Genomic DNA, 57,671 nt, shown 5'->3' on the forward strand with positions numbered 1-57,671 from the left:
GAAAGCCTTGATGCCTGGGCAGTCCACGGCATGGGCGGCCTCTGGGGCGCACTCGCAACCGGCATCTTCGCGGCAGCAGCGGTCAATGGAGCTTCGGGGCTTCTGGAAGGAAATGTCCACCAGTTTGTAGCAGATGTTGCGGGTGCTTTCGCTGCCCTTATCTATGCGTTTGTTATAACATACATACTTGCAATCATTATCGACAAGACTATCGGCATGCGGGTAACCGAAAAGAAGGGATGTGTCGGTCTCGACATCTCCCAGCATGGAGAGCGGTGCTGATTTTGAGGGATTAACATGAAAATGGTAAAAGCAGTCATTAAACCTGAACGATTTGAGTTTGTAAAAAAAGCCCTTGAAGACAAAGGATTCAACGGGATGACTATTACTGAGGTCAAAGGCAGGGGCGAACAGAAGGGTATCGCTCTTGAATATCGCGGCGGTCTCATGATCGTTGATCTTCTTCCCAAAATCGCTCTTGAGATCGTTGTTAGTGACAAGGATCTCGATACCCTGATCGAAACGATTACCGAATCAGCGAGGACCGGAAAGATCGGTGACGGCAAGATCTTTATTATTCCCGTCGAGAAAGCCATCAGAATCAGGACCGGGGAGATCGAATCGTAAAGTTTGTTTCATTCACTTGAAACTCCCAGAATCACTCAGGACCAGACCCTTTTTACGAAAATACGAATTAAAATTATCTTTGTAATAGTATAATAATCCGGGAAAGAATTGTTACAATCCCAGGAAAGCGTGTAATTTCATCTCGATATGAGATGAAACCGGATGATGACCTGGCAACGTGAAGGTATTCTGGTCTTCATAAATTGCCTTCTCGATATCCTCATCGGAAATTCCGTATTTCTGATGATCCACGATCTCATGGAAGAACACTTTCCCGGCACCGGGTATTATCCGGCACAGGGACACATATCCATCACTTGTCCGGATATAAAAATAGGAATTTCCTATCTGGGAGCTCGGGCATTCCTGAACCTGGTTGAGGATCTTCAGGTAGTCCGATTCTGATGCATCCGGCATGAAATACCGGGGCAATGATACTGAGCCACTCACTTTTTTTACAGTAACCATCAAGAATCCCCTCGCCTTCCCTTTCCCTTCTTATGTCCTCTTGAATACAGAACTGAATGCAGTCCTGAGGTACGAAGGCAATATCTTGCATGTACATATATATTTTTCTATAAGTATCTAGATGCGGTGAAAATACGACTAATCGGCAGCAAAGCAGATTGTTATCTACTATTAGACCAGTAATTCTTTACTGTATCATGATACCGTGGCTGAGTTCCAATTTTAAAAATTTCAAACCCAATGCGGCAATTGCGCTCAACGCCACGAGACACATGAACAAGGTTGAACGCAGAAAATTGTTCTCTCCTGACATTGAACCGATGCGGACCGCCGAAGGACGCTGGTTTGAAGCAATCGTGTATGAGATGTTTCTTGAGATCTCCAAGAGATCAAACCGCATCAAATACCTTGCCATGAAAGGTGCCGATGCCCCGAGAAAGCGGGAAGAAGTAAGGCTTGGCCAGAACGGGCTTTTCTATTCAAAATACGGGGATATTACGGTGAGGGGCAATGGCCAGGACCTTGCGGAGTTTGATCTTCTTCTCGTAGATTCCGATAACCATGTGGCATTTGCCGAAGTCGTGACCTCTCCTTCAGACTTGAAAGAGTTCGAGCAGGAGATCGCATTCAAGAAAAAACTCCTTGGCTACCTCTACGCACAGAAGACGACACCTTTTCTGCTGGTCTCTTCGTTCGATTTATCGAATTATTCCGTTGTCAAACGGCTTGCAAAGGACAAGACCAATGCGATTATCCATACAAGCTCCTGCGAGCAGATCAAGTCGCTTGTCAAACATTACCGTCCTAGGATCCTCTACAATACTCCGGAGAACCACCCGAAGTTGATACGAGCAACCGAAATTCCTATCAAAAGACCCTTTGATTATAAACAATATCATGACGAAGTCCGAGACCGTATCTTCTCCGAGATCAGCAAATCCGGTGGAAGGATGCACCCGGAGATATCAGACCAGACGGGCCAGCTGGTAAAAAAAGTGCTCTACGGGGGGATATTTCCGCAATCGGTAAAATCCCTCTGTGATATTTACGGGTTGAGTGTGAAAGGAAGGAAGATCGAGTTTGCCGATTTTTCAAAATATTATACCAAAGCTATTATCGCCACCGATCTTCCCGGTTACGAGATTATCATCTACCTGCGTTCGCGGCAGAAAAAAGAGTATCATAAAATGATCCAGCATAAAGACGGCCATTTCAAGTTCGAGCGCCCGACCCCGTCCCGAGTGGGTTTCTTCCTCTGGCTGGAGTCGATCCAGCCGACACTTGGTACCCGTATCACACTCCGGCTTCTGGAAGCGTTCAGTATTGGGCCGAGAGTGAATAAATAATCGGTACATAAAATAGTGGTTCGCTAAAAAATTCAGAGCCAGATTTTCATCAGTCCAGCAGAATTTCAAGCGCCTCATCTTTATAAGCCTTCATTACGTAGGCGATACCGGAAATAGTTGCAGCCTCCTCGGTAAGCGCCATGACGTCCCGGCGCGAAACATACGGTATGGAGAAATTTCTGGTTCCTGCCATAATCTGCTGGAAACCGGTCCGGAACTTCTCGGCAAAGGTATACATGCCAAGTGCGCCGAATGGTATTTCTTTCATACGTTCTCCATATTTCTGCTTCAGGTCCTCATAACAGACAAATATTTCTTCTGCAGCCGTCCCGTATTTCGAGACGGTTTTCGGCAGTTCACCGGCATCAAGCCACTTGCCGATATTTTTTCCCACCATCGCGGGAATCATCAGGCCCCTCCCCATACAGACCGCCTTAACGTAAGGGCTTCCCATGGCCAGTGCCTTGAAGACGTTTGGCTCATCCGTGAACCCCCCGGCCATCGCGATATCCGGGACTTTCATACCCTTGCGGCTCAACCGCTCGCAGAATTCGTACATCAGTGACTGGAGGTAAAAAGTGGGGATCCCCCACTCATTCATCATCGGCCACGGACTCATACCCGTACCTCCCGAGGCCCCATCGATGGTGAGCAGGTCTATCTTTGCTTCTGCTCCATACCGGATGGCCATTGCAAGTTCCACCGCGGAATAGGCCCCGGTCTTCAGGGTGATCCGTTTGAAGCCGATATCCCGGAGACGGTCAACTTCTTCCAGAAATCCCTCCCGTGTCACAAACCCCAGTCTTGAGTGACGTTCGAACTCCCTTACGGCACCTGATTTAAAGGATATCTGATGTACTTTGACCGTCGGGTCCGGTAGTACGATATACCCTCTTTTTTTCAACTCGGCCGCGCGTTCCAGAGTCGGGACTTTGATCTCGCCTCCGATACTTTTTGCACCTTGGCCCCATTTGAGTTCGATCGTTTCCAAGTTATGCCTGCTCGCCACATATTCAGCAGCACCGATCCGTGTGTCCTCGACATTCATCTGGACCAGCATTTCACCGTATCCTTCAGAAAAACGGCGGTAAATTTCCACGCGCCTATCCATTTCCGGCGATTTTTTCACTTTTCCATTCATGTCCAGCTCAAGCTGGGGGTCAACACCGCAGACATTTTCACCGCAGACACAGGTTATTCCGGAAATCGCTGCTCCAATTGCAATCTGCTCCCAGTTCACCCGTGCGATCTCAGTCGAACCCAAAGCACCGGTAAAGATGGGGAGGCGCATCTTTACTTTGAGATTCCACCCGTACGATGTCTCAGTATTGACCGATGAGAAGACCGCGGTATCAGGACCTGCCTCTACACCTTCAGGCATACCTTTGGCACCGACGGCATACCCTTGGATGTTGAGGTGGGAATAGTCGACGGGATAATTCTTGTCAGCCCCCGCAGTGACTTCCCCGAACGGCCCGGGGTAGAGTACTTCCCTCCCCCGGAATGATGACAGCCATAACTCGCAGTTTCCCTTGCACCCGTCAATACACCGGGAACAGATCCCGGACATTGGGGAGACATTTCTCGAACGGTTTATGGTTCCTGTTGCCTCATTTGCATTGGGTTGTCGCAGATTCACGATTCACATCCTGAATCCAGGGCCGCATTTCGTTCGCAACAGAATGCCGGAGAAGCGAGGTGAGTGCGATCCTGTATAAAAAGGGGTTATGTCAGAAATAGTAATAATCTCTTGCATTCCCGTGAAAGGTAAAAAGGTCATAAAAACTTTTTTTTTAAAGAAATCCCGATAATTATTGCTTTAAAATGCCCGGAATTCGCGCTAATATATTCCACGGGAAACTGCTCACCAAACTGGCCGGTAAATTCTTTCTGGACAAAATCCTGGCCGCGTAATTCAAAAAAGACCGAAATCTGGGCAGGATAATCAGATATTTATATATAGAAGTTGATCTATATGAGATTTTAATGCTGAGGCACAACATGTCAACTACCAAAAAAATCCGTGAGACGTATAATGAGACCCAGCACAAGATCGTTTTGTATCTCGGCTCGGGGATAACCAAGGGAAAACACTATTTCAAGTCAAAATACATAGCAAAAGATCTCGGGCTATCGCCAAAAGAAGTGGGAACAAACATGGCCATCCTCGCTGAACATTGTAAGGAACTTGATATTATCAGGTGGAGCTATTCGAACAGCACGACATGGATGGTTACGCCTCGTGCAATCTGATACTACCATTATTGTCCCTTTTTATCATGGCAAAAGTTCTTGATTTCGAAGCTGAGATCGAATTTGTTGCGGATATCAACGACTACAAAGACTGCCTTATGTCCCAGGACCCGACACAGGAAAATCCCATTGCGCTCTGGTTCAATATTGATATCCCTAAAGGGCACATGCTGAAAGCGGGTGACCGTGTCAGGGTAATTGTCGAAAAAATATGATTAGTGCGCGGATTCATTTACGCGAGAGTTGATGGTAGAGAACCCTGTCTAGGCAGGTTTGTATGCATCATAATAGTTCCGCGCTGTTTCCAGAGTTATGCGGTAGCGATCGATATAGGCCGTCGAGATGATCATATACACATCCGTATTCGAAACCTGGATAATACGGTAGGATGACCCCCGGTTCAGGATCTCTTCACCGTTAATAATGGAACCATTGGATGCGTAACAGAGAACCATTCGGAAATCCCCGTATTGGGGGGTAAGATTTGCCGTCACCGTCGTATTGAGCACCCAGACCGGATAGGGGACCGAGAATATCTGGGTCAGACCACCACTACGGTTATACTCAATAAAAGCAAACGGTACCATATCCTGACGGTTTGCCAGAATGTCCGACGCCCCGAATATTACCATATTCTCCGGAAGCTTGAACCTCGGATACGTGAACGGCTTATTGGTGTAAAATATCTGGTAGAGTGCTGCACCGGTCGCTACGGCAGTTGGCGTTGTTATTGTTTGAGGGGTTACGAAACCACTTTGATTCGGATTCAACTCCGTGGAAAGAGTTCCCTGAGTGGTTGCGACGCCACTGGTATTCGGACCCAGCCCGTGAGGAATTATGGTCGTTGTCGGAACTGCCTGAACGGATGATCCCGTCAGGTGCTGGGGGTTTGCCACAAGAGCAATAACAAGGACGAGAACAAGTCCGCCCACAACTGTGAGGATATCACCGGATTCCACATATAGTACTTGGAGACGAGATAAAAAAACATGACGATTATCAACCAGGATTAAAGTGGGGTGGAAGAATTATTCTGGCTGGATCCGGGAATTATATACCTGCTGCCGATCTTTCTAGATATTATTTTTTATATGCCATATCCCAACCTGACATTTTTTTAATCGACACAGAAAGATCTGACAATTTTTTTTATTTCCTCATCCGAACCGTCCCCGACGAATTTGGATGAGGATACCCGGGGGTGTTCAAAAATTTTGAGAACAAAAACGTGCATCTCACACCAAAAGTATTGGTGATCCAACAATGTTCCGCTTCTCATTCATCTGATGAATCACTTCTTTCCGGATCCGATAATTCATGCATGAGGGTTAATGGATGCGGATAGGATCCATGGAGTATTGTTTTAAATAATTGCCTCGTATGCCCCAGCATACCGGATATCTTATTATGCGTTTGATGAGTAAGGATGTGTATGGAGTTGCCCGGGCTGCGGACATGGGTTGTCTTTTACCTGATCTCGTTTGTCGTCCTGCTATGGGCAGCGTTCCTGTCAGCCCAGGGCGTGATGGTCTGGGTCAGCCTGTTTCTGATCATCCTTATTATCGGAATCAACTTCGTCACCGTCTTGAACCAGATAAAAATGCACTCTGCCAGGAAAGAATTCCAGCATAACCTGACCAAAGGGTTCGACCGGGGTAAAGATAAAGAATGAGACTTCCGGGCGTCCACATCGTGGGCCCGGATCAGGACTTTTTGATAAAGATCTTCAGGGATGAATTGAAAGAAGTGAAGAGGTTCTCGACCTGCCGGCCCAGGTACTCGGTCTTACCCATGACATAAAATCCGTTGGTGACAAGTGCGCTATGGAACGTGCGTGCAAGGTCATCTTTCTGCTTCTCGTTAAAATAAATCGTGACGTTCCGACAGGTGATCAGATCGAGGAAACGAGAGGGCGGCACACCGCTCATCAGGTCATGCGGGCGGAACCGTATGAGGTCTTTGAGATGCTGTTTTGCCTCGTATGAGCCATTGGGCAGCTGGGTGAAATGCTTCTGGACAACCGAGATCGGGAGTTTTTTGATGAGCTTGTCTTCAAACACGCCGGCTTTTGCCTTCCCGAGTACCACTTGGTCGATATCAGTAGCGATGATATAACCGGATATATCTTGATGGGTGGCCATCAGCTCGTACAGGATTATGGCCAGCGAATATGGCTCTTCACCGGTCGAACTTCCGGCACACCAGATGGAAATCCGTTTCCGGTCCTTGATGATGGCGGGAAGAATTACCATCTTGATCGCATCGAAAACTTCCTTGTCACGGAAAAACTCCGTGACATTGATTGTGAGCGCTTTTCGCAGCAGCTCCATCTCCGGCGGGTTGGTTTTTACGTAATGCAGGTACTCTGCATAGGAATTAGTATTGGTGGATCGCATCCTGGAAAAAAACCGTCGCTTGATATAATCTTCCTTGTAATTGGAACAGAAGATCTTGAGGTTCTGTTCAACGAAATGCTTGAGCTGGAGAAATTCATTCTGGTTTTCAATCATATCCATAATCCTGATTATGTAGGCAACTACTTCTTTTCTATATCCTTAAATAATTTTAGAATATCCAGCCAGATAACAAGACCGCTTCCCTGCTTTGTCTCACCGGCGGAGAACATATTGATGATTCCCTTGACGTAATTGCCTTCTTTCTCCCCGCTCTCTTCTGATGCCTGCTTCACCTGCGACACGGGTACCACGACCACACTTGCAACCGAGTCTACAACAATCCCAACGTTGTTTCCCTTGATGGTATCTGCCGTGAAGACAATGATCTTCTGGCTTTTCGAGAGCTCTTTGGGCGGCAGGGCAAGGTGTTTGTTCAGATTTACGATGTTGGTGATCTCACCGCGGAGGTTAATGACACCCGTTATATAGGGGGGCGCCCGTGGTATGGGAGTTATCGGTACCATTTCCACAATTTCGCGGATAATGTTGATATCGATCGCATAACGTCCGTCCGCAAGGGCAAACTCAATTACTTCAATTGATGATTCCATGATTCGCCTCCAAGTCTCCGTCGGATTAACATCTGATCAACGTTGGTCTCCATTGTAAGTTTCCTAACTGCCTTTTCAGGGTGCACAAGTGTCATAATGTCCGGTACGCCCCCTCGGGAACAAGAATCTCGAACCGTGCCCCTGTACCCTCAGTGCCTGTCTCCTGGATTGTGAGTCCGGTGATGGCGAGCACTTCCTGTGAGAAAAAGAGCCCGTAACTGATCCTGCCGGAACGTGTGTGCTCGAATATGAGCTCTTTTTTCCCCTGAGGAATACCAACACCGTCATCCTCGCATACGATGACTAGGGCACGTTTCCGCTTCTCACCGGAAAACCGGATGGCGGAGACATGTCCCCCGTGTTCGATTGAGTTTGTGATAAGGTTTGAGAAAACTTTCTCGATCAGGTCATCAGCAAATATTTCTATATTGGAAATATCCGATTTCAGGGATATTTTTCCCAGATCTACCGAAGATGCAGCCGCCCGGATACTCTCCGCAACATTCGTCCAGCGTGGGGGCTGCAGCCCGATGTTCTGGTAATCGCGAGTGAAGCTGATCTGCTGCTGGATGGTCTTTATGACTTCCTGCTGGCGGTCAAAGATCTCGGTGATCTTCTTGTTCTTGGTCTGGGCCCTTGCCACACCGAGGTAACCGAGAAGTTTGGTGAGCCCGTTCAGGACATCGTGCCGAGTAATGCTATTTAAGAGAATGATCTGTTTTGCTGCGCGGCGCAGTGCATCCTCGGACCTCTTTCGTTCCTGGATATTCATGAGAATGCCATGATAACCGCTCATGACCTCATTCCGGTAAAGTGCCCTGCCGGATGTCTGAACCCAGCGAGGAGTACCATCCTTTCCTAGAATCCTGAACTCAAATGGTTCCGTTGTCCCTGACCTGCCATGTTCCATGCCTTTGATGAACGACATGATATCATCCTTAAAGATAAAGTCCTGCAGCTGGCGTCCGAGGAGTTCCATAGGTTCGTATGCGGTAACCTGACGGATAACCGGGCTTATGTAGGTGATCGTGCCGTGATCATTGAGCGTAAAGATCACATCCCGCATATTCTCTACGAGATTGCGATACTTTTCCTCAGATTCCTGGAGAGCTTTTTCGATCTTCTTGTGCTCCTGGAGTTTTTCTTCAAGTTCCTTGTTGGCAATGATAAGCTCTTCAGGTGGCTCCTTGATCCGCCCTTCAAGATCCTGCTGGTAGTCTTTCCATCGTGAGGTCTCTTCAAAGATGATACCGAGCCCTTTGTTGCCCTGGTCAAACACCAGTGGCAGGAGTTTCATGCGGAATGTACGTGGTTTGCCACCAATGTCGATATCCTCTTCCAGTTCCTTTTCCTCGCCTTCCATAGCCTCTGCGATGATCTCGAGGTGGTGGGAGGTCATGTGCTGCGCAAGCGGTGAATGGGTGATCTGCGTGCCAATGATCGCCTCACGTTCAAGCTTGAAGAAACGCAGAAGTGCGTCGTTCACCTGCTGGATGAAGAGGTCGTCATCGAGGATCATGATGAGATCTGAAGAGAAACTCAGCATCTGGGACAAGGGCACGCGGTGGGAAAGGCTGAACAATTTTGCCGGCCCAAGGCTGCGCATCTCGGCCTGCCCCGACACAACAAGAAGGTTGAGGTACTTGGCCGCGGTCCCCCTGTTAAGCCCGAGCTTCTGGGATACATCTTCAATAGTCAGCCCCTTTGGGTATTGTTCAAGAATCTCCCGGATGCGGACAACCTCACTCTCCTTTACCATGCTTCGAAACGCTCCTTATTGATATTCAACCTGCACTGGCGCTCCAGTGATTGGTAATAATAAACATATTCATTCAACTATTTTAACCATTGCATCTAACCGCCATAAGCCATAATATTTATATACTATTGTTTACCAACGATGTTGTTACCCACAGTTCGCCCGGAAGGCTAACATTTCCGGACCGTCGCGGTGCCCCGTGGCGGGCGCCGCATACCACGGTACCCTCGCGGGTTCACTGGAAAACAGCGCACAAAGAACCCACATGGGCAGGATTCATGGGAGACCACATGGGGTTACGATCTGAAAAAGGAGGAAAAAGGAGAACCATATGCAGTTCATTGATGACATGAAGATGGGAAAGAAGTTGATCGGGGCATTCCTGATCATCACGTTGATTGCCGTTGTTATCGCGGTTATTGGATATACCAATCTCGTAACAACGAGCAGTGCTACAACATCACTCTATGAAGATTCGGTAATACCAACCGGACAGATTGGTGTTGCGTCTGCTGATTTCCAGCAGCTGAGAGCCGAACTCTACCGGTACATTTTCGTACCGGATTCACGTTCTACGGAAGAACAGACTACTATTCCCCAACTCAAAGATGAGATAAAAGCTCAGATGGATGGCTACCGTGCAACATCCTTATCTGATGCTGATAAGACCAACCTGGCCAAGTTCGACAGTGCGTATGCGGATTTCCTGACGCAGTATGATCTGACCATCGCTGCGGCCAAGAAAAATGACATGACAACCGTGAATGCCCAGCTTGCAGCGGGTTCACCCCTTATCAACGCACGGACGGACACGGTCAATGCACTGAAAGCTGCTGTCGCTGCTAATCAGAAGGACGCAAAAGCCCTGGAAACTTCGTCAGCCCAGTCAGCTACAGGAGCCCAGATGACGATGATTGTTGCCACGATCATTGGCATTGTCATTGCAATTGCACTGGCACTCTACCTGTCCAAGAGCATTACCGAGCCATTAACCACGGTATCAACCAATCTCAAAAAGCTCAGCAAGGGAATTGTCAGCACGAGGCTGAACATTACACGGAAGGACGAGATCGGGGATATGGCACGAGTCATGGATTCCTATGCAAATGGTCTCCAGAAATTCGTCGTAGGAGGCATGAAGAAGATCGCTGAAGGGGATCTTACGGTTAATCTCAAGGTCCAGGATGAAAAAGATGAGATCTCTCCTTCACTGAATACCATCAATGCCACGCTTAAGGCACTGGTTGAAGAGGCCACCACGCTCTCAACCGCTGCAGTCCAGGGCCGTCTCGCGACCCGCGGCAACGCGGAAAAGTTCAAAGGAGGGTACCGGGAGATCGTCAAGGGCGTCAACAACACTCTCGATGCCTTTGTCGCTCCGGTGAACGAGGCCATGAAGGTGTCTAATGAATACGCGGCAGGCAACTTCACCGCACGAGTGGACAAAAACCTCAAGGTCCAGGGAGACTTCATCAAGTTCAAGGAATCCCTTGACAACATAGGCGAGCAGGTCTCAAAGGCGATGCGGGGCATCAACACGCAGGTGACCAACCTTGCATCGAGTGCCGAGGAAGCCAACGCAAGCGTCGAGGAAGTGGCTGCAGGAGCAGGACAGGTCGCAAAGAACGCAGCCGCGGTCAGCTCCAATGCTGACAAGACTACGCAGGGTATCGAGCAGGTCCAGAGAGCCATGGAGGATCTCTCGCGCACAATTCAGGAAGTGGCCAACAAAGCCGAGGTTGTCGCCAAGATCGTTGACGACACTACTACCTATAGCAAGGAAGGCATGGAACTTGCGCAGAAGACCGAGTCCGGTATGCAGGGCATCACCAAGTCCTCGAACGAAGTCAACCAGATCATCCTCGAGATCAAAGGGCAGATGGACAAGATCAGCGAGATCGTCAACCTGATCACGGACCTCGCCAACCAGACCAACCTCCTCGCCCTTAACGCGGCTATCGAGGCTGCGCGGGCAGGGGACGCAGGGCGCGGGTTTGCAGTCGTCGCAACGGAAGTCAAGTCCCTTGCTGTTGAATCACGGGCCTCTGCCGAGAAGATTGCCGAGATGATCGACAACCTCCAGAAGCAGACCAACCATGCAGTGGACGCAGTCGCCGCTGCAAACACCGGGGTCAAGGAGGGCAGTGAGGCACTGCACGATACCTTGTCAAGTTTCAACAAGATCGTCGGCACCATTGACCAGATCAGCAGGAATGTCGGCGAAGTGGCGGCAGCCTCCGAAGAGCAGGCCGCATCCGTTGAGGAAGTAACCGCAAGTATCAGCGAAGTCGGCAAACTGATGCAGGACACCGCGAAGGAGTCGACCGATGCCGCGGCTGCGAGCGAAGAGTCGTCTGCTGCCATCGACCAGATTACCAAAGTCGTCGGTAATGTCAACACCATCATCGATCAGGTGACAAAAGAGATCTCGCGGTTCAAGTGCTGACGGAGGTTATCATGGCAAAAACAACCAAGGAAAAAGAGACAGCCCAACCTTCCCACCCGGATCCTGAAACCACCGTACCCGACAGAGAAAGCCCGAAAAGCCGGCGGGAAAAGCGCCACGAGAAAGGGAGCCTCCAGGTCGTGGAGTTCCTGCTCGGCAGGGAGCGGTATGCAGTCGACCTGTTCGATGTCCGGGAAGTTGTTGAATATACAACCATCACCAAACTTCCCAATACTGCGACCTACATGAAGGGGATCATCGATCTCCGCGGCGAGATCACGACCATCGTGGATCTCAAGGAACGCCTGCATATCCCTGCAGGAAATGAGACGAACGAGGAGAACAGCCGGATCATTGTCCTGGACGAGAAGATCACCCGGGCCAAGACCGGCATCATGGTGGACGATGTCCTGTCGGTCTCCACCTTCGATACAAAGGACATCGATTCCACATCCGCAGCGGATATGGAAGATGATGGAGCGATCCTCGGAATCATCAAAAAGAAGGTAAAGGACAAGGATCACGAGAAGAACGACCTGATCATCTGGATTGACATCCGGCACCTGGTCAAAGACATCGGCGAGGTAGTACCTATCGCATGACTTTTTGTACATGCACCGGGGGACTGAAAATCCGGCAGCGCAAAAAGCACGAAAAAAATACAGAATCATTTACTGATTACGGCACACTACAGCAAAAATGGAGAGGAGAAAATGAAATTCATTGACGACATGAAACTCAGCAAAAAAATGATTGGCGGCTTTCTCGTCGTAACCGCCATTATGATTATTGTAGCGTTTGCGGGATACACCAGCATGGGTGCCATCAATGACCGGGACAAGGAGATGTATAACGGAGAACTTCTCCCGATCGATTACCTCAACAATGCAAATGCCGCTCTCCTGGGAGTGCAGGGTAATGTGTACAATTATATTCTGCTTCCGAATGAACGGGCTGCATCGTTAACAACGCTCAACGCGGATCTGGATACTGCCAAAAAGAATATGAATGCATACCGGGCACTTCCGCTCACCCAGGAGGAAAAGGACCAGCTGGCCCTCTATGATTCTGCATACGCAGAGTATACGTCCTCAGTGACCGAAGTGATCACGAACGTGGATTCCGGTAAAACAACTGTCGCACTATCTTCCGTCCAAAAAGATGGGAGGACTGCCAACGCGATGGAGCAGGTAAACCTGCCCCTCTCACAGCTGATGGATCTCAAGATCCATCAGGCAAGTGACCTCTCCGGTTCCAACCAGGGAGTGTATACCAATGCCAGCCTGCTGCTGTTCATTGCAACGGTGATTGGGCTCATAGTCTCAGTCCTGATCGCCCTTTTCCTGACGCGGAGCATTGCAGAACCGGTTGACAAAGTGAAAGAGAACATCAAGGAGATCCACCAGGGCCACCTCTCCAACAGGCTCAATCTCAACCGCAAGGACGAGATCGGCGAGATGGCGGATGCCCTCGACAAGTTTGCTGTGGAGTTCCAGAAATACATTCTCGGCACCATGGACATGGTTGCTGCCGGTGATCTCTCGCGGAACCTCAAGCCCCGGAATGACACGGACCAGATCGTCCCGCCCATCAAGAAGATGATCGAGACCCTCCGGGCAGTCATCGAGGAGTCCAACAAGATGTCCATCGCTGCCGTCGAGGGAAAACTCAATGTCCGCGGTGATGCCGACAAGTTTAAGGGCGGGTACTGGGAGATTGTTGCCGGCATCAACAAGACGTTTGACAGCGTGGTCACCCCCCTCAACGAAGGGATGCGCATATCCGAGGAATATGCCGCAGGCAACTTCATCGCCCGGTTTGACGAATCGGTCAAAATGCGGGGAGAATTCAAAAAATTCAAGACTTCGCTCAATGACATCGGCGAGCAAGTCTCAAAGGCGATGCGGGGCATCAGCACGCAGGTGACCGACCTCGCCGCTTCCGCCGAAGAGGCAAATGCCAGCGTCGAGGAGGTGGCGGCAGGAGCCGGGCAGGTTGCCAAGAACGCGGCAGCAGTCAGCGCCAATGCTGATAAGACCACGCAGGGCATTGAGCAGGTCCAGAAAGCCATGGAAGACCTCTCACGCACCATTCAGGAGGTCGCAAACAAAGCCGAAGCAGTGGCAAGGATCGTTGACGATACGACCACCTACAGTAAGGAAGGCATGGAGCTTGCCCAGAAGACCGACTCCGGCATGCAGGGCATCACCCGCTCGTCCAGTGATGTAAACCGGATCATCCTTGAGATCAAGGGACAGATGGACAAGATCAGCGAGATCGTCAACCTGATCACCGACCTTGCAAACCAGACCAACCTGCTTGCCCTCAATGCAGCCATTGAAGCAGCGCGGGCAGGAGACGCAGGCCGCGGGTTCGCGGTCGTCGCAACCGAGGTCAAATCACTCGCGGTCGAGTCACGGGCTTCTGCCGAGAAGATCGCCGAGATGATCGACAACCTCCAGAAGCAGACCAACCACGCGGTGGACGCGGTTTCGGCTGCAAACACCGGTGTCAGGGAAGGCAGTGCGGCACTGCATGACACTCTCGCAAGCTTCAACAAGATCGTCTCCTCCATCGACGCGATCAGTAGGAATGTTACCGAAGTTGCAGCTGCATCCGAAGAACAGGCTGCATCGGTGGAAGAAGTGACCGCAAGTGTCAGCGAAGTCGGCCTGCTGATGCAGAGCACGGCAAAGGAGTCGACCGATTCTGCAGCTGCGAGCGAGGAGTCGTCTGCTGCAATCGACCAGATCACCAAGGTCATAGGAAATGTCAACACCATCGTAGATCAGGTAACAAAGGAAATCTCCCGGTTCAAGTGCTGAATGGGCATGGAGCATCATGACAAAACCAGCAAGGGAAAGAAAAGATGACGCACCTGCGCAGCCAGACCCCCGGGCCGCACAACCGGAAGCAGTACCGACTCGGGCCCAACCGGAAAACAGGTACACAAAGGGCAGCCTCCAGGTCGTGGAATTCCTGCTCGGGGAGGAACGGTATGCCGTCGATCTCTACGATATACGGGAAGTGGTGGAATATACTACCATCACAAAACTTCCCAACACCCCTTCTTACATGAAAGGGATCATCGACCTCCGCGGTGAGATAACGACCATCGTCGATCTCAAAGATCGCCTGCATATCCATGGAGGAAGTGAGACAAATGAGGAGAACAGCCGTATCATTGTCCTGGACGAGAAGATCACCCGGGCCAAGACCGGCATCATGGTGGACGATGTCCTGTCGGTTTCCACCCTCGATACAAAGGACATCGATTCCACATCCGCAGCGGATGTGGAGGATGATGGAGCGATCCTCGGGATCATCAAAAAGAAGGTAAAGGACAAGGAACAGGAGAGAAACGAGCTGATCATCTGGATCGATATCCGGCACCTGGTCAAAGACATCGGCGAGGTCGTTCCCCTTGCGTAGCCGATGCGTGCCTTCGGAGGATCAGGCCCGTCGCGGCCACCAGCACAATGAGGCCAACCCGGATGTTATGGATAATCAGGTGACAGACCATGTACCCCAGTGAAGAAAGCATTATTGAACAGGTTCTCAAAGGCGATACCAACGCACGTGTTCCGGAGCGCAGGTTCCCTCCCGGTGCAGCCCGCAGGGTGCAAGCCATCAACCGGCTTATAAACAAATACGGCGAGGCACTCAGGAAGAAAGATGAAGCTGCAGCTCTCTTTAACGAGAACCCGGTCCCAATCGTCCGGTACGATGAAAAATTCAACATCCTGATGGTCAACCCGGCATTCCTTGAATGTTCCGGGTATAACAAGGACAAGGTCACTGCGATGAATGCCCACGACTTCAAAGTGACAAAAGCCGAAGGCCACGGCATCAAGGAAGCGGTCAGGACAAAACAACGGGCATTCGGGCGGATGGAAATCGAGATGCCGTCCGGGAAAAAGGTCTTCGATGCCTATACTATTCCTCTGCTCAACAAGGAAGGCAACATCCGTGGATTCATGGGCGTGTATGTCGATGTCACGCAGATCGTAAAGGGACAGCGTTACATGGAGCATGAAGTGGAGCGCCTGATTGCAACGTACGGCCTTATAGCCCAGGGCGATATCTCTGCCCAGTACCTTCTTACCGAACCCGACAAGGACACGCGCGCCACCTACGAGCAGGTCGCACGGCTCCACGAAGCGGTCAGCGGGATAGTTGCGAACCTCGAAGAGAATGTCCGGGATGTCAATATGCGGATGGAGGAGCTCACAAGGCGGGCAGAACAGGCCGCGGCCAGAATCCGCGACGCCTCGGAAAGCATTCAGGAGATCGCCCGGAATACCGGCAAGGTCAGCGAGAACTCCGAGAATGCATCACGGAGCGTCGACGGGATCCTGAAAGCGGTGAGCGACATGAGCTCTGCGATTCAGGACATCACGACTAACATGGATAATGCTGCAAGTCTTTCGGCCAAAGCCAACGAGCTCTCCTATGCAGGAGCACGGCTTGCCAAAAATGTTGAGACCAGCATGAAGGACATTGCCGGATCGAGCGGCAGGGTCTCCGAGATCGTTACCCATATTGACGGCAGGATGGGGGAGATTACTGCCATCGTGGATGTCATTACGGATATCTCGAGCCAGACCAACATGCTTGCACTCAATGCCGCGATCGAAGCAGCCCGGGCCGGGGACGCAGGCAGAGGTTTTGCTGTCGTAGCCGAAGAAGTGAAATCGCTTGCCGACGAGTCCCGCTTATCAGCAGATAAGATCACCAAGATGATTGCTGGTTTCAGGGAAGAGAGTCGCAAGGCGTCACAGGCAATGGTGGAGTCATCGGCCATGGTCAGCCAGGGCAATACCATGGTAAAAGAGACCCTGACCGCTTTCAGCCAGATTGCACAGGCCGTTGAAGCAGTAGCCAAGAGTGTGGCGGATGTAGCCGCGACAACTGAGGAGCAGGCTGCCACGACCCAGGAGATAACAGCAAGTATTTCCGAAGTTGCGCAGATGGTGGAAAAGACATCCAAGGAAGCCGGGGAGTCTGCGGCCTCGACGCAACAGTCATCGGCTGCCATTGATGAAATTTCCCGCATGATCACAGAAGTCAGTGTCGTCTCCCGCGAAGCAATGGAAGTAAACCAGCGGTTCAAAGTCAGCTGAAATACTCCCTTCTATCCAGTTTCCCGGAATTTCTGCGGGTGCATTGCACCCGCACCAGCCGGGATACGGTTAAAAAACCGTGCAGTCAGTCTCAAAAGAACCATGCCGTCAGAAAAAAGGGGTGCTTTTTTTACTCTGTCACAACCCCATAAGGTCTTCTTCTCCTCTCTCCGGAATCCAAAAGAGCTCCGGAGTGCCGGAACCCTTACCAGGATCACTTAACGCTTTACGGAACGGAGATATGATTGATGTTCGTGTCATCATTCCGCCATATATTTTATGGTTAGGGGTTTATGATTGGATCATGAATGCCCGGGTTTCCCGTCCGGTAGCGACCACGTCCGTCTTAATCCTCGTCCTGCTGGTATGCGGGTGTATCTCTGTTTCTGTGGGGGATGTGTCATACGGGAACGGGACGCTGGCTATCCGGGTAACGGATAATACCGGGCCCTCCGATGGCTATATACAGGTGACCGTGTACCGTATCCAGGACCTGCACCAGCAGGAGTTTACGGTTATTGAAGGGCCGGTTATCCTGAATAAGGGCGAAAATACCATCTTTTTTCCCGCACAGATCGGGTCCGGCCAGTACAAACTGTATGTGTACCTCATCCAGAACGGGGAACGCAAAACGGCCGTAATACGCGATATTGTTGTGTGATCTCATGCAAAGCCGAATACAAAAGATACTGGATGCAGCCCGGGGGCGGATATCTGCGGATGCCGTTTTCAGGAATTCCAGGATATTTAATCCGTTCACCTGCACATGGGAAGAGGGCAGTCTCGCAGTGAAAGACGGCCTTGTCCTGGGAATCGGGGACTATGCCGGGAAAAAAGAATATGATCTTGCCGGTTTGTACATCGTCCCCGGCCTGATCGATGCCCATGCCCATATCGAAAGTTCGCTTCTCGCACCCAGGGAGTATGCGCGGCTCGCAGCCACGCATGGCACGACTACGGTCGTCGCTGACCCGCACGAGATTGCTAATGTCGCAGGGGCAGAGGGGCTGAAGTTCATGCTCGCCGAGAGCGCCGGAGCCGATATCGACATATTGTATATGCTCCCGTCCTGCGTCCCTGCAACCCCGCTGGACGTGGGCGGGGCGGTGCTGGAGGCCGCGGACCTCGCACCGTTTACCGGGTGCAAGGGAGTCATCGGTCTTGGCGAGATGATGAACGTGCCGGGAGTTCTTGCAGGTGATCCGGCTATTCAGGAAAAACTCGCCCTCTTCACTCTTCGCGACGGTCACGCACCGCTCCTTTCCGGCAAAGACCTCAACGCCTACATCCTTGCAGGGTTCCAGAGCGATCACGAATGCACGACCCGGGCAGAAGCATGTGAGAAACTCAAAAAAGGGATGTATATTTTTATCCGGGAAGGATCAATCGAACAGAATATCGAAGAGCTCATCTCGATAGTAACCCCGGCAACGGTATCCCGCTGCTGCTTTGCCACTGATGACTGCCATGCGGATCTTCTCGTGGGAGAAGGGCATATCGACCGCTGTATCCGGAAGGCGGTTGCGTGCGGGATTACGCCGGAACTGGCGATCCGGATGGCGACCCTGTCGGCTGCCGAGCGGTTCGGCCTTCCCGATCGCGGGGCGCTCGTCCCGGGGCGCCGGGCGGATTTCTGCGTTATCGACAGCCCGTACAGGTTCGTCGTGCACCAGGTCTTCCGGTCCGGTATCCCCCTCGTTCAGGGGGAGTTCCTGGAGCCTGCCGCTCCCCCGTCCTCATTCCGGTGCCGGATGCCGTCTGCTGAAGAGATCGCGATCAAAGGGAGCGGCAGCGCCCGGGTGATCGGGCTTGTCCCTCACCAGATCATTACGGAGTCCCTGACCCGTGCTGTTGTCGGAAAGGATGTCCCGGACCTGTCCCGCGACATCCTGAAAGTTGTTGTCTGTAACCGGTACGGTAACGATGCAGTCGGTGTCGGCCTCGTGCACGGGTTTGGATTCGAGCACGGTGCTGTTGCCAGTAGTATCTCCCACGATGCCCACAACCTCGTTGCTGTCGGGACGGGCGATGCCGCTATCCTCTCGGCGATCGGGGAAGTCATTCGTTCAGGGGGTGCAATGGCCGCAGTTATTGATCAGGAAAAGGCAGTACTCCCCCTCAGTTGTGCCGGGCTGATGTCTTCCCTGCCGTTCCCGCTTGTGGCCGGACAACAGGAAAAACTCGCTGAAATGACCGGAAGGATGGGCGGGATAGCTGACCCCTTCATGTACCTCTCGTTTTTATCCCTCACCGTGATTCCTGTATTACGCATCACGGACCGTGGTGTGTTTGATACAGAATTGTTCCGGGATGTGCCATTGTTTGTGAAAGAGGAATAAATCGGCTCTGGAGAAATCCTCATAAATCCTCTCAACGCTCTTGGGGGAGCCCGCTGTTCCCGGAGGGAAGAGTGGGCTGGAGAAGAACTCATCAGAGTTCTTCGACGTGAGAGAGAGGGGTCACACTCATAACCGTCGAAAATTGTAAGCGAATCATGCGATCAAATAGGATTTCTCCAGAACCGATAATTCCGTCAGCCGGTTTTCCTTAAGGAATTGTTACTGGGAGAGCAGGATCAGGGCAACACCCGGCACCATCAACCCGGCACCGACACCCCCCGTAAGAGGACGGGAGCGATCATGGAATTTTCATAGTTCCTGGTGCCCATCAGGATAAACCAGAGCAGGTCACTATGCTGTCTCGCCGTTACCCGCGATGCCGGGAGTCGTGTTCAGGGTCCCGTTCATGTCCGGGCCAGTCACGGATAATCCTGCAGGTACCGGGACCGGGCGGACAATAATCTCCCGCATCACCCCGCAGTCGGACACCAGCCGGTAGCGTTCCGGATCCCAGCCGGTAGTTACAAACCGGTAGATACGGGTGGATTCCCCGGGCCGCAGGACAGACTTATTTGGTGTGCCGGGCGGTTCTGCGCCCATGCGGGTGACCCATGACCCGGTAATTGACTGGAATTGTACCGAGAATGACGGGGGGTTCCCGGAACAGTCAAGTACGCCGGTACCGTCATTCGAGACATAAAATTCGACAACTTCGCCGATATTGTAGATGTCGGTATCCGTGTGGACATAGTCTGAGGTTTCTTCCGGTTGCTTGATGGTGACCTGGTACGATGCCGCAGGATTACGCTGGGCAGGCATCGTGTTTACAGACCGTGTGTTTACCGGTGATGAGCACCCGGCCGCCAGCAGAGCACCGAGAACGATAATGATGAGGACGGGCAGAATATACCCAGGTTTCATACGGTCACCCGGACCCGTGAAATCATTTTTAAAAAAAATCGGAAAACAGAATTCATCATACGAGATCCACTCCCTTTGTTACCATGCAAATCTGCCGGGTCTGGGTAAATAATTTATTCAATTCCTGGCACGGAATGAACCCAAAAAATTGGCTTTGTTGAAATCCCATTTTTTTCCTGTAATCCGGTACAATTTTTCATCCCGTTACGAGCGTGACCCCCTCTCTCTCAAGTCGAAGAACTCTGATGAGTTCTTCTCCAGCCCACTCTTCCCTTCGGGAACAGCGGGCTCCCCAGAGGGGGAGGCAACGCAAGGGGAGCACTCCCCTTGCCCCCCTTTTTCATCTCTTCATTTTATCAGGGTTTTTCACCAACCTTCTGAGGGACTATCCCAATATGGGGGATGCTGCCATCGCCGCAGGCATGGCAGGCTCGAGAAAATGTTTCGACATTTTCGAGCTGCCACAGCGGCGGGGGCGGAGGCATTATATGCCGCAGCACCCAAGAGCGTCGTAGAATATCTGAGCATTTCTACAGAGCAAAAAATCCTTTTTTGGGAAGACCGGAAGAACGGCGTCCCGCCAGGAATTTTTTTAAACCTGGTTGAAAGGGTGATGAGGTTCACACGCATCTGATGACGTGGACAAAAGGTTCGTCCGGAAAATATCACGAAAGGAAAATTACCGGAAAAACCCAACGGATTTTTAAAAGATCACAGGATGTTCGTGCCCGTCGCCATGCCGAGCAGGATGATGATGACCGGCTGGTGGACGAGATAGATGAGGAGCGAGTGCCGGCCCAGGAAAGCGAGTGGTGCGCTGAAAAGATCCGGAAGGCGGGGTACCGCGAACTGCCGCACACCGCCGGTATACAGGAAGTCCCCGATCCCTATTCCGACCAAGACGACCCCGAACCAGGGAAAAAGCGGGGTATAGTCGACCGAGGTAAAGCCTGCCGGGTGGATGCCAAACGGCAGCAGCCACCAGGGGCCGTAGATACCGGTCAGGAAAAACCCGGCAAGAATACAGCAGGACCCGATTATGAGGTTATATCTCCCGAACCGGAAAAAGAGCGGAGAGAGCATCACTGACACCCCGATCAGGTGCAGGATACCAAAGATAATGAAGCCCTCGCCGAGATACAGCCACGTTGCTGCCGTGACCAGGAGGCCGAGTGAGAAGATGCCCGCCCCACGCAGGAGGAACTTTTTTGTGAGGGCTGATCCGGACAGTTTTGCGGCAGCACGGTCGTGGCTGACGACAAGAGAGACCCCCACGATCAGGAGGAATAGGGTCGCAGTCGCGTAGGCAAAGTACCGCCAGAAACCGGTCGAGACGTCGACCGGCGCAATGGAAAAAAAACTGACATCGAAGAGCGTGTGGAAGAGCACCATCATGAGGATCGCGATCCCGCGGGCAGTGTCGATCTCGATAAACCGCGGCCGCTCATCCATACAGAACTATCGTCCCTGTTCAGTCATATGTGTTGCCAGATCCCGCGGTTTCATGGTATTGCCGGTTTACGATATTCCTTAAGCGCCGGATAGCATAATCTGTACCGGAGTGCGTGTATGTCTCACGAAGACGAACATATCATCGAGGCTATTGGCAGGAGCCGCATCGTTATCCGCGACGGAAGGGTTGTCGAAGTCGGGGAAGCTCAGATCAGGGACTGTCCCCTTGCCAGACGGTTTGCCTATCCGATCCCGGATATCAGGAAGGAGTCCGTGAAAGCAAATATCGAACACCGTATCAGGGCCTTTGGCATGTGCACTCCCGACCGGGAAGTTCTGGACAACCGTGAATTTGTCGGGTTTGGCGCGTCCGAGATTCTCAGTACCGCCCTTGCGACCGGTCTTCTCGACGCAGTCGTGCTCGCCTGCGATGGAGCGGGGACCGTTGTCGTAACAAAGCCAGCGCTTGTGCAGGGCATCGGCGGCAGGATGTCCGGGCTGGTCAGTACGTCACCTTATCTTCCGGTGATGGACAGGATCGAGCAGAACGGAGGGTTTGTCCTCGACCGGGAACATGCCGCAATGGATCAGGTCGCCGGGGTTGCACTTGCCGCCGAAAAAGGGTTCCGGAAGATTGCTGTCACGGTCGCTTCCCCTGCATCGGCTCAGGTGATCCGGGAGATCCATCCGGACACTCTTATCTTCGCCGTACACGTCACCGGCCTCAGCCGGGAAGAGGCCGAAACGCTTGTCTCATCATCGGATCTTGTCACTACCTGTGCCTCAAAGACAATCCGGGAAACAGCAGGCCCGAAGGCGCTGATGCAGGCCGGGACTGCCATACCGATCTTTGCCATCACAAAAAAGGGAAAAGCACTTCTCATCGAGAAGATTCGATGTTCGGATGAGCAGGTTCTGATCAAGTCGACAAAACTTCCCGCACTTGGCGACCAGCAGCCAAACCCGCTTGTATAGGATAAGGGTAGATGTGCCGGTTAATTTTCTGTAATAGCTGAAATTATAGCTGAAATTTTTTCCATCCGGTACCAGTTCTGTAAAAACAGAGGACATGATTGGATCAGCGGAAAATATCTCACTATTTTTTCCTGTAAAAATAACTTCCATCAAGAACGGGACGACAACCCGCAACACCGCACCGTGTCCGGACTTTACGTCGGCACTTCGCAGCCCTTTTCAGGGTTCTTACGGAACTCGCGGGCACAGACTGATATGATCTCGGACAACGAGGGGAATGTATGGATCTCATCAATGAGATCCTGGATACCCAGCCGGTGCCGGATTGCAAGCACCCCCTGCTGGATGATCTCGGTTGCCTGAGGGGAACAGATATGGACTCCCAGGATCCGGTCGCTGGCCGCATCGGCCACAATTTTGACCATGCCACGGGCGTCTCCGACAATCGATGGCTTTGCAAGTACGTCCATGCGCACGTTCCTGGCAGTTGCCGGTAAACCGGCCCTGGTGGCCCGGTCTTCGGTCATCCCGACGCTTGCAACCTGCGGACTGGTAAAAATTCCATGGGGGAGCGCAGACCGATCGAATGACCGTTTCAGTTCTGAGAAGGCATTTATTGCTGCAATTTCACCACCCTTCCGTGCCGCAGTCTCAAGCATCGGCTCCCCGGTAACATCTCCTGCCGCCCAGATACCGGCAGAGGTCGTCCTCATGCTTGCGTCAACGATAACCGCCCCGTTCTTCATCGTTGATACTCCGGCATTCTCAAGATGGAGCTCCTGGGTATTCGGGGTGCGGCCGGTGGCAAGCAGGAGGCATTCCGCTGAAAATTTCTCTGGTTTTCCATTGATGGTCGTTGTTGTCATGATCTGATCGCCGCTCTTCTCAACGCTTTCCGGGTTAACGCCGGTCCTGATCACTACTCCTTCCTGCCTGAGGTATTCTGCCAGAAGATCGGAGATCTCCGGTTCCTCTTCCGGGATGATACGGGGACTCCGCTGGAGGAGGGTAACATCCGCCCCGAAGTGGCGATAGAGCTGGGCAAACTCGAGGCCGAGAGCCCGTCCCCCGATCACCACCAGTGACTCAGGGATACGTTCCGGGTCAAGCGCTTCCACGCTGGTCATGTACGGGACCGACCCCATCCCTTTTACGGGTGGCAGGGATGGCGAGGAGCCGGTCGCGATAATAAATCTGCCGGAGATGAGCGTACGGTCTCCCACCCGGATCTTCCCGGGTGACAGGAAAGCGGCCTCTCCCTTCACCAGCTCGATACCCAGACGATCGAGGAACCGGTCCTTCTTCTCCTCCTTCAGCCGTTCGATAAGGGCATTTTTCCCGGCCAGCGCCGCACCGAGGTCAAACTGGCGGTCGACTCCGTAATTGCGCTGCTGGTCACCCCGGTAATAGTGGTGGCCGGCAAGGGTCAGTAAAAATTTGCTCGGTATGCACCCGACATTCACACAGGTACCCCAGAGCGGGCCGCGTTCCACCATCGCCACGCGGGCAGCCCCCATATGCACCGCGGCTGCGGCTGCGGATGTGCCGGCGGCGCCGGTCCCGATAATAACCAGGTCATAGTCTGCAGTCATGGTGACGGTGTCATTGCTCGAGTCTGATGATCTGTACAGGACAGAGGTCTGCTGCATTCATAACGCACTCTTCCTGTTCCGCGGGAGCGGTACCTTCCGCGATCTTCCCGTCCAGCCGGTACTTACTGGTAATCTGGCTGAATGAATCGTCAGGATTTTCTTCAAAAAAATCCGGACAGGTTTCCCAGCAGCTCTGGCAGCTGACACAGTTTATCCTGTCAATTGTCACTTTCATGAGACCGGCCTCGGTTGCCTCAGTTGCGTGAACATTTTTCCGGCAACTGATCGGCGTGGCTGCCGTTTTTCCTCATTCCCGTCGAAGAATCACCTGTTCCGGAGATCCATCTCGGTTCCCATGATGCAATAGTACGAATTCCTGAGTCCCATCATGGGCGTGATGGGGCATGTCGGGCAGATGCAGGCCTTTTTTTGCGGGAGGGCACAACCGGTCCTTCCGACTGCACAGAAGAGCGCTTCATGTTTTCCTTCCATGCAGTCCGTAGAGGTAGGACAGGCAGGGCACGTGCACAGGGAACGTGCATCGGCCATCGCCTTGTTTCGGTCAGCCTCACTCATCTTCTGCATCTTCTGCATCATTTCTTCAAATTTGTCCATGCCGTTTCTCCATCATCCGTATCATCCGGGTCTCCAGCGGTCGTTGTCCAGGGAACCGTCATCCCGGACCGAACGGTCAAGGTAAATGATCTGGCGAAGGTCACGGGAGTTCAGTTTCTTGATGATCAACTGCTGGTCCTTCAGTATCTTCAACGCGTTGCGCACGGTATGCGATGAATACCGTGTCTTTTCCATGAGGTCTTTATGACTCATCTCGCCGCGGGTGCTGATTATTTCCAGCACGCGTCTCGACGACCGGGGTAATGTTGTCGTTTCCATATTAGGGGGTTTCAACCACAGCTCTTTCCACAGCTTTCCTGCGCTCCGGCATCGGATTCTTCCTTGTCGGCAAGGATCCGGGGGAGGGCTTTGTCCACGAAATCGTCGATCGATTCCAGCCTGCCCCAGTCCTCGACCGAGTACGTCATGTAGACTTCCGGGTCAGGGAGGACGATGACGACACCGGTTTCATGGCGGGCAGTGATGAACTGCCGCATGTAATGAGTACTATGCACGCCGTTCCCTTTTTTCGGGATACGGGCTGTGATCATCCAGTAATTCAGAAGGTCCTGGGCATCGACGTAGATCTCGTGTTCCTGCTCAAATTTTTTCAGACGTTCCTTGAGTCCGATAGCCATTCCAGTCACCACCTCATCGCGGGTTATGAATGATTTTCCCCTACTTCAGTACGCAGACCGCTCCCGGGGCCCTGATCATGAGTGCAAGGCTTTCGGCCACGTAGAACTCGAGGTCGTCTCCGGCAGGCCCGTTATAGCCAATGGTCATGTCAAGCCCGATTGCGAGCGATACGAACTGCCGCCCGGATGCGAGGATGACCCCGCCTTTTTTCAGGACCGGTGCCTTCACGACCCCTTCCGACACGATACCCCGGATATGGTCCAGTTCCGTCCCGTCGCCCTGGGGGTACCGGCGCAGCAGCAGGTTGTACTGGGCCGGGGCAAGTGCCATGCAGTATGGACCGTGGAACCCGGCGTCGTCCAGTTTCGTGACCGCCTCTATGACCTGGTCCGCTGCCGTTCCGACCTTGTCCCACTTGGTGAGCGTCAGCGAGCTTGTTCCGTCGACAGTAAGGAGCCCGGCCATGCCCTGTATACCTTGGAATATCATGCGGTCTTCGCTTGCTGCACAGTCGATTGCTGCCGCGGCCACGCAGGTCGTATCGAGCGTAAGCTTGTCCCTCTCGAAGGAGGCCAGGTCCCGTTTGCCCAAGGAAAACCCGGACCTGATCAGGTTCACCGGTATGAATGTACTTCCGGATATCCCCTCTTCAAGTTCGCAGTCACTGAGCGGTATGGCCTTGAGCCCGAACCCGAACGGACCGTCGATATCGATTATCCTCCGGCCGGCGAGCTGGCTCTTGGCAGCTTCGATCATGACGGTATTGAGCAGCTTCCATGTCTCCGGCCCGATCGGGGCCGATTCGCGTTCCAGATAGTTATTGTCCATTTTATACACCTCTCAGCTGGGTTTCAGTGATCCGATGGTCGTTTCAGTTTTCTCCGGTGCCGGTTCCTTTGCAGGTGCTGCAATTTCCAGTACCACAGCATCCACTTCGGCGGCCCCTTCCTTCAGGAACGCATCCTCGTCCCCGGTAAGGAGGGAGATGAGGCGCGAAAATTCTCCTGCATGCACGCGTTCTTCGTTCGCGATGTCGATGAGAACGGCTTTTGCGAGGGCATTGTCCGTGGCTTCGGCATGGGCCATATACGTATGGACCGCCTCGTGCTCTGCAGCAAGGTCAAGGCGTATCGCCCTGATGAGTTCCTGCAGGGTCAGGAGGCGCTCCGGGATCTTTCCGCTGAACGGGTTTACAAATTCTGGCATTATCTCTCCTCACTCTCAAACGGGATCTTCCATGGGATCTTCATTTTTTCAGCAGCATCTCTGTCCGCTTGTTCACGGCATCCCAGTTCACGATGTTCCAGAACGCCTCCACAAATTTTGCCCGGTCATTCTTGTAGTCGAGATAATACGCGTGTTCCCAGACATCGAGGACCAGGAGAACCTCAAAACCGGGGATCAGGTTCACGTTGTGTTTTTCGAGCTGCATGATGAGGGGCCTGCGGGTTTTCCTGCAGAACGTCAGGGCAGCCCACCCTGACCCTTCGACACTCGTCGCGGTCATGGTGAACTCTTTTTTGAACCGTTCGAACTTCCCGAATTCGCCGTTGATGACTTTCAGGAGCTCCCCCTTGGGCTGGCCGCCCCCGCCATTTCCCGCCGGCGCCATATTTTCCCAGAACAGGGTGTGAAGTTTGAAGCCCCCGACGTGGAAGGACAATTCCTTGAGCGTTGCCTTGAAGTCGAGGTCCGCGTTCTCCTTTCGTGCCTTGTCCAGTTTCTCCAGTACGGCATTTGCACCATTCACATATGCCATGTGGTGCTTCTGGTGGTGAAGCTTCAACTGGTCCTCGCTGATATGCGGGGCCAGGGCATTGTAAGCATAAGGGAGGTCCGGCAAAGAATACATCTTGTCTGCTTCCATGGTTTCTACCTTCTCGAACTATTTTCTGACAGGAGAGAATTGTCCTCTCTGACGGGATCTATACAGAATGAATTTAATAGAGTATTGCCTGTGCTTCAGATTTTGAAACAAATAATGAAACGAAAACAGGGACAACGGAGTGGGAGTACCGATGTAGTCCGCCGTTATCTCATACCGGGGCTCCGTTTTTTATGAAATACCGGACAGGGGTTATTCACCGCCATCCTCCTGTGCATCCGGCCCGGCACAGATAACATCAGGTAATGGTTATCGTTCCTTTCGGTTCTGCGGTCGACTTTTTCAGATGCACTTCCAGCACACCGTTTTTGAAACTCGCATCCGCACCCTCCCGGGTAACGGCTTTTGGAAGGGGTATGATCCGGATCATGGCGCCGAAACCATGTTCGTGCAGAGAGTACCCTACGTTCTCTTCTTTCTTCTCTTCATTCCGTTCACAGGAGATCTCGAGAGAGCGGGGTGTGATCAGATTTATTGTTATGTCCCTTTTGTCCACGCCGGGCATCATGTCTGCGGTGACCACAACTTCATTCTCGTACTCAGCAACGTCCACCCGCAGGCTTCGCCGCTGTACCGGTAACATCTTGGTGCCGGGGTCGTTCGCAGCAGGCAGGAGCATTGCGCCTGACGGTTCGTAGGCCTGCCGGAGTAACAAGTCCATGTACTTCCTCATATCCTCGAGTTCGTCAAAAATTGAGCGGTAGTATATCCTTACCATAATGCTGTCGCCTCCTTATGCCCTAGGTGCCGGATGGCGCCAAGTCACCGGTTGGAGAATCGGCAGCTGTTTTCCGGCCCCGGGGAATTCCGGTGACAAGCGGGACTTCCGGCATGTTCCTGTTCCTGACTTCCCATCAGCGACTGATATCATGGGTAAGATTATCAAACATTTCCTGATGTTCAGGTTTTGAAACAAAACCTGAAACGGGCGGCAGACGGAAGAGTTCACATGCTCCCACCGGATATTTTTTTAAGCGATCGTACCCGTCAGGGACATTTTAGCGCAGACAACCCTTGGGCCTCCTCCCCTGGGGGGGGCGGGTCATCCTCATGACACCTGAAATTATATGCTCATGGAGTGGAAGACAGGATCTCTCCAGAGTCCGTTATCGCTCATTTTCTCATCCTTTTCGGCAGGGCTGGGTCCGGTCATCGCTTTCCTGAGTCCCCCGGCAGACTGCTTTTTATTTCGCACCGATAAATGCCTCTTTGATAAGCTCCTCCTGTTTTTTTGTTATCTTCTCCGGGATCTTCACGACAACTTTTACGAGAAGGTCCCCGCGGTTGTCTGAGTTCATATACGGCATTCCCTGCTGACGGAGCCGGAAGAGGGTGTGGCTCTGGGTGCCGCCGGGGATCCGGAGGAGCGCGTTTCCGGTAATGGTGGGAACGGTGATCTCGGCCCCGAGCAATGCCGTTACAAGACCTACAGTCGCAGAACTGTAGAGATCAGCCCCCTGCCGTTCGAAAATATCATGTTTTTTCACATGGACGACCACATACAGGTCGCCCGGCGGCCCCTGGTTCTCTCCGGCTTCTCCTTCGCCGGCAATCCTCAGGAACTGCCCGTCTTCTACCCCCGGGGGTATCGAAACTTCGATCCGCCGGGTTTTCTGTATCATCCCTTTCCCCCGGCATGACTCGCACGGCCTGTCCACGATCTTCCCGTCACCACGGCATGACGGGCAGACCGTGATGTTCACCATCTGGCGGCCGCCGCTCTTCTGGATATTCCGAATCTCCCCTTTCCCCCCGCACGTCGGACATACGCGCACAAAACCGGGCTGGGCACCGGTCCCGTGGCAGGTCTTGCATTCATCATCATGGGGGACCTCGACCGTATTTTTCGTGCCGTAGAATGCATCGGCCAGCGAGATACTGATATCGTACCGGAGATCGGCCCCGGCCCTCTTCCTTGTCCTTCCCCCGGACCGGGAAAAAACATCGAAGATATCGCCGAGGCCGAAGTCCCGGAAGAGGTCATCGTAGCTGGGGGCGGTATATCCGGAAGAGTCGCCGGGTCTGAATTCGGCATGGCCTACCTGGTCGTACTGGGCTTTCTTCTGCGGGTCGCCCAGTATCTGGTAGGCCTCGTTGATCTCCTTGAACTTCTCCTCTGCTTCTTTGCTGCCCTTGTTGAGGTCCGGGTGGTACTTCCGGGCGAGGTGCCGGAACGATTTTTTGATCTCTTCCTGCGATGCGTCCTTTTTCACGCCAAGGAGTTCATAGTAGTCTTTTTGTGCCATGGCGCGGGACCGGGACTACTTCTCATCCTTGACCTTGAAATCCGCATCGACAACCTTCTCTCCGCCCGGCCCGGTCGTCTCCTGGCCCGGTTGTCCGCCGGATGGCCCGGCCTGCTCCTCGTGTCCCGCATGTTCCTGCGCATATTGCGCCGACGCCTGCTGGTACGCGGCAGACCCGGCCTCGCCCAGAACCTTCTGGAGTTTCTCTGTCTCGGACTTGATCTTTGGGGTATCCTTGCCTTCCATCGCGGCCCTGAGCGCGACGATGGCCGCGTTCAGCCGCTCGACAAGGTCGGTACCGAGTTTACCGGCAAGATCGGATTTCGCCTTTTCCGCGGTATAGATGAGCGTATCGGCAGTGTTGCGCGCCTCTACCTCTTCTTTTCGCGTCCGGTCCTGTTCCTCGAACTGCTTTGCCTCATTCACCATCTTCTTTACGTCGCTGTCTGCCAGCTTGGTCGAAGCGGTGATCGTCATCTTCTGTTCCTTGCCGGTGCCAAGGTCTTTTGCAGACACGTTGAGGATCCCCGATGCATCGATGTCAAATGTTACATCGATCTGGGGGATCCCGCGCGGGGCAGGAGGGATGCCGACGAGGTTGAACTGCCCGAGGCTCACGTTGTCGGCTGCCATGGGCCGTTCGCCCTGTAACACGTGGATCGTGACCGAGGTCTGGAAATCGGCAGCCGTAGAAAATGTCTGGCTTTTTTTCGTCGGGATCGTGGTATTCCGGTCTATCAGGGCTGTCCTGACACCGCCGAGCGTTTCAAGGCCGAGGGTCAGGGGCGTCACATCCAGGAGGACCATATCGGTGATCTCCCCCCCAAGAATAGCCCCCTGGATGGCCGCGCCGGTAGCAACACATTCCATGGGATCGATCCCCCGCTCGACTTTCTTTCCGATATGGTCTTCGATGAATTTCTGGACGATAGGCATCCTCGTAGGGCCCCCGACAAGGATGACTTTCTGGATACCGTCCTTGGTGAGTGCGGCGTCCTTCAGGGCCTGTTCGAAGGGGTTGAGACACCGCCGTATGATAGGTTCCACGAGTTGTTCGAGCTTTGAGCGGCTCAGCTTTATGGAAAGGTGTTTCGGGCCCGCCTGGGTTGCAGAAACGTACGGGAGGTTGATCTCGGTCTCGAGTACCGTTGAAAGTTCGATCTTCGCCTTCTCGGCAGCTTCCTTGACCCGGTTGACTGCCATCTTATCGCTTCGTAAATCGATGCCTTCCAGTTTTTTGAACTCCTCGGCCACCCATTCGAATACCGCATTGTCCATGTCGGTACCGCCGAGCTGGGTATCACCGGACGTGGCCAGGACCGTGAACGTCCCGCCGCCGAATTCCATGATGGTCACATCCAGCGTGCCGCCGCCGAGGTCAAATACGAGGATCTTATATTCCCCGCCGCGGTCGAGGCCGTAGGCCATGGACGCGGCAGTAGGTTCGTTCACGAGCCTAACCACGTCGAGCCCGGCAATTTTCCCCGCGTCCTTGGTGGCAGTCCTCTGGTTGTCATTGAAATATGCCGGGACCGTGATCACGGCTTTCGTCACCGTTTCACCGAGGAATGCCTCTGCGTCCCGCTTGATCTTCTGCAGGAGAAACGCCGAGATCTGCTGGGGAGTGTATTCCTTACCATAGATCCGGTAGGAATGGCTTGTCCCCATCTTCCGTTTCGCTGCAGTCACCGTGCCGTCCGGGTTGCTCACCGCCTGCCTCCGGGCCGGCTCGCCCACGAGGAGCTGGCCGTCTGCGGTGAACGCCACATAGGACGGGAACATCTTGCCGGCCACGGTCGCACCTTCCGCCGAAGGGATAATTGTAGGCTTGCCGCCAAGCATGACAGCAGCTTCGCTGTTCGATGTCCCAAGGTCAATTCCGATAATCTTCTCTTTACCCATTTTCCTCACCTTCCTTTCGTGAAACATGTTCTGCAATCTTTACTTTCGATGGCCTGATCACCTTTGAACGCAACTGGTAGCCTTTCCCGAAATCCTCAAGGATCACCCCGGGTTCCCGGTCGCACTCCTCGCGGCACAGGGCCTCATGGAGGTTCGGGTCGAATTTTTTTCCTACGCATTCTATGGGTATGAGCCCGTATTCTCCAAGAATCTTGAGCAGTTTCCGGTAGACCATCCCCATCCCTTCACGGTTCTCCTCGGCCTGGAGAGAGGGGAGAGCGCGGTCGAAATCGTCCAGGATGACGAGGAGGTCCTTGATCAGGTTCTCGTTGGCAAGTGCGATGATCGCCGTTTTTTCCTTTTCCGACCATTTCCGGTAATTGTCAAAATCCGCCTGGAGATATTTCAGGCGCTCAAGACGCTCTTCTGCCAGGCGGGTCTGCTCTTCCAGATCCTTTTTTATCCGGTCAACATCCTCCATCGGGCCACCTCGGGAATACCCCGCAACGGTCTGCTCTGCCTCCCTGCATGGGACCGGCATCAGTCTCCCGGTCGACCGGATGCGGAGATGCCGGTGAATTCCCAACGCTACCCGGATTTGTATCCTGCCCGCGGATTTCCGGAATCACCGGACCTGTCATGGTTCTTTCATGCCCTCTGGAGATTCGTATCACCATGCCGGACTGCCTCATCATATCTGCCTGTAATGGCCGCACACACCGGCGCTTGTCCTGCCGGACTACGGGGTGTCGGAGACATCAGTCGCAATGGGGACCGTTCCAGTAGGCCCTGATAAAATCCGCATAGTAGCACCCGTTACAATCGCAACGGAAGCATCCGGACGCCGGGCACTGCATCCCGGAACGATAATCAGCACCGGATAGATCCCGTACACCGTACTCTTTTGCCTGGCGGTAGTCACACCAGATCCGCTCAAGATCTTCCCCGGCCATAAACAAACTCTCTGAGTCTTCCAAGACGGGAATAGTCCTCACCGGTCAGGGAGTTGAGCGGGGACTTTTATAGGATCTTCCCTGATAGTCATTTTTTGAGACAAATTTTGAAACAACCCGTTCAATTCCGCGAAAACAGGTCCTGCCGGCGGAACCGGGGAGATCACCCTGCGGTCTTTTCCAGGGTCAGGTTCAATAATCCGGCTGCGAATGTTTTTTTACACAACCTTGACCCGTCCGGAACCAGTATCTCCTTCCTGAAGGTCATCAGGTCATCCGATGCGATGAGCGTGAGAGTGTTCGTTTCAAGATAAATCCTGATCTTCTCTTCGGGTATCCCGGGCAGCCGGGCCTGGATGTGAATGTGCCGGACATCTTCTGAACGGTCGATGACCGGTTCATTCACCGGTCTGCGCTGTTTTTGTTTTTTTCTCATAGTACCCTTCAGGCAGGTCATTTCCGGGGAGACTGGGATCGAGATGGTTTTACCGTCCATCATTCCCTTTTGATCCCGGTGCCGGTGTGAAACGGAGTATCCCTGTCACCGGATGCCGGTTCTCATCGGGCAAAAACCGGGGCTTCAGGCCTGCTGTGGCGTTCAGCAGGAACCTGAACCCTGGTGGATCGTGTCAGGAATGTAAAAATTGAGGCCCGCATGAACAGTATGTCCGGTTCTATTCCCTGCCGGCTCCTGTTTCCATGCATATAACACCCCAATGTCCTGGACAGTAGAATTCAACGTGGTGCGCAATGAGGGCTGATCATCCCCTGAGTGTTCCCGACCTTCATGTGGGCAGCTGTACCCACACAACGCCCTTTTTTTGGAATTCCTATATACTTACCCGGATTTTTCAAAAATTGTTTCAAATTTTAGCGCGATGATGACACCGGTACCTTCACATCACTGTCCGGAAATGGGATCTTCCATCCAAAATTGGAGGCCCGGGGTATCCGTATCATTCTGGCCAGGGCCAAAAAGAACGACTATTTTCGTTCCGGTGGTGCGATACTCTCGCCATGCATATCCTCTCCCATGAGGTGGCGGAAAACAAACCGGAATTCACCCAGTTTCTGTCGGATATATTTTCTTCCCGAATCAGTTGGCATGTAGAGTTTTGATTTCCCCGAGCTCTTCATCTCGAGATACCCTTTCTCCTGCAGCTCGTAGAGGAACGTGTAGATCCGCGCCTGGGGGATGAGCACATTATAGCGGTTATGGATCTCGTGGACGATGTCATACCCGGATATCGGTTTTTCCAGGAGGGAGAGGACAACGGGTTCGAGAGACTTTTTCACCACGTCGTCGATGGTTGACTGGGGGACGACGGATACCGATTCGGCAGGGAATGAGCGGCGGGCAAAGGAGAGCATGGTGTCTTTTCCGGTCGAGATGATGATCTTCGGGATACCTTCGGAGAGTTTCTGTATCTGGTTGTGATCGATCTCAGCCATATTCACTGCAATCATGCCGGAGATGGGCAGCCCGCTCTCTTTTTTGGAGAGGATCAGGTTTTTCACCGCAAGGATGTCGGCAAACATCTCCGTATCGGAGAAATCAAGAAGGATCCTGAGGGACTTGACGGAATTCGTGCCCTCCAGTGAACCGGTACACCGTTCTAGGAGTTTCAGCATGAGGAATTCCTCGCGTTCCTTGATGCGCCGGGTGACCAGTTCCTCTTTCTGGATCTCTTTTAAGAAATATTTCATGAGCGTGGAGCGGTGGTACGCAAAAAAATTCCGCCCGCCTTTTTTCAACCCCTCTTCTATGGTGAACTTGAATACCGGGTCTTTTACCGTCTGTTCGGTATAGAGGAAGAGGACGATATCAGTGAAAATATCCTGCAGGAGAATGGTTTTGACCCCGGGGAGGTCGACATAGGCTGTGCCGAGCTCCTCGTTCTCGGCAGTCTCCTTTCCCGGAAGACCTGGCGTAACGGCAACCTGTGACAACCTTGCCGTTTCCCGGTCAGCATTCTTGTGGAACAGGGCCACCTCAATTGCGGCTTTGATCTCCAGTTCGTTGAAGGGCTTCACAATGTACCCGTACGGCCTGACCTGTTTGGCCTGCTCTATGATGGCATCGTCGGCATACGAAGTGACAAAAACGACCGGAATATCGAGCTCCTCCATGATGACCCGTGCTGCTTCGATCCCGTTCAGCTTTCCCGGCATCACAATGTCCATCAGCAGAAGGTCGGGTTTGAGCCTCCGCGCCTTGTCGATCGCACCTTCACCGGATGCGGCCATGCCTGCAACCGTGTAGCCCATTGCAGTCAGCCGCTCTTCCAGCTGCATCGTAATGATCGCTTCGTCATCAACTACAAGGATCCTTGACATGGGTTATCAGTCCGCTACGGGAAGGGGAAATTCCACGATCACTTCAGTCCCGCCGCTCCCGTTGATCGTGAGGGACCCGCCCAGCTGCTGGACAAGATTCCTGATCAGCTTGATCCCCAGGCTGGTGGCATGAGAAATATCCAGTTCCCGGGGAATCCCGATACCGTCGTCCCGGACCGTTATATGGACATGCCCGTCCTGCTTCATAGCAGTAATACTGACTTTCCCGTATTTACGTCCTTTGAATGCGTGTTTGAAGGCATTGGAGAGGATCTCGTTCACGATGAGGGCGCAGGGGATTGCCTGGTCAACCGGGAGATATATCTCCCCGGCATCGATCTCGCTGACAATTTCTGTGCCCGATCTCCGGTAAATACTGGACAGGTCGGCCACCTGGTCCCGGATCTGGCCTCCCATGTTGATCTTGTCGAACTGTTTGCTCTCATACAGTCTCGTGTGGATCTGGGCCATGGTCTTGATCTTCAGCATCATATCCGTCAGTATGCTGCCGGTTGCCACGTCCTCCGTCCGCATCCTCGTCATATCGAGCAGGCCGGATATGATCTGGAGGTTGTTCTTCACCCGGTGGTGGATCTCCCGGATGAGGATCTCTTTCTCTGCAAGCGATGAGATGATCTTTTCCTCGGCGGACTTGTGTTCGGTCATATTCCTGAAATACCCGATGAGACCATCGACCCTGCCCGATCCATCGAATTTCGGGATATAGGAACCTTCAAAATAATTTTTTTCACCAGTCTTGGAGACCAAGGGGAGTTCGATCTTTGCCGGTTTTCCGGTCTTGAGCACCTGCTTCTTGATCTTTACAAGGTTGTCTGCCTCCTCCTTTGATACGATATCATAGTCCGTCTTCCCGATCATGTCGTCTTCGGAAAGCCCCAACTGCGGGTTGATGACACTGGTATACCTCAGGCCGGTATCCTGGACAAGGATATGGTCGGGTGTGTTCGTGGCGATGATCCTGAATCGCTCTTCGCTCTCCCGCAATGCTTCCTCGGCCCGCCTGCGTTCGGTGACATCTCGGTAGCTCCACACCCTCCCGACAATCGTGTCCTCGATTCTCTGGGGTTTTGAGTAGCGCTCGAAGACCCTGCCGTCAATAAATTCGACCATGTCATAGCTCTCCCTTCCGGGGTGGGCGTGGAGATCCTTAAGGCCGGAGCGGAACCCCTCAGGGTCCTCCAGTTGCGGCAGCATATGGAGGAGGACTGAATCTTCCGTGGAACCGGCAAGCGAGGGGTAGGGAATATTCCACATGATCACAAAGCTCTGGTTGTAACTGGTAATCTTCCCGTCACGGTCAACAACGAGCAGACCATCGGCAGTTGAATCCAGGGCTGCATTGAGTAACGAAAGTGTCTTCTTGACAATTTCATCAGCCTGCTTGCGGGCGGTTATGTCCCGGATATTACACTGGATCACCCTCATGTGGTCAACGCTATAGATGTTACTGACGAACTCAACGTCTATCCGCTGGCCGCTGGCAGTCTCAAGCGGCAGATCTTCATAACGGATGTAATCCTGCCGTTTCAATTCTTCGAAGTTGTTTTTATTGGAAATTATGTCCCTGAGAAACCCGATCTCCCATACTTTCTTTCCACGGAGTTGTTCGTACGTGTATCCCACCATATTGATAAAAAAAGGATTTGCATCCTCAATTTGCCCGGTTTCGGCATTGAGAATGAGTATCCCGTCTTTCGCAGACTCAAAGAGCCTGCGATACCGGATCTCTGAAGCGATCAACGCATTTCTTACCCGCTCCCGTTCGGTGATATCAACACCCTGCGCGATAGTGGATATCAGCCGCCGGTCTGGTGCAAGGATATTTGCTGAGTTCCAGAGCACGGTCCGTACGCTGCCGTCATTAGTGAGGATGGGGATCTCGACGTCCTTCCATCGTTTGCCGGCGGACGTTTTCCGGATCAGTCCCATCAGCTCATCGCGCTGCGGCTCCGGGAAGAGAAGGTCAATACCTTTCCCTATCACGTCCGCAGCCATCCTCCCGGTGAGCCGCTCGAACGCGTGGTTGAACCGCGTGATACGGAACTCCGGGTCCCATACGATGATGGGCGCGTTGGCATAATTGATCAGGTTTTCGAGATACTGGCTGGTCTGGCGGAGGGCCTCCTCGACATGTTTCTGTTCGGTAAAGTCGACCGTGGCAATCCCGACACCGGTGATCTGTCCGGTATCGTTCCTCAGGGGTTCCAGGTAGACGTCCAGGTACAATCGTTTTCCGTCCACGGTCAGCCAGATCTTTTCATGGTATTCGGTACCGGTTTCCAGGACCCTCTGTTTGAGTCTGACGAGCTGTTCGGAATCTTCAGGTGAAAAGAGGTCGGTATCACGTCTGCCTTCAACATTCTCGTACCGTTTGGCGTGCTGGTTGTACGCCCACTGGAAAACCAGGTTGCGGTCCTGTGCTGCCACGGAGACCGGAGCATTTTTTAAAGCCAGGCGGAACCGTTCCTCGCTCTCCCGCAGGGCTTCTTCCGCCCGGCGTTGTGCAGTGATGTCGCGGAAACTCCACACTCTCCCGAAAATGACGCTCCCCATCTTCTGGGGTTTCGAGTACCGCTCAAAAATCCTGCCGTCATTGAGTTCGATGATATCGTGGCTTTCCCGCGCGGGGTGCCCGTAGAGATCATAGACCCCGGCAAGGTAACCTCCCGGATCTCTCACCTGGCCCTGCATGGATTCGAGAACGTTTTCGTCATCTCCTGTCTTCAGTAATACTTCCCCGATATTCCAGATATGGACAAAATTCTGGTTGTAACTGGTGATCTTCCTCTCTTTGTCGACAACGTAGATACCTTCAGCGGTCGATTCAAGGGCCGCGTTCAGGAGTGAGAGTGCCTCTTCAGCCTTTCTTTTCGCGGATACGGCGAACTCTTCGGCAAGCTTGCGATCCGTTATATTGGTAAAGAGGACGGCGAACTGCCATGGTGCCGGGGAAAAGGCATAGACATCATAATGGTTTTTAAGGGCCGGTGAATACTGGTCGAAATGGATTGGACGGCCGGTGAGGGCAACTGAACCATAGAGTTCAACCCAGCGGGGGTCTTCGTCCGGAAGGATCTCGCTGAGGCGCCTTCCGACCACTGCATCCCTTTTCAGGCCGGTCAGTTTTTCAAACGCCGGATTTATTTCAAGGAACCGGTAATCAACCGGAAAATTCCGGTCGTCGCAGATGATCTGATGAAGGGCAAACCCTTCCGTCATCTTCTCGAACAGGTTCCGGAATTTCTCTTCGCTTGCCAGGAGCCGGAGTTCTGTCAGCCTTCGTTCGGTAATATCCTGCACCATTCCGATGGATCGGGTGATCCTGCCGCTCTCATCGCGCAGGTGCTCGCACTTCTCGTGGACGTACCGGATCCCGCCATCGTCTTTCCGCACGACCCGGTGCTCTATCTCGTAGCCGTCCTGTCCCTCCGACAGAGAACCTGCATACGCTGCATTCACTGCCGGGCGATCATCGGGGTGTACGACGTCAAGGAAGGCCTCGTAGGTAGCCCCGAACTCCCGGGGCTTCAGCCCGAATGTCCGGTATACCTCGTCGGACCAGGTGAGATGGTTGCTGTCAAGATCCAGTTCCCAGCTCCCGAGGTGAGCGATCTCCTGTGACCTGCCCAGACGGTGTTCGCTCTCAATGAGTTCCCGCTGTTTTTTACCCAGTTCGTCGATATTCTGCCGGAGTTCCTCCTCCGCTGCCGTGAGTTCTTCGTTCATCACGCCGAGCTCGTCGTTCTTCCTCACCAGCGCAGTCTCTGCACGATCAAGGGCATCCCCCGTCCGGGTGGATACCCATGAGACAGCACAGACCGTTCCGGCAGCAAAGATCACGAGACTTGCCGAGAGGAAAAGTGCCTCGGGGACATTATACACCTGGTAGATCGACCTGAATGCAAAATTCTGGAAAAAAACGATAGCTACACTGAGGGGGACAAAGGTGCGCAGGAGGCGGGCCCGGATGGAATTTCCGGTGAGATACCTGACCGGTATTGTGCCGGGGCCCCCGGCCGTGATCAGTCCTCCTCCGATGAAGAACGCGGCGAGGGCTGACAGCGCTGCAATGGGAATGATCGGGGTGCCGTACAGGAAAGGAGCTCCGTAGATATAACCCAGGATGAAGGTGAAGCTGAAGAGAACCAGCACCAGGCCGACGATGCCAATGGCATCATGCGTCCGCCGGTTTTCCGCTGGTGCATTCTCTTCTCTCACCATGAAGGCCATGGAAACGGCAGCCGGGATGATAAGCCCTGCCGCAACCGGGGAGATCGGTGAAGACAATGTCCCGAAGAATATCGTGCCGGCCTGGACAAGCCAGGACTCGACAAAAAAATTTCCTCCGTACAGTGTGAAGAGGAGTCCGACCGCCTCAACACCTGCGATTATTCCAAGGGCTGCCTGCACCAGCATGCCGGATCTCCTTTCCAGCGGTTTTATTGCACTGGCTGCAAGAACCAGTCCAAAAAAGATCCAGACCAGTGACGCACTGAGTGCCATGGTCTTATACCCGGGATAGACGCTGCTGATCACCGTGATATTAAAAATATTCCCGATAATTGCCAGCAGGCCCGTGCCTGTTGCCAGAAGCCCGAATGACAGGGTAATTCTTTTAAAAAAAAGATTTGTAGTACTGGTACCCGGTGTGCCGTTCGCAGGAAAAGGTGATTTGAAGATCATTCCGGTACTTCCAAAAATCTTCCTAAAATAATGTTCTCTACAGTAAATAGAGAGATAATTTTCATATGATAAGATTTTCCCCCGTTTACAAAAAATGAAATTTCCGGATACCGTCGTGTTCGACATATTTGTGTACGCAGAAAAAGCATCATATCCGATCCATGTGCATGAAACGATGTTCCCCGGTGCATTTGATCGCTGGTATCAGTACCCGCCGTTCACGGGAGCGGATGCCTGCTGCAGCACCACGGATCATGACTACCGGCAGAGACCGTTCCCGAACCGTGTTGCGTTTCTGCTGGTTTTCCCGAGGGTCCGGCCATCCGGCCGGAAAACAGAATGCTCCCCGGTCCGGAGAATACCCCCGGGAAACCCTTTCAAACTATGTCACATGGTTTGAAAATCAGCCATAGAACTATGGTTCCCTGCCCTCATCACACCTCTTTGTCCGGTCTGCCGGACAGAAAACAGAGAAGAGGTGTGAACAGCGATGCAACCAGGACATATGGGCGGGGGCATGATGCAGCAGCAGGAGATGCTCATGACGGAGATGTGGGATGCTCTCACGGATGACCAGAAGAAAGAGATGCTGAAGAGGGCACTTGACGGGAAGATCATGATGAAGAAAGGCATGATCGAGCATTTCAAGTTCAAGATCGAGACATTCGAGATGCTCAAGAAGATGCTGGACGAGTCTTAACCGGAATCGATGAAAACCCGGTTCCTCCAGTCTTTTTTGAAAGTGTTCCGGTCAGTTAATCGGGTTGTGCGACCCAACGGTTTTCCGGGCCGGGCCAGAGCGCGCCGGATATTTTTCCGGCGCGATCCCGTACGAGGCAAAAGATTTTCCGGCCCGATCCGAGTTGCGCCAAATTTCTTTTTGGCTCGTACTGAGTTGGGCCGGAAAATTTTTTGGATTGATCTGAGTTGAGGCAAATTTTTTTCCGGCGCGACCGGGGAGTGTCAGACAGCAGGGGTTCAGACGTGAAGCGTCATTTCCGGGTGGGGGTCACACCAATTTTTTTGGCTTGTACTGAGTTGAGGCAAAAATATTTCTGGCGCGATGGGAGTTGCGACAAAAATATTTTTGGGGCGTACTGAGTCGGGCCGGAAAAATTTTTGAGTGACGATAGGGGGGTGCCTGCGGTCTTTGGGTGAGTGTGGTGCAATGGAGCGGCGGGGAAGTGGTGCCGTTCCGTATCGCTGTCTCGCGGTTCGTAATCTTACCCGCTTAACCACGTGTTTCAGTGCAGAGAACACCAAACTGCAGATATTTGACATTAAATGGAGAATACTTCAACTACTTCGAGCATGATAAAAAATTTGTTGCTGAGTTCTCTGCATCAAATCATGACATGTCAGATGGAAATTAATATGACCTCACAGTCTGAATGAATATCTATGGGAAAGATCGGGGAAAAACAAGTTAGTGAGAAGAAACAGGCAGAGCATCTCACGAAGCTGCAGCGGGAAAACCTCGATAAGACCAAAAAAGAGTACGGGTCGGCACTGCAGCAGCTCAGTCGGCTTTAATCATCCACTACCGTATTCTCTTTTATCCAGGATTCAACTGAGGCTCTGCTGTGGATGTACGATGCCACATCCAGCATGAATACGACGACAGCTTCATTTGAGGCACTGATCCTGCAATGATGTTCCCTTACGAGGTTATCAGCAGTTACGAGGGCGGTCCGCTTGTTGCCATCGATAAACGGATGTCCGGTGCAGATTCCATGAAGGGCAACAGCACCCTTCCTGTACATGGTGCGTGAACGGTTCACCTGGTAAATGGTGTAATCGAGTGTTGCAGGATCCCGCAGGCCGGGCTCTCCGCCGAAGTCATGGATAATATCGTTATGAATGTCGATAACCTGGTCAGCACTCAACATCATGCTTCCCCCACGCAGGAATATTACCGGTCCGGCATGTTCAATTATTCGAACTGCTGTTTACCCAATTCCACCCGTTCGCTATCCTCTGCGATGATCACCTGCGAAGGATCAGGTTGCCGGGAAGGGCGTACCCCCTTCCATGTCCGGAGGGGTACCCCCACCCTTTGCTCTGATGGAGGGGGAGGTACCCCCGTGGCTGCCAGGACCCTGGTGAAGCGGTCGGTAGTATGTGGCTTGTGTTGCATTTATACTCCGTCGGAGAGGGGGTCTATTCGGGAGTACTGCCTAAAAAAGCCCGTACAGGGCTTCGATTCCCTGTTTTTCCGGTAACAGAGACAGTAATTCCGGAAAATGAGACAGTAATTCATGCAATTACAGTCATTTTTACGTCTGAAACCATGAGACGCTATTTGGGTGTATTTGGAAGGCGAAAAGGGAGGAGGGACAGGTTTTAGCCTGTCTCTGCACATTTTCTGGCTCCGGATGGCTTCCTGACGGGCAATTCTGAGTACCTCCCATCCGGGCCCGTATAGGGCTCCGTTTGGCCTTTTCCGGAGGCCGACCGTGTCATAATTCGAAGAATTGACGAGTTCTTCTCTTGTCTCATGCCTTCAGCATTCGACATCGCGAAAATGCATGTCAGTTACCGTGTCTTATTCGACAATTTTCTGCTGTTTTTACGTCGGAGGAGGACCGTGTCAGTTACCGTGCTAATATGGGCGAGTTTGAGCGGGCGATCTCAGGGCCGGATGGGGTTTGGGATGTGCGGATGAAGGAAACCCCCTTTTTTGAGGGTCATTCCGGACCCCGGTTCCGCAGCCGGAGGGGGGGTGGGTACCCCTCCCGTACTCAGAGGGGTGGGGGGTAGGGGGGTGCCTCCCTTGTCCAGAGGGGTACCCTCCCCCCGACTCTCTTAGCTGGATAAGGGTATCCTTTCGAGAGCAATTGAAAATTGTTGAAATGCTGCCGACGCAATATGAATGGCGGTGCAAAGGTTATGAGATGTGGATGAAAAAAGCACAAACCTTTTTTGGCGAAACATAATTTATAATTTACAGAAATTATGACACACTATGAAATATACTCAAAAATCTCTAAATTAAAATCTAACAGAAAGTATCGTCGCGATCATTCCTTCACAAATTTTAGAATCAAAACAAATAGATCTGGTAGATTACTTAATAAAATTTATAAAAAAATTGATGACAAAACTTGTCTAAAGGAAGCCCTTTGTCAATTTGTAATATCAGATATTACTGCGTTTGAAGTATATTTCCGAGATATTTTTCTTGCGATGTTTTCATTTTGCAAAAATGACAAAGAATTGTTATCGAGATGCACAAAGCTAATCGATAAAAATTTTAACATTGAAGATTTAGTTATCATCAATTCAGATGAAATTGGTATTCCTTTATTAATTCTAGGATTCCAAAATTTTCAAAATTTAAAGAATATCGAAAAAGTTTTTTCAACAATTACTCAACAAAAAATCTTCGAACTTTTAGATACAAATGAATTTTATAAAGGTAAGCCTGAAGGTTATGATTCTCATCCGTTGGACAAAAATTGGTATTCAAAATTAGAGGAATATCTTGAACTCCGCCATAATTTAACACATGACTTTAATCCAAGATTAAAAATTGAGCTAGACAGGGTCGTTGAATTACACGAAAATCTATTAGCATTCATAATTGCCATGGATATTTGTTTAGAATGGAATTTTATTCAAGAAAATTTTCGAACGGATGCTTTTCCGGAAGGAAAAAGGAGATATTAGCCTAATTATAAAGGCTCAAGAAAATTATCTGGCGTTAGATTTGAACATTTACAGTCAGTCATGGTTGAAGTTTTTTTAAAAAAAGTCAAAAGTGGAATGCTCTAAACTTTGTATTTTTGTTCTACCGTCTGAATATCTAGGTTTAACTAGTTAGTTATATACTTAACTAACAATAATACTTAATAACTTATGTTTTAATCCTCTATTATGGCAATATGTGATTTCGTTAAAACTTGCATAAAGGGATTCGTTGTACTATTCATTGTTACATGCTTTTTGATATTTTTCCTTTTCAAAATCGATGGATTGAATCTTTTTCCTGAAGCCCGAGAAGCTCTAGTTATTATTGCGGCAGCACTTGTTGGAAGTATTTTTTATGATTATTTTAAAAAACTGTTCCCCTTATTTGGTGAATAAAAAAAAACAAGGAAAGATCCTATCCCTCGCGACCCTGTGACTTATTCTATATGAGCCTAGGAGCCCTCTTTTTCTTTTTCAGACGTTCCATCCTAATTAGTCTATAGTAGCCAAGAGAGACGGGCTGAAGCCCGTCTCTTGGGGGGTTCCAACGAACCCCCGTCACCTTTCAAGGGATGCCCCGTGGGGCACCTCTTCTACCCCCGCTTGTGCTACCATGCCCCCGTGATCGGGGGACGGGGCACAGTTGCGATAGCCCCCGAGGGGGGCACGGACCCACGCACGAGCCCATAACCTCTTTTTCAAAATTGTGATACCAATCGCGATGTAGAAAGTGACGGGTTGCAAAATGCAAGATACCTATAGCCCACAAAAACCGGATGCGAGGAGCCGGATTCGAACCGGCGAACCCCTACGGGAATAGGCCCTGAACCTATCGCCTTTGACCTGGCTCGGCGATCCTCGCGCCTGTATAGATTACGCGCCCGATTACATAAAGGTAAGGGAAATGAGGGGGAGATAGAGTGGGAGTTGAAGGGGATCAGTCCTTCCGGTTGTTCCCGCTCTCGCTCACGTACTTCTTCTGCTCCTGCTCCCGGAGCTCCTTGCGCCGGATCTTCCCGGAGATGGTCTTCGGGAGCGAGTCCACGAATTCGATCAGCCGGGGGTATTTGTAGGGAGCCGTCACTTTCTTGACATGGTCCTGGATCTCGTGGATCAGCGCCTCGGTCGGGTTGATGCCGGGCTTGACGATAATGAAGGCCTTCACGACAAGGCCGCGGATATCGTCCGGCGACCCAACGACTGCTGCCTCGGCAACTGCCGGGTGTTCGATGAGCGCACTCTCGACCTCGAACGGCCCGATCCGGTAACCGGATGCCTTGATCACGTCGTCGTCCCTGCCGATGAACCAGAGGTACCCGTCCTCGTCGCGGTACGCCTTGTCCCCGGTATAGTACCAGTCGCCGACGAACGATTTCTTGTTCTCCTCCGGGTTGTTCAGGTACTCCCGGAACATCCCGACCGGGCGGGGGGTCATCTTTATTGCAATCCTCCCCTCCTCGTGGTCCGCGACGACCTTGCCGTCGTCGTCGTGCAGCTCGATCTGCCAGCCGGGCGAGGGCTTCCCCATGGACCCGAACTTGGGGGTCATGCCGGGGAAGGTCCCGATGCAGAGGACGGTCTCGGTCTGGCCGTAGCCCTCGTAGATGGTCAGGCCGGTCGCGTCCTTCCAGGCCTTGATCACTTCGGGGTTCAGGGGCTCTCCGGCGCTTACACAGTGCCGGAGCTCGGAGAAGTCGAACTTGTCGAGGTCGGCGAGGATGAGCATCCGGTAGATGGTCGGCGGGGCACAGAACGTGGAGATGCCGTACTTCTCGATGAGCGGGAGGATCTCGGTAGGATTAAACCTGCTCCGGATATCGTACACGAAGATAGCGCTCCCCTCGATCCACTGGCCATAGAACTTGCCCCAGGCGCTCTTCGCCCACCCGGTATCGGAGAGCGTTAAATGAAGGTCGTTTGTCCGCAGGTCATGCCAGAACCGTGCGGTGACGATATGGCCGAGCGGGTAGCTGTGGTCGTGCACCACCATCTTCGGTTCCCCGGTCGTCCCGGAGGTGAAGAAGATGACGAGCGGGTCGGTGCTCCGGGTCTTTTTCATGCCGGGGAGGTTGACCAGTTTGGCCGAGACCGGGGCCGGGTAGTCGAGTTCCACCGGGTAACTGATCCAGCCCGGGCGCTTGCTGTCGATAACCATCCGGCAGGTCAGCGAGGGGCACTCCTTTGCGATCTCGTCGATCTTTGCGGCATGCTCCTCCATCGTGATAACCATCTTGATCTCGGCGATGTTGATCCGGTACTTCAGGTCCTTCGGCGTCAGCATGGTGGGGGCCGGGCAGTAGACCGCTCCCCGCTTGATCAGGGCGAGGGTGAAGGTCCACCATTCCGGGACACGGGGGAGCATGATCAGGACGCGGTCGCCCTTGTTGACGCCGTACTTGATCAGCATGTTCACGATCTGGTTCGAGAGGCGCATCAGGTCCCAGAAGGTGAACTTCTTCTCCACTCCCTCCTGGTTTACCCAGATCATCGCGAGCTTGTTCCGGTCCTTGTTGGCCCAGGCATCGATGACGTCGAAGCCGAAGTTGAAAAATTCTGGCACGTCGATGCAGAAATTTTTGTACATTTTATCGTAATCGGGCATGTTGTGGTGATCGGGGCCGGTTACCGGCCCTGCGGACGGGAGCGTACTCACGCACGAAGCCCCGCTGCCCGGGACCTGGTGCAGCTGTGCCGCACACGCCTCGCTGATCCAGTCAGAACGGGAAATTTTCCGCTTTTCACAGGATTTGTCTATCGTTTCCGTAAGCCGGTCTTCCATCGTAACAGAGTATCGCACCATACGGATCCATTTGGTGGTGCACTTATTACGCTTTTCGATAATTATCTGCACCACAGGGAGTGGATCCCCGGCAGCATCGATAAACCTCCGGGTAGTTGTACGTGAAGCAGACCGTTGATAAAAATGAGGATATGGGAATCCGGTGGGTGAACCTGGTGGGGATGGACAACGAACCTTGTGGATAACGAATGGGTTGAATTATACCAAATTTCAGATGTCTCTCACTACGAGCTTTTCTTCGCCGGGAAATTCATCGGCTGCATACCGGTATCAGCTGGTACAGATAAGAAAGCCCGAATCACCAGACAGCAACTTGCTTTTTACTCCGCCCGGATTTCCCGTCATAACCCTTTTCCAGGAGTTTTGACGGGAGGTTCCCGCTCCGGACTCATGCAACCGGATATGTCCTGAGCTCCTGCCCGAACCGGGCCAGATCATCTGCGCGATTCACCGTATCTACCCGGATCTCCCGTTATTTTTTCGTTTTTGTGGCAACCTTGAAATAGAAACAACCAGCACCTTCTTATTCAGCTCATACTGCGACGTGAAAAACGCCAAAAATTGAAATGAGGCAAGACCTTGTCGTTTTTTATCATAAGTCCTGATGTGTATAACTGGATCGTCCTCCCGCTGCTCATCTTTGTCGCCCAGATCTGCAACGTGAGCCTGGAGACGATCCGGGTCATCTACGTCTCGAAAGGGATCAAATACCTCGCCCCGATCATCGCATTCTTTGAGATCGTGATCTGGCTGCTTGCCATAGAGGCAATCCTGACCGACATCTCCAATATCGCGATGTTCCTCGGGTTCGCGTTCGGGTTTGCGCTGGGAACGTATGTCGGGCTGGTAATCGACGAGAAACTTTCCGTCGGGAGGGTGCTCGTCCGTATCGTCATACCCGAAGGATCCAATGAAGAGATTGTCTCTTTTTTACAACAGGGGGATTACGGGGTGACGAGTCTCTATGCGCAGGGTTCGCGGGGTGAAGTCCGGATGATCCTCTCGCTTGTCAACAGGGCAGAAATTCCCCGGATCATAGAACATCTCAAAACGACCAACCCGAATGCTTTCTTCTCTATCGAAGATGTCCGGTACGTGAACCAGGGCGTGTTCCGGCCCTGGAGGCCTACGGTGTTTACCGGGATGATCCATCCGTTCATCCGGTCCCGGAAAAAGAACTGATTTTTGTTCCCCGCTATTGTTTTCAGGTTTGGTTGTGTCACTCCGCTAGGCCCGGTCCTGGTACTTTTTCAGCTCGGCAGCCCGGAGCTCGTTGCGCTTGATCTTGCCGGAGATCGTTTTCGGGAGTTCTTTGACAAACTCAATCTCGCGGGGGTACTTGTAGGGGGCTGTCGTCCGTTTGACATAGGTCTTGATCTCCCGGATGAGCGATTCGGAGGGTTCATATCCCTTGTTCAGGACTACGAAGGCTTTCACGATCACCCCGCGGATGCGGTCCGGAGAGCCCACGACCGCAGCTTCCTGGACTGCCGGGTGCTCGAGAAGAGCGCTCTCGACCTCAAAAGGCCCTATCCGGTAGCCGGAACTCTTGATGACGTCGTCGTCCCTGCCGACAAACCAGAAGTAGCCGTCTTCATCGCGGTATACTTTGTCTCCCGTGTAGTACCACCCGTTCACGAACGATTTCCGGTTCTCTTCCGGGTTGTCAAGGTATTCCACAAAAAGTCCCGGGGGCCGGGGGTTGCAGCTGATGGCAAGCCTCCCCTCCTCCCCGGCACCCACCGGTCTGCCGTCATCATCGTGCACTTCGATCGTCCAGCCGGGTGAAGGTTTTCCCATCGAGCCCGGCCGTGATTCGAGAGTGGGAAATGCAGCCACACAGCAGGCAGTCTCGGTCTGGCCGTATCCCTCGCAGATGGTGAGCCCGGTGCCTGCCTTCCAGACCCGGATCACTTCCGGGTTGAGGGGTTCGCCGGCACTCGTGCAGTGGCGGAGGGAGGCCAGGTCGAATTTTTCAAGGTCGGCCAGGATGAGCATCCGGTAGATGGTTGGGGGACAGCAGAACGTGGATACCTGGTATTTTTCGAGCAGGGGCAGAATTTCTGTTGCCTGGAATTTACCGCTGAAATGGTAGACAAAGATGCATGCGCCCTCGATCCACTGGCCGAAGATCTTGCCCCACGCGCATTTTGCCCAGCCGGTATCGGTGACGGTGAAGTGGAGGTCATTATGCCGCAGGTCCTGCCAGAGGCGGGCAGTTACGATATGGCCGAGGGGGTAGCCGTTGTTGTGCAGCACCATCTTGGGTTCCCCGGTCGTCCCGGAGGTGAAATAGATGAGCATCGGATCGGTGCTCCGGGTCTTCTGCTGGTCGGGGATGCTCACCGAGCGGTGCGAGACGGGCGCCGGGTAGAGGAGCTCGTAGGGAAAGCTCGCCCAGCCCGGGAGGTCCCCGTCCGCGAGGAACCGGGTTGTCAGCGTCGGGCATTCGTTGCAGATCTCCTCGACCTTGGAAGAATTTTCAAGGTCGGTGATTATCATGCGGAACTTCCCCTTGTTGACCCGGTACCGGATATCCCGTGGTGTGAGCATGGTGGGGCAGGGTGCGAAGACCGCGCCCAGTTTGATCAGCGCGATGGCGAAGATCCACCACTCGGGGATCCGGGGCAGCATGACCAGGACGCGGTCTCCCTTGTTGATCCCGTATTTCAGGAGGATGTTTGCTGCCTTGTTGGAGAGGTTGGCAAAGTCAAGGAAACTGTATTTCTTCTCCTCGCCCTGCTGGCTGACCCAGATCATCGCGAGCTTGTTGCGGTCCTTCTTAGCCCAGGAGTCGATTACGTCAAACCCGAAGTTATAATATTCCGGAACATCGATGGAGAACCGTTCGCACATCTTCTCATAGTTGTCCTGAACATGCCCGCTCTTCTTCATGGAATCAGGAACAGTGTTTTATCCGTTTCTTCTTCAATCTGTCTTTTTTAGTGCGATACCGGAGGGTGTGACGGACCGGGCCGGGCCGGCAGGAAGAAAACGGTTTTGCGGGATGTGGTTTCCGGCACGACCCGGCTTACATTTCCGGATAAAAGATCGTCGAAACCGGAGACACTGATGGTACCATAAAGGTTCTCCATTAGTATTATGATTCAGGGCACAGCATAGTATAGTGGATGGCTGATAAAAAGTACGCTTCATTAAAAATTGAGAATATCGTGGCCTCGGGAGTCATCGCCGATTCCATCGATCTGGCTGACGTTTCCGGCAAGATCAAGAGCTGCGAGCTCAATACGAAAAGGTTCCCCGGCGCAGTCTATCGTATTGAGAACCCGAAGATTGCGTCCCTGATCTTTTCTTCCGGCAAAGTCGTGCTGACCGGTATCCGGGACAAAAAAGCGCTCACTGACGGGCTCAACATCATCATCAAATCCCTCAAGGCGGCCGGCGTCGACACCTTCAAGGAGCCGAAGGTGGCGATCACCAATATCGTCTGCTCCTATGATATCGGCAAATACATCAACCTCAACAAGGTGGTCATCACCCTCAACCTGGAGAATATCGAGTACGAGCCCGAACAGTTCCCGGGACTCGTCTACCGCATAAAGGACCCCAAGATCGTCGCACTTCTCTTCTCATCCGGGAAGATCATCCTGACCGGCGGCAAAAATCTCGAAGATATCAAGAGGGGCCTCGACTTCCTCGAGCAGAAGCTCGAGAGCATAATGTGATTTTTTTCAATAACGTTTTTTGACTGAACGCAGATCCTCGGGTCACTCTTTTCATTTTGACTAATTTTTGTGAAAATGAAAAAGGATTTTTAAGATAAATCAAACTCCCTTCGCGATGCCTGCCGCCGCCCCCGACGGGGCGCAGTCGAAGAATTCTGAGGAATTCTTCTCCAGTCAATCCTCGCAGATGCTACGATTGCCTCCTCGCGGCGGATCAATTACCTTCCACTGGCTGATAAAGGTAATCTGCCCCGCCGTGCCCCGGGAGGGGCCCCGAGGCGGGGGCCCTCCTATCTGATAGGGACGTATCTGAATTTTCATCGATGGAAATTCTTCGAACTTTAGAATCGACCTTATACTATTTGTCGTCAAAATCGGACGCTGAAATCCTTACCGTGCGGAAAATACCTTCCTCACGACCAGTAGCGGTGAGTCTGGATGAAATTCCGTTCCGCTTTGAGGATCTCCCGGTAGAATGCGTCTCCTTCCGTAAGCGTGGCAAGTATCCGGGAGGCGATCTCCGGCCCGACGCCCCGTGCCGAGAGGGCGATAACCGCTTTCTTCCCGCTCGAGAGGACGATGTTTGCATTCTTCAGGAGGCGCTGTTCGACCGCCCGCTCCTCAGCCGACTTCCTGGTCTTCTTCACGATGGCGTACTGATCCTCTTCGTAAGGCTTGAGAGCGGCGACGAGACGGGCCCCGCACTTCGGGCACTGGGGGCGGTCACCGACCCGGGACACGACGGTCCGGCTCTTCCAGTCCCGGCAGTTCATGCAGGCAAGCAGCACGTCGTCCTGGTCGAGCCTTTTTTTCAGGGTCGTGAGGACAGCCTGGTCGGCAGTCGGGGGCGGGATCTGGTCCCGCGAGGAGAGGAGCCCCCCTGCACCGATCAGCGAGTGCGGACCGAGAGCTACGCCGATCTCCCCCTGCCGGACCAGGCTTATGATCGCAACGGCGGTATCGACATCCATGTATTCCGAGAACAGCTCCCGGTATGCCTCCTGCTGGACGACGGTGTTGTCGAAAAATTCGAGCAGCCGGTGGATGCTGATCTTCTCGTAATCGGCGTCAGGGTCGATGGCCCCGAACTTCTTTGCGATCTGGACCAGTTTCCACTTGAATAGTGCGGTCCGTTTCAGGGCAAGGCGGAGCACCCCGGGCATATGGGCAGGGTCCAGCGAGAGCAGGATGTCCCGTACATCGGCAGCCCGGATGGATGACGGCAGCCGGAAGAGCATCCGGTAGGCATCGAGTTCGAGTCCTACGGTTGTACCGTAGCGGGCGGAGATCAGGATGGAGACGACGCGCCCCAGCGCCTCGTTGGCTTTGTGGCCGGCACAGACATTGAGGACGACACCGTCATCGGTATTTTCGAGGGTGATGAGCCGGTCGGTGGGGATGAGCGAGCGGTTCCTGTCCATCTCGACAAGCAACTTTTCTGCAAAGAGAATCGATTCCCGTTCTGAGGTATAATCTGCGATGTTTCTCTTCCTGCGCATCCCGCCGGCTTCGCGGGCCACCGGGAACGGTACCGGGATCTGTTCGCCTTCCCACGAGGGAAGTTCCCCCTGTGCCTTCTTTGCCGGTTCGACCGTGAGCCTGCCGTCGGCGATCTCCAGGACCCGCCAGAGCTGGCCCTTGGTAATAAAAACGGCCCCGGTATGCACCCAACCGACCACAAAGGATTCATCGAGGCTGCCGACAGTCCTCCGGGTGACCATATCGAAGACCGGCACTTTCCGCTCGTCGTGGATCATCGAGAGGTTCGCCGCAAGGTAGCGGCGGGCACGGGCGGTGGTGATAATCCGGGTGCCATCGATCCGGATGAGGCGATGCTCTTCTATCTGGCGGCAGACTTCTTCAAGCAGGGAACCGCACTCTTCAAAAACCGCAGAACGTTCCAGTATTTCCCGGATTCCCGACTGTTCGATCTCCCCGTACTCGACGGCCATTGCAGCGACCTGGTTTGCCAGCACATCCGCTGCGTTCTGGTGGGGGACAACCCGTTCGATCTCATTGGCTTTCGCCCTTTGTGCGATGACCAGTGATTCGAGCAGGTCGTCAAACCCCGTGGCAAAGACCGTCCCCTTCGATACGGTGTTCAGCTGGTGGCCTGCACGCCCCACCCGCTGCACCAGCCGGGCGACCTCCCGGGGAGAACCGAACTGGACGACATGATCGACCCGCCCGATATCGATCCCCAGTTCCATCGACGAGGTACAGATAAGGGTCCGGATCTCGCCCCGTTTGAACCGCTCTTCGGCATCGATCCTCACTTCCTTTGAGAGCGACCCGTGGTGGACTTCGACATCTCCCCTCTCGAACAGTGCGTGTCCCAGGGCCTCGGCAGTCACCCGGGTGTTGACAAAGACCAGGGTCGACCCCTCCCGTTGCAGCGCTTTTGAAAGTTCTCTCACCTGGTGCTGGAAATCATCGCCAACGAATTTTACCGCGATCTCCAGGTGTTTTGCCACCGGGACCTGCACGACAGAAAACTTCCGGGCCCCGCACAGGAACCGCGCCACATCCCCGGGATTTCCGACCGTTGCCGACAACCCGATCCGCTGGAACTCGCCGGCATGGACAACGAGCCGCTCCAGTGCAACCGAGAGCTGGGCACCCCGCTTGCTTCCGGCAAGCTCGTGGATCTCATCGATGATCACATACTTCACGTTTGCCAGGTGCTTCCGGAGCCGTTTTCCCATGAAGAGGGCCTGGAGGGTCTCGGGTGTTGTGATCAGGAGATCGGGAGGAGAAAGGGCCTGCTTTCGCCGTTCTGAAAGTGGCGTGTCCCCGTGGCGGACCCCGGCCCTGAGGCCCAGTTCGCTGCACCACCACTGCATCCGGGAAAGGATATCGCGGTTCAGTGAGCGGAGCGGGGTGATGTAGAGCGCCTTGATCCCGCCGCCGGCAGGCAGGGAGAGCAGCTGGTCAAAGACGGGGAACATGGCACTCTCGGTCTTGCCGGTACCGGTCGGTGCGATCAGGACTACGTTGTTCCCGTCACGGATGAGGGGGATTGCCTGTTTCTGGGCATCGGAAAGGGCGGTAAAACCGCGTTTGCGGATGCACGCCTGCACTTTTGGATCGAGAGCTTCAATCTCCTTCATCGGTATCGATCGTGCTCAGGGGACCGATGTACGTCCCGTCGGCAAGGATGATCTCGGCTTCGTCCTGTTTCATGCACCGCGAGAGGGGCGAGAACGGGTTCTTCGTGATCTGGAGGATATCATAGCCGGCAATTTCGTTGAACGAAGGTACGAACAGGACGCGGGTTGGTGTTTCGGCTCCTTCAGGCTCCTTCAGGCCAAGTTTCTCCATATCGAGCCCTGCCCGGAGGTATGCCGGTGCCTGGAGCGCACAGCCGACATCATCCCTGAGAGAGAGGAGCGGGTGGTGGTGACCGACAACCATCAGGTGCCCTGATAATGCCGCAGACGGGTACATGTGCCCGTGCAGGTACCCGACACCATCGATAACCGCACCCTCTTTCGGCCTGAGCTCGTCTTTCCGGACGAAGCGCTCGATGCCGATATCGTGATTGCCGGGGAAGAGCACCAGGGGAATGCGGTCCCTGATCGAAGCGAGAATGCCGGGCATCTCATAGAACTCCTGACGGGTGAGCGACGGGATGCTGTGCTTCACGTCCCCGAGCAGCACAAGAGCGTCCGCATCCGCCCGGTCGATCACTTTCAGGAGGCGTTCGAGCCTGTCGGCACTCCTGCTCCGGAAATGCAGTCCGTGTGCACGGAGGTCGGCCTCGATCCCGAAGTGGAGGTCGGCGACGATGAGCAGGCGCTCTCCTCCTTCAATCACGAGCGCCGGGCCATCACCGATAAATTCCAGTTTCATAACCGTTTGACAAATCCCTTCTGGGGCTGGTAACACTCGTCTTCAACGATAAGTGATTCAATTGCTGACAAGACCGCGTCCCCGGGGATACCCCGGAGGGAAGCAGCCCCGATGATCTCTTCAACTGCAATTCCTCTCGGCCCGCTCTGCGCCTGCATCAGTTCAAGCACCAGTGCGCGGGCATCAGGCCGGCTCTCCGGTGGATTTGTGCCATCGGGACAGGTGCTCCGGACCGCCCCGTCGACCATCAGGAGCAGGTCCTCAAGCACGGCCGCAGTCACGGCATAGTGGCGGTATGCACGCGTGACCCGCCCATCCGTGCACTCTCCCTCAAGGGCATGGGACATCTGCTCAAGTCGTCCGAGCGTCGCTTCGGCAGTACCGAGGGTTATCCTGTCGCGCGTGGCACGGTCGATCACCCGGACGTACTCCGGGCGGACAGAGAGACTGACCGTTTGGTTCTTCTGGTATATCTGTGCCTGCCCGGTCAGGGATACGAAGGATGGCACGGGAATTTTTCTGAACGTTTCAGCAATGGCCGTACTCCTGCCCCCGCTTACGACATCGAATGCACCGGTGGGATCTGCCACCCGGCACCGGATCATATCCCCGGAATCGTTGACCTCGGTCAGGGCACCGGCAAGGTACATGAGGCGGCACCATGCACCACCCGGGGTAACCACCGCTGGAGGGGACCCGGGGTCACCACAGGGTGCCGACAGGGTCGAACGGCTGAACTCGCCGGCAAATACTCGTGCTGCGCCTTCCATGCTCCGTAACAGGATTGTGGCGGGGAGATATTCAAGATATAGTCAGTGCCAACCGGTGGATGGTCCAAGGAGCCGGTGCATGCCGATAGGGACGCAGTTCACCCTTCGGGACCGTTCTGACCGGACTGATAAGGACCCGGCCTGCTACAGGGAACAACCGGGGGCGGCATTAAGACCTATTCTGATGGGGGGATACAACCGGACCGGGCAAACGCCATGACAGCTGTTCAATGAAGCGCAGTACGGTTTTTTTATACGAAGTTGTCGTCAACTGGATGAGGAAAAGTCGTGAAAAAGGGAACGGTCAGGAGTGGACTGATGAGGTCGAATCGGAAGACATATCCGGAGGAACAAGGGTTTTATCCAGTTCGTACGCTTTTGCATATGCTGCTTCTGCTTCGCTGATATTTCCAAGGGCGCGAAGGGCATTGCCCTTGTTGTACCAGGCTATGGAAAATGTCGTATTCAGGTTGCCTCCCATTCCCAGCGCGTCGTCAGCTGCCGCATTTGCATCAGTGTATCGTCCGAGTGCGACAAGGACACCGGAACGTTGTGTCTGGATGAGAGCTTTTAATGAGGTCGCATTGAGTGCAAGCGCTTCATCCGCATCCTGCAGGGCTTCCTGGAAGCTTTCCTGGGCTTCCTGGATTTTCCCTTGGTCTGTCAGATTTTTTCCTTCATTTGCAAGGTCAACACTCTTTGTATATAATGCCCCGGCCTCCTGGAACCGTGTGGCTTCGTCTTTGGGGGATTCTTTGGGAGATGACGGCTGGAAGGTCAAAAAGATCGCTGCCACAATCACAACTGCCGCAACCACACCCGCTGCAAGCAGGTAATTCCGGATTTTTTTGGGGGACTTTTTTTGAGGGTTATCTGCCGGTTTTTTTGAGGGTTTCATCCTCCACCGGTATGTGAGTTATCGGTATTAAAGGAGATGAAAAAAGAGCTATTTTTTCCTGAGGATCACGGCGACAGCGCCGAGCATTCCTGCAACTGCAAGCACTGCCGGCAGGGACGAATACGTCGTCTTCGTCGCGAGCGGCGAGGTCGTAGCGACTGTCGTGACCTGGACTGTCGGGATTGTAGTGGAAACAACAGGCTGCGTTGTCAGTACCGGTTGCGGGCCTGTCGTTGAAGGGACCGCGGTCTGATCGCTGACAAAGGTTACGTTCGCTGTCGTTGACAGCAGCCCGGGATAGTCCACCGGATTGCCCGGATAACTGTCCTGCATGCCGTTGAGGTTCTGGGTTATGGTAAACGTGTAGGTCCCAAGGGGATAGATGATATATCCCTGGGCATTGCGGGCCAGGCGGTCCCATGCTTCCCCCTGGCTCCAGAAGTAGGGAGACGATGGGATGGGCGGGTTGGTATTCACGATAAGGAGAGGTGCACTGGAATTCCCGGCATCCCCGGTATAGATGGTGGTTAACGTCTTTCCATTGGGATCGGTGAGCGTGAACGTATAGGGGGAATCGGCGGGGTTGGAGTTGGGCCTGTTCAGCGGGCTGAGTGCCGCGGCAAGGTTCGTATCGATCCGGTACGTGACATTTGACGACACGGGAACGGACTGGCCTGTCACATCACTGTTTCTGTCAAGATCCCATACCCTGATATCAATCTGGGGTTCGTTCACCGTGAAGGCGGTATAATAGGGTTTGCTGTCCACGCAATACCAGGAACCGGTATACCCGGAAAATATGCCCGGGCTGAAATTGAAATGATATATCCTGTATGAATCCGAACCGATAGCATAAATCGTGAGATTGGTCACTGCCGGTACGCTGTTGACGTCGCTGCCGTTCTGCCACCAGGCTATCGTATGGCACCCGTTCAGACCAGAGGAGATATCCACGTTATTTTCTCCGATGAATACCGGGGCACCTGCAGAAATTTTGCTCAAACTGCCCGCCACTGGTGAAACGACAAGAAGGATTACGATAAGAGCGGGCAAAATATATTTTCCGTGCATGAAAGTAATTTCAAAACCATTATGATAAACATTATGACATTTATTAAAAACAGCGGGCAATTTTCCCATAGACACAGGGTTCTCAAGGAAAGAAATCCAATACTGTTCAGGAACCCATATGTCCTGCCCGATGAGATGATACACCATGGATGAGACCCACACCATCTGGATAGAAAAATACCGTCCTGCGAAGCTGGCTGATATTGTCGGGCAGGACGAGATAGTGGAGCGGTTGTCATCATACGTAAAAAGCGGTAACCTGCCGCATCTCCTTTTTACCGGCAGCGCGGGCATCGGAAAGACTACGGCCGCGGTGACGCTGGCCCGCGAATTTTTCAAAGATTCATGGCAGATGAACTTCCGGGAGCTGAACGCTTCGGATGAACGGGGGATCGATGTTGTCCGCAACCAGATCAAGCAGTTCGCCCGGACCACCCCCCTCGGGGATGCGACCTTCAAGATCCTCTTCCTGGATGAAGCCGATGCCCTGACGACCGATGCGCAGGCGGCCCTGCGCCGGACCATGGAGAGTTATGCCCAGACCTGCCGGTTCATCCTGTCCTGCAACTATTCTTCGAAAATAATCGATCCGATCCAGAGCAGGTGTGCCATCTACCGGTTCAAGCCACTGGGGGCTGAGGCCATAAAAGAAGAGATACGCCGCATCGCAGCCCGGGAGAATCTTTCCATAACCGGCAGCGCGATGGAGGCCATCGTCTACATTGCGCAAGGCGATATGCGCAAGGCGATCAACGCCGTGCAGGGCGCAGCGATACTCAATACTGCCATTGACGAGAAGATGGTGTACGCCATAACCTCGACCGCCCGGCCGGACGAGATCAATGAGCTCCTCACTCTCTCGCTCGACGGGGACTTTGATGCAGCTGAGTCGGTCCTCGCCCACCTCATCCACGAGCGGGGAATTGCTCCGAACGAGCTGATAAACCAGTGCTACCGTGCGCTGGTGAAACGAGACGTGGACAGGAAGCTGAAAGTTGAACTGATCGACCACATCGGCGAGACGGACTTCCGCCTCTCGGAAGGGGCGAACAGCGACATCCAGATGGAAGCGCTCATCGCGCGGTTCGTCCTCTCCGCGCAGAAGAACCGGTGAGTCATGACTATGGAGAACACCCCCTCTCTTCAGGATACGGATAAGACCGCGGACTGGAGCAGGCTGCTCAAAAGCAAATACAAAAAGGAGCTGGGGGAACTCTCCCGCGAATATCCCCACAAGCGGTCCCTTTACATTGATTACCGGGACGTTATCCGTGCCCATGGTGGTACAAAACTCGCAGATGAACTCCTGGAGAAT

At 53.3% G+C, this 57,671-nt stretch carries 53 protein-coding genes, 1 tRNA gene and 1 pseudogene (1 of these 55 running past the window's edge); 21 read left to right on the top strand and 34 right to left on the bottom strand.

Features of this window, described 5'->3' with window-relative positions:
- Positions 1-282: pseudogene (locus ABSB80_RS07810) on the top strand (ammonium transporter); the annotation flags it as partial.
- Between the two features lie 15 nt (positions 283-297).
- Positions 298-627: a P-II family nitrogen regulator gene (locus ABSB80_RS07815; protein WP_428369811.1), complete on the top strand. Its 330-nt coding sequence runs from the start codon at positions 298-300 to the stop codon at positions 625-627.
- 111 nt (positions 628-738) lie between these two features.
- Here the strand turns inward: ABSB80_RS07815 and ABSB80_RS07820 are convergent, their stop codons facing one another.
- On the bottom strand, positions 739-897 hold the full coding sequence (locus ABSB80_RS07820; protein WP_428369813.1) for a hypothetical protein: 159 nt from the start codon (positions 895-897) through the stop codon (positions 739-741).
- A gap of 43 nt (positions 898-940) precedes the next feature.
- Positions 941-1,186, bottom strand: coding sequence for a hypothetical protein (locus ABSB80_RS07825; RefSeq protein WP_428369815.1), 246 nt, complete (start codon positions 1,184-1,186; stop codon positions 941-943).
- Between the two features lie 106 nt (positions 1,187-1,292).
- Here ABSB80_RS07825 and ABSB80_RS07830 point away from each other — a divergent pair, with 106 nt between their 5' ends.
- Positions 1,293-2,441, top strand: coding sequence for a hypothetical protein (locus tag ABSB80_RS07830; RefSeq protein ID WP_428369817.1), 1,149 nt, complete (start codon positions 1,293-1,295; stop codon positions 2,439-2,441).
- Between the two features lie 49 nt (positions 2,442-2,490).
- Here ABSB80_RS07830 and ABSB80_RS07835 read toward each other — a convergent pair whose 3' ends face one another.
- Positions 2,491-4,080, bottom strand: coding sequence for an FMN-binding glutamate synthase family protein (locus ABSB80_RS07835; RefSeq protein ID WP_428369819.1), 1,590 nt, complete (start codon positions 4,078-4,080; stop codon positions 2,491-2,493).
- A gap of 362 nt (positions 4,081-4,442) precedes the next feature.
- Between ABSB80_RS07835 and ABSB80_RS07840 the strand changes: the two genes are divergently transcribed.
- Both ABSB80_RS07840 and ABSB80_RS07845 read left to right on the top strand, forming a co-directional pair.
- Entirely contained in the window at positions 4,443-4,694 is a 252-nt protein-coding gene (locus ABSB80_RS07840) for a DUF7123 family protein (protein ID WP_428369821.1), read from the top strand.
- Positions 4,695-4,720: 26 nt separating this feature from the next.
- Positions 4,721-4,909 (top strand): hypothetical protein, encoded by a 189-nt coding sequence (locus tag ABSB80_RS07845; RefSeq protein WP_428369823.1) that lies wholly within the window; start codon positions 4,721-4,723, stop codon positions 4,907-4,909.
- Positions 4,910-4,957: 48 nt separating this feature from the next.
- Here the strand turns inward: ABSB80_RS07845 and ABSB80_RS07850 are convergent, their stop codons facing one another.
- Complete coding sequence (locus ABSB80_RS07850; RefSeq protein ID WP_428369825.1) at positions 4,958-5,653, bottom strand: hypothetical protein; 696 nt, start codon at positions 5,651-5,653, stop codon at positions 4,958-4,960.
- 473 nt (positions 5,654-6,126) lie between these two features.
- Here ABSB80_RS07850 and ABSB80_RS07855 point away from each other — a divergent pair, with 473 nt between their 5' ends.
- Entirely contained in the window at positions 6,127-6,366 is a 240-nt protein-coding gene (locus ABSB80_RS07855; protein ID WP_428369827.1) for a hypothetical protein, read from the top strand.
- 31 nt (positions 6,367-6,397) lie between these two features.
- Here ABSB80_RS07855 and ABSB80_RS07860 read toward each other — a convergent pair whose 3' ends face one another.
- The 3 genes from ABSB80_RS07860 to ABSB80_RS07870 all read right to left on the bottom strand — a co-directional run bounded on the left by ABSB80_RS07860 (position 6,398) and on the right by ABSB80_RS07870 (position 9,460).
- Entirely contained in the window at positions 6,398-7,204 is an 807-nt protein-coding gene (locus tag ABSB80_RS07860) for a CheR family methyltransferase (RefSeq protein ID WP_428369829.1), read from the bottom strand.
- Between the two features lie 26 nt (positions 7,205-7,230).
- Positions 7,231-7,701: a chemotaxis protein CheW gene (locus ABSB80_RS07865; protein WP_428369831.1), complete on the bottom strand. Its 471-nt coding sequence runs from the start codon at positions 7,699-7,701 to the stop codon at positions 7,231-7,233.
- 91 nt (positions 7,702-7,792) lie between these two features.
- The gene (locus ABSB80_RS07870; RefSeq protein WP_428369833.1) at positions 7,793-9,460 is read right to left on the bottom strand and encodes a PAS domain S-box protein; all 1,668 of its coding nucleotides are present in this window, start codon (positions 9,458-9,460) and stop codon (positions 7,793-7,795) included.
- 331 nt (positions 9,461-9,791) lie between these two features.
- Between ABSB80_RS07870 and ABSB80_RS07875 the strand changes: the two genes are divergently transcribed.
- From ABSB80_RS07875 to ade, 7 genes are all read left to right on the top strand, one after another.
- Positions 9,792-11,906, top strand: coding sequence for a HAMP domain-containing methyl-accepting chemotaxis protein (locus tag ABSB80_RS07875; protein WP_428369835.1), 2,115 nt, complete (start codon positions 9,792-9,794; stop codon positions 11,904-11,906).
- Between the two features lie 11 nt (positions 11,907-11,917).
- Positions 11,918-12,508, top strand: coding sequence for a chemotaxis protein CheW (locus ABSB80_RS07880; RefSeq protein WP_428369837.1), 591 nt, complete (start codon positions 11,918-11,920; stop codon positions 12,506-12,508).
- Between the two features lie 111 nt (positions 12,509-12,619).
- Positions 12,620-14,731 (top strand): HAMP domain-containing methyl-accepting chemotaxis protein, encoded by a 2,112-nt coding sequence (locus tag ABSB80_RS07885; protein WP_428369839.1) that lies wholly within the window; start codon positions 12,620-12,622, stop codon positions 14,729-14,731.
- Positions 14,732-14,747: 16 nt separating this feature from the next.
- On the top strand, positions 14,748-15,338 hold the full coding sequence (locus tag ABSB80_RS07890) for a chemotaxis protein CheW (RefSeq protein WP_428369841.1): 591 nt from the start codon (positions 14,748-14,750) through the stop codon (positions 15,336-15,338).
- 89 nt (positions 15,339-15,427) lie between these two features.
- On the top strand, positions 15,428-17,029 hold the full coding sequence (locus tag ABSB80_RS07895) for a methyl-accepting chemotaxis protein (protein ID WP_428369843.1): 1,602 nt from the start codon (positions 15,428-15,430) through the stop codon (positions 17,027-17,029).
- Between the two features lie 304 nt (positions 17,030-17,333).
- Positions 17,334-17,690 (top strand): hypothetical protein, encoded by a 357-nt coding sequence (locus ABSB80_RS07900; protein WP_428369845.1) that lies wholly within the window; start codon positions 17,334-17,336, stop codon positions 17,688-17,690.
- Positions 17,691-17,694: 4 nt separating this feature from the next.
- Entirely contained in the window at positions 17,695-19,368 is a 1,674-nt protein-coding gene (ade, locus tag ABSB80_RS07905; protein ID WP_428369847.1) for an adenine deaminase, read from the top strand.
- Positions 19,369-19,719: 351 nt separating this feature from the next.
- Here the strand turns inward: ade and ABSB80_RS07910 are convergent, their stop codons facing one another.
- Both ABSB80_RS07910 and ABSB80_RS07915 read right to left on the bottom strand, forming a co-directional pair.
- Entirely contained in the window at positions 19,720-20,289 is a 570-nt protein-coding gene (locus ABSB80_RS07910) for a hypothetical protein (RefSeq protein ID WP_428369849.1), read from the bottom strand.
- Positions 20,290-21,000: 711 nt separating this feature from the next.
- Positions 21,001-21,741, bottom strand: coding sequence for a heparan-alpha-glucosaminide N-acetyltransferase (locus ABSB80_RS07915; RefSeq protein WP_428369851.1), 741 nt, complete (start codon positions 21,739-21,741; stop codon positions 21,001-21,003).
- Positions 21,742-21,858: 117 nt separating this feature from the next.
- On the opposite strand from ABSB80_RS07915, the gene ABSB80_RS07920 reads away from it, so the two are divergent.
- Entirely contained in the window at positions 21,859-22,716 is an 858-nt protein-coding gene (locus ABSB80_RS07920; protein ID WP_428369853.1) for a methanogenesis marker 8 protein, read from the top strand.
- 194 nt (positions 22,717-22,910) lie between these two features.
- Here the strand turns inward: ABSB80_RS07920 and merA are convergent, their stop codons facing one another.
- The 16 genes from merA to ABSB80_RS08000 form a co-directional block, all read right to left on the bottom strand.
- Positions 22,911-24,308, bottom strand: a complete 1,398-nt coding sequence (gene merA, locus ABSB80_RS07925) for a mercury(II) reductase (protein WP_428369855.1) — start codon at positions 24,306-24,308, stop codon at positions 22,911-22,913.
- A 10-nt stretch (positions 24,309-24,318) separates the two neighbouring features.
- Positions 24,319-24,543, bottom strand: coding sequence for a ferredoxin (locus tag ABSB80_RS07930; protein WP_428369857.1), 225 nt, complete (start codon positions 24,541-24,543; stop codon positions 24,319-24,321).
- 89 nt (positions 24,544-24,632) lie between these two features.
- Entirely contained in the window at positions 24,633-24,923 is a 291-nt protein-coding gene (locus ABSB80_RS07935; RefSeq protein ID WP_428369859.1) for a DUF2769 domain-containing protein, read from the bottom strand.
- 21 nt (positions 24,924-24,944) lie between these two features.
- A complete protein-coding gene (locus ABSB80_RS07940; RefSeq protein WP_428369861.1) occupies positions 24,945-25,202 on the bottom strand; it encodes a MarR family transcriptional regulator in 258 nt (85 codons plus the stop codon).
- A gap of 11 nt (positions 25,203-25,213) precedes the next feature.
- Positions 25,214-25,561, bottom strand: coding sequence for a hypothetical protein (locus tag ABSB80_RS07945; protein ID WP_428369863.1), 348 nt, complete (start codon positions 25,559-25,561; stop codon positions 25,214-25,216).
- Positions 25,562-25,601: 40 nt separating this feature from the next.
- Positions 25,602-26,390, bottom strand: coding sequence for a family 1 encapsulin nanocompartment shell protein (locus ABSB80_RS07950; RefSeq protein ID WP_428369865.1), 789 nt, complete (start codon positions 26,388-26,390; stop codon positions 25,602-25,604).
- 12 nt (positions 26,391-26,402) lie between these two features.
- Positions 26,403-26,768: a ferritin family protein gene (locus ABSB80_RS07955; protein WP_428369867.1), complete on the bottom strand. Its 366-nt coding sequence runs from the start codon at positions 26,766-26,768 to the stop codon at positions 26,403-26,405.
- A gap of 40 nt (positions 26,769-26,808) precedes the next feature.
- Positions 26,809-27,429, bottom strand: a complete 621-nt coding sequence (locus tag ABSB80_RS07960) for a superoxide dismutase (RefSeq protein WP_428369869.1) — start codon at positions 27,427-27,429, stop codon at positions 26,809-26,811.
- A gap of 256 nt (positions 27,430-27,685) precedes the next feature.
- Positions 27,686-28,165, bottom strand: a complete 480-nt coding sequence (locus ABSB80_RS07965; protein ID WP_428369871.1) for an Hsp20/alpha crystallin family protein — start codon at positions 28,163-28,165, stop codon at positions 27,686-27,688.
- A gap of 466 nt (positions 28,166-28,631) precedes the next feature.
- Positions 28,632-29,693 carry a molecular chaperone DnaJ gene (gene dnaJ / locus ABSB80_RS07970; RefSeq protein ID WP_428369873.1) on the bottom strand — a complete coding sequence of 354 codons (1,062 nt, stop codon included), beginning with the start codon at positions 29,691-29,693 and terminating at the stop codon, positions 28,632-28,634.
- Positions 29,694-29,708: 15 nt separating this feature from the next.
- Positions 29,709-31,595, bottom strand: a complete 1,887-nt coding sequence (gene dnaK, locus ABSB80_RS07975) for a molecular chaperone DnaK (protein WP_428369875.1) — start codon at positions 31,593-31,595, stop codon at positions 29,709-29,711.
- Positions 31,588-32,076: a nucleotide exchange factor GrpE gene (locus ABSB80_RS07980; RefSeq protein ID WP_428369877.1), complete on the bottom strand. Its 489-nt coding sequence runs from the start codon at positions 32,074-32,076 to the stop codon at positions 31,588-31,590. Before ABSB80_RS07980 ends, dnaK begins: the two co-directional genes overlap by 8 nt.
- A gap of 277 nt (positions 32,077-32,353) precedes the next feature.
- Complete coding sequence (locus ABSB80_RS07985) at positions 32,354-32,548, bottom strand: hypothetical protein (RefSeq protein WP_428369879.1); 195 nt, start codon at positions 32,546-32,548, stop codon at positions 32,354-32,356.
- Between the two features lie 163 nt (positions 32,549-32,711).
- Entirely contained in the window at positions 32,712-33,047 is a 336-nt protein-coding gene (locus tag ABSB80_RS07990; protein ID WP_428369881.1) for a hypothetical protein, read from the bottom strand.
- 485 nt (positions 33,048-33,532) lie between these two features.
- The gene (locus ABSB80_RS07995; protein WP_428369883.1) at positions 33,533-34,885 is read right to left on the bottom strand and encodes a response regulator; all 1,353 of its coding nucleotides are present in this window, start codon (positions 34,883-34,885) and stop codon (positions 33,533-33,535) included.
- A gap of 6 nt (positions 34,886-34,891) precedes the next feature.
- Entirely contained in the window at positions 34,892-39,589 is a 4,698-nt protein-coding gene (locus tag ABSB80_RS08000) for a PAS domain S-box protein (RefSeq protein ID WP_428369885.1), read from the bottom strand.
- Between the two features lie 490 nt (positions 39,590-40,079).
- Here ABSB80_RS08000 and ABSB80_RS08005 point away from each other — a divergent pair, with 490 nt between their 5' ends.
- Positions 40,080-40,289 (top strand): hypothetical protein, encoded by a 210-nt coding sequence (locus ABSB80_RS08005; RefSeq protein ID WP_428369887.1) that lies wholly within the window; start codon positions 40,080-40,082, stop codon positions 40,287-40,289.
- Between the two features lie 701 nt (positions 40,290-40,990).
- Positions 40,991-41,122: a hypothetical protein gene (locus ABSB80_RS08010; protein ID WP_428369889.1), complete on the top strand. Its 132-nt coding sequence runs from the start codon at positions 40,991-40,993 to the stop codon at positions 41,120-41,122.
- Here the strand turns inward: ABSB80_RS08010 and ABSB80_RS08015 are convergent.
- Positions 41,119-41,481 (bottom strand): type II toxin-antitoxin system death-on-curing family toxin, encoded by a 363-nt coding sequence (locus tag ABSB80_RS08015; RefSeq protein WP_428369891.1) that lies wholly within the window; start codon positions 41,479-41,481, stop codon positions 41,119-41,121. The genes ABSB80_RS08010 and ABSB80_RS08015 overlap by 4 nt on opposite strands.
- A 1,063-nt stretch (positions 41,482-42,544) precedes the next feature.
- On the opposite strand from ABSB80_RS08015, the gene ABSB80_RS08020 reads away from it, so the two are divergent.
- On the top strand, positions 42,545-43,258 hold the full coding sequence (locus ABSB80_RS08020) for a HEPN domain-containing protein (protein WP_428369893.1): 714 nt from the start codon (positions 42,545-42,547) through the stop codon (positions 43,256-43,258).
- Positions 43,259-44,056: 798 nt separating this feature from the next.
- Here ABSB80_RS08020 and ABSB80_RS08025 read toward each other — a convergent pair.
- Both ABSB80_RS08025 and ABSB80_RS08030 read right to left on the bottom strand, forming a co-directional pair.
- A tRNA-Leu gene (locus ABSB80_RS08025) sits at positions 44,057-44,141 on the bottom strand.
- A gap of 75 nt (positions 44,142-44,216) precedes the next feature.
- Positions 44,217-46,079 carry an AMP-binding protein gene (locus ABSB80_RS08030; RefSeq protein WP_428369895.1) on the bottom strand — a complete coding sequence of 621 codons (1,863 nt, stop codon included), beginning with the start codon at positions 46,077-46,079 and terminating at the stop codon, positions 44,217-44,219.
- 579 nt (positions 46,080-46,658) lie between these two features.
- Between ABSB80_RS08030 and ABSB80_RS08035 the strand changes: the two genes are divergently transcribed.
- Positions 46,659-47,261 (top strand): DUF2179 domain-containing protein, encoded by a 603-nt coding sequence (locus ABSB80_RS08035; RefSeq protein ID WP_428369897.1) that lies wholly within the window; start codon positions 46,659-46,661, stop codon positions 47,259-47,261.
- 45 nt (positions 47,262-47,306) lie between these two features.
- Here ABSB80_RS08035 and ABSB80_RS08040 read toward each other — a convergent pair whose 3' ends face one another.
- Positions 47,307-48,974 (bottom strand): AMP-binding protein, encoded by a 1,668-nt coding sequence (locus ABSB80_RS08040; protein ID WP_428369899.1) that lies wholly within the window; start codon positions 48,972-48,974, stop codon positions 47,307-47,309.
- A gap of 236 nt (positions 48,975-49,210) precedes the next feature.
- Here ABSB80_RS08040 and ABSB80_RS08045 point away from each other — a divergent pair, with 236 nt between their 5' ends.
- Positions 49,211-49,765 (top strand): TATA-box-binding protein, encoded by a 555-nt coding sequence (locus ABSB80_RS08045; protein WP_428369901.1) that lies wholly within the window; start codon positions 49,211-49,213, stop codon positions 49,763-49,765.
- A gap of 413 nt (positions 49,766-50,178) precedes the next feature.
- Here the strand turns inward: ABSB80_RS08045 and ABSB80_RS08050 are convergent, their stop codons facing one another.
- The 5 genes from ABSB80_RS08050 to ABSB80_RS08070 all read right to left on the bottom strand — a co-directional run bounded on the left by ABSB80_RS08050 (position 50,179) and on the right by ABSB80_RS08070 (position 56,356).
- Complete coding sequence (locus ABSB80_RS08050) at positions 50,179-52,875, bottom strand: DEAD/DEAH box helicase (protein WP_428369903.1); 2,697 nt, start codon at positions 52,873-52,875, stop codon at positions 50,179-50,181.
- Positions 52,862-53,617 (bottom strand): metallophosphoesterase, encoded by a 756-nt coding sequence (locus ABSB80_RS08055; RefSeq protein ID WP_428369904.1) that lies wholly within the window; start codon positions 53,615-53,617, stop codon positions 52,862-52,864. The genes ABSB80_RS08050 and ABSB80_RS08055 overlap by 14 nt, the downstream gene beginning before the upstream one ends.
- Positions 53,614-54,387 carry a hypothetical protein gene (locus ABSB80_RS08060; RefSeq protein WP_428369906.1) on the bottom strand — a complete coding sequence of 258 codons (774 nt, stop codon included), beginning with the start codon at positions 54,385-54,387 and terminating at the stop codon, positions 53,614-53,616. Before ABSB80_RS08060 ends, ABSB80_RS08055 begins: the two co-directional genes overlap by 4 nt.
- A 304-nt stretch (positions 54,388-54,691) precedes the next feature.
- Positions 54,692-55,285 (bottom strand): tetratricopeptide repeat protein, encoded by a 594-nt coding sequence (locus ABSB80_RS08065; protein ID WP_428369908.1) that lies wholly within the window; start codon positions 55,283-55,285, stop codon positions 54,692-54,694.
- Between the two features lie 48 nt (positions 55,286-55,333).
- Positions 55,334-56,356, bottom strand: a complete 1,023-nt coding sequence (locus ABSB80_RS08070; RefSeq protein ID WP_428369910.1) for a DUF3821 domain-containing protein — start codon at positions 56,354-56,356, stop codon at positions 55,334-55,336.
- A 145-nt stretch (positions 56,357-56,501) separates the two neighbouring features.
- Here ABSB80_RS08070 and ABSB80_RS08075 point away from each other — a divergent pair, with 145 nt between their 5' ends.
- A complete protein-coding gene (locus ABSB80_RS08075; protein WP_428369912.1) occupies positions 56,502-57,470 on the top strand; it encodes a replication factor C small subunit in 969 nt (322 codons plus the stop codon).
- Positions 57,471-57,479: 9 nt separating this feature from the next.
- Positions 57,480-57,671 carry the 5' portion of a minichromosome maintenance protein MCM gene (locus ABSB80_RS08080; protein WP_428370077.1) on the top strand. 1,917 nt of this gene lie beyond the right edge of the window, so the window shows 192 of its 2,109 coding nt (coding positions 1-192); its start codon is at positions 57,480-57,482; its stop codon lies beyond the right edge, outside the window.

Origin of the sequence: Methanoregula sp. (genome assembly GCF_050010295.1) — an archaeon.
Classification (GTDB): domain Archaea; phylum Halobacteriota; class Methanomicrobia; order Methanomicrobiales; family Methanospirillaceae; genus Methanoregula.

What these genes read in the sequence shown, in the direction of transcription:
- ABSB80_RS08045 (WP_428369901.1), top strand. Translation starts at nt 49,211, where the DNA reads ATGGCTGATAAAAAGTACGCTTCATTAAAAATTGAGAATATCGTGGCC.
- ABSB80_RS08065 (WP_428369908.1), bottom strand. Translation starts at nt 55,285, where the DNA reads ATGAAACCCTCAAAAAAACCGGCAGATAACCCTCAAAAAAAGTCCCCC.
- ABSB80_RS08010 (WP_428369889.1), top strand. Translation starts at nt 40,991, where the DNA reads ATGGGAAAGATCGGGGAAAAACAAGTTAGTGAGAAGAAACAGGCAGAG.
- ABSB80_RS07950 (WP_428369865.1), bottom strand. Translation starts at nt 26,390, where the DNA reads ATGGACAATAACTATCTGGAACGCGAATCGGCCCCGATCGGGCCGGAG.
- ABSB80_RS07825 (WP_428369815.1), bottom strand. Translation starts at nt 1,186, where the DNA reads ATGCAAGATATTGCCTTCGTACCTCAGGACTGCATTCAGTTCTGTATT.
- ABSB80_RS07965 (WP_428369871.1), bottom strand. Translation starts at nt 28,165, where the DNA reads ATGGTAAGGATATACTACCGCTCAATTTTTGACGAACTCGAGGATATG.
- ABSB80_RS07830 (WP_428369817.1), top strand. Translation starts at nt 1,293, where the DNA reads ATGATACCGTGGCTGAGTTCCAATTTTAAAAATTTCAAACCCAATGCG.
- ABSB80_RS07915 (WP_428369851.1), bottom strand. Translation starts at nt 21,741, where the DNA reads ATGGATGAGCGGCCGCGGTTTATCGAGATCGACACTGCCCGCGGGATC.
- ABSB80_RS07935 (WP_428369859.1), bottom strand. Translation starts at nt 24,923, where the DNA reads ATGGACAAATTTGAAGAAATGATGCAGAAGATGCAGAAGATGAGTGAG.
- ABSB80_RS07860 (WP_428369829.1), bottom strand. Translation starts at nt 7,204, where the DNA reads ATGATTGAAAACCAGAATGAATTTCTCCAGCTCAAGCATTTCGTTGAA.
- ABSB80_RS08030 (WP_428369895.1), bottom strand. Translation starts at nt 46,079, where the DNA reads ATGGTGCGATACTCTGTTACGATGGAAGACCGGCTTACGGAAACGATA.
- ABSB80_RS07890 (WP_428369841.1), top strand. Translation starts at nt 14,748, where the DNA reads ATGACAAAACCAGCAAGGGAAAGAAAAGATGACGCACCTGCGCAGCCA.
- ABSB80_RS07875 (WP_428369835.1), top strand. Translation starts at nt 9,792, where the DNA reads ATGCAGTTCATTGATGACATGAAGATGGGAAAGAAGTTGATCGGGGCA.
- ABSB80_RS07840 (WP_428369821.1), top strand. Translation starts at nt 4,443, where the DNA reads ATGTCAACTACCAAAAAAATCCGTGAGACGTATAATGAGACCCAGCAC.
- ABSB80_RS08050 (WP_428369903.1), bottom strand. Translation starts at nt 52,875, where the DNA reads ATGAAGGAGATTGAAGCTCTCGATCCAAAAGTGCAGGCGTGCATCCGC.
- dnaK (WP_428369875.1), bottom strand. Translation starts at nt 31,595, where the DNA reads ATGGGTAAAGAGAAGATTATCGGAATTGACCTTGGGACATCGAACAGC.
- ABSB80_RS08000 (WP_428369885.1), bottom strand. Translation starts at nt 39,589, where the DNA reads ATGATCTTCAAATCACCTTTTCCTGCGAACGGCACACCGGGTACCAGT.
- ABSB80_RS07960 (WP_428369869.1), bottom strand. Translation starts at nt 27,429, where the DNA reads ATGGAAGCAGACAAGATGTATTCTTTGCCGGACCTCCCTTATGCTTAC.
- ABSB80_RS08070 (WP_428369910.1), bottom strand. Translation starts at nt 56,356, where the DNA reads ATGCACGGAAAATATATTTTGCCCGCTCTTATCGTAATCCTTCTTGTC.
- ABSB80_RS08055 (WP_428369904.1), bottom strand. Translation starts at nt 53,617, where the DNA reads ATGAAACTGGAATTTATCGGTGATGGCCCGGCGCTCGTGATTGAAGGA.
- dnaJ (WP_428369873.1), bottom strand. Translation starts at nt 29,693, where the DNA reads ATGGCACAAAAAGACTACTATGAACTCCTTGGCGTGAAAAAGGACGCA.
- ABSB80_RS07815 (WP_428369811.1), top strand. Translation starts at nt 298, where the DNA reads ATGAAAATGGTAAAAGCAGTCATTAAACCTGAACGATTTGAGTTTGTA.
- ABSB80_RS07870 (WP_428369833.1), bottom strand. Translation starts at nt 9,460, where the DNA reads ATGGTAAAGGAGAGTGAGGTTGTCCGCATCCGGGAGATTCTTGAACAA.
- ABSB80_RS08015 (WP_428369891.1), bottom strand. Translation starts at nt 41,481, where the DNA reads ATGATGTTGAGTGCTGACCAGGTTATCGACATTCATAACGATATTATC.
- merA (WP_428369855.1), bottom strand. Translation starts at nt 24,308, where the DNA reads ATGACTGCAGACTATGACCTGGTTATTATCGGGACCGGCGCCGCCGGC.
- ABSB80_RS07985 (WP_428369879.1), bottom strand. Translation starts at nt 32,548, where the DNA reads ATGGCCGGGGAAGATCTTGAGCGGATCTGGTGTGACTACCGCCAGGCA.
- ABSB80_RS07900 (WP_428369845.1), top strand. Translation starts at nt 17,334, where the DNA reads ATGAATGCCCGGGTTTCCCGTCCGGTAGCGACCACGTCCGTCTTAATC.
- ABSB80_RS07845 (WP_428369823.1), top strand. Translation starts at nt 4,721, where the DNA reads ATGGCAAAAGTTCTTGATTTCGAAGCTGAGATCGAATTTGTTGCGGAT.
- ABSB80_RS08005 (WP_428369887.1), top strand. Translation starts at nt 40,080, where the DNA reads ATGCAACCAGGACATATGGGCGGGGGCATGATGCAGCAGCAGGAGATG.
- ABSB80_RS07930 (WP_428369857.1), bottom strand. Translation starts at nt 24,543, where the DNA reads ATGAAAGTGACAATTGACAGGATAAACTGTGTCAGCTGCCAGAGCTGC.
- ABSB80_RS08060 (WP_428369906.1), bottom strand. Translation starts at nt 54,387, where the DNA reads ATGGAAGGCGCAGCACGAGTATTTGCCGGCGAGTTCAGCCGTTCGACC.
- ABSB80_RS08020 (WP_428369893.1), top strand. Translation starts at nt 42,545, where the DNA reads ATGACACACTATGAAATATACTCAAAAATCTCTAAATTAAAATCTAAC.
- ABSB80_RS07945 (WP_428369863.1), bottom strand. Translation starts at nt 25,561, where the DNA reads ATGGCTATCGGACTCAAGGAACGTCTGAAAAAATTTGAGCAGGAACAC.
- ABSB80_RS07940 (WP_428369861.1), bottom strand. Translation starts at nt 25,202, where the DNA reads ATGGAAACGACAACATTACCCCGGTCGTCGAGACGCGTGCTGGAAATA.
- ABSB80_RS07910 (WP_428369849.1), bottom strand. Translation starts at nt 20,289, where the DNA reads ATGAAACCTGGGTATATTCTGCCCGTCCTCATCATTATCGTTCTCGGT.
- ABSB80_RS07920 (WP_428369853.1), top strand. Translation starts at nt 21,859, where the DNA reads ATGTCTCACGAAGACGAACATATCATCGAGGCTATTGGCAGGAGCCGC.
- ABSB80_RS07885 (WP_428369839.1), top strand. Translation starts at nt 12,620, where the DNA reads ATGAAATTCATTGACGACATGAAACTCAGCAAAAAAATGATTGGCGGC.
- ABSB80_RS07995 (WP_428369883.1), bottom strand. Translation starts at nt 34,885, where the DNA reads ATGTCAAGGATCCTTGTAGTTGATGACGAAGCGATCATTACGATGCAG.
- ABSB80_RS07865 (WP_428369831.1), bottom strand. Translation starts at nt 7,701, where the DNA reads ATGGAATCATCAATTGAAGTAATTGAGTTTGCCCTTGCGGACGGACGT.
- ABSB80_RS07990 (WP_428369881.1), bottom strand. Translation starts at nt 33,047, where the DNA reads ATGATGGACGGTAAAACCATCTCGATCCCAGTCTCCCCGGAAATGACC.
- ABSB80_RS07880 (WP_428369837.1), top strand. Translation starts at nt 11,918, where the DNA reads ATGGCAAAAACAACCAAGGAAAAAGAGACAGCCCAACCTTCCCACCCG.
- ABSB80_RS07980 (WP_428369877.1), bottom strand. Translation starts at nt 32,076, where the DNA reads ATGGAGGATGTTGACCGGATAAAAAAGGATCTGGAAGAGCAGACCCGC.
- ABSB80_RS07895 (WP_428369843.1), top strand. Translation starts at nt 15,428, where the DNA reads ATGTACCCCAGTGAAGAAAGCATTATTGAACAGGTTCTCAAAGGCGAT.
- ABSB80_RS07855 (WP_428369827.1), top strand. Translation starts at nt 6,127, where the DNA reads ATGGAGTTGCCCGGGCTGCGGACATGGGTTGTCTTTTACCTGATCTCG.
- ABSB80_RS08075 (WP_428369912.1), top strand. Translation starts at nt 56,502, where the DNA reads ATGGATGAGACCCACACCATCTGGATAGAAAAATACCGTCCTGCGAAG.
- ade (WP_428369847.1), top strand. Translation starts at nt 17,695, where the DNA reads ATGCAAAGCCGAATACAAAAGATACTGGATGCAGCCCGGGGGCGGATA.
- ABSB80_RS07955 (WP_428369867.1), bottom strand. Translation starts at nt 26,768, where the DNA reads ATGCCAGAATTTGTAAACCCGTTCAGCGGAAAGATCCCGGAGCGCCTC.
- ABSB80_RS08040 (WP_428369899.1), bottom strand. Translation starts at nt 48,974, where the DNA reads ATGAAGAAGAGCGGGCATGTTCAGGACAACTATGAGAAGATGTGCGAA.